This window comes from Camelimonas abortus, from assembly GCF_042432745.1.
In the GTDB taxonomy this organism is placed as follows: domain Bacteria; phylum Pseudomonadota; class Alphaproteobacteria; order Rhizobiales; family Beijerinckiaceae; genus Camelimonas; species Camelimonas abortus.
This window is the reverse complement of the sequence record NZ_JBHLWR010000006.1, coordinates 1,852,482-1,910,152: the sequence shown is the minus strand read 5'-3', so window position 1 is coordinate 1,910,152 and position 57,671 is coordinate 1,852,482. Positions and strand designations below refer to the sequence as shown.

General features: G+C 70.9%; 43 protein-coding genes (2 of these 43 cut by a window edge). 17 read left to right on the top strand and 26 right to left on the bottom strand.

Going from position 1 to position 57,671, the window contains the following annotated elements; translation table 11 throughout:
- Nucleotides 1–825, top strand: the 3' portion of a protein-coding gene (locus tag ACFFJB_RS10515; RefSeq protein WP_376831306.1) for a penicillin-binding transpeptidase domain-containing protein. It extends 54 nt beyond the left edge of the window; only the last 825 of its 879 coding nucleotides appear in the window; its start codon lies off the left edge, out of view; it ends in the stop codon at nt 823–825.
- Nucleotides 826–847: 22 nt separating this feature from the next.
- Here the strand turns inward: ACFFJB_RS10515 and ACFFJB_RS10510 are convergent, their stop codons facing one another.
- Entirely contained in the window at nt 848–1,474 is a 627-nt protein-coding gene (locus tag ACFFJB_RS10510) for a TetR/AcrR family transcriptional regulator (RefSeq protein ID WP_376831305.1), read from the bottom strand.
- 444 nt (nt 1,475–1,918) lie between these two features.
- Here ACFFJB_RS10510 and ACFFJB_RS10505 point away from each other — a divergent pair, with 444 nt between their 5' ends.
- Together ACFFJB_RS10505 and ACFFJB_RS10500 are read left to right on the top strand one after the other, a co-directional pair.
- Nucleotides 1,919–2,677, top strand: coding sequence for a 3-hydroxyacyl-CoA dehydrogenase (locus tag ACFFJB_RS10505; RefSeq protein WP_376831304.1), 759 nt, complete (start codon nt 1,919–1,921; stop codon nt 2,675–2,677).
- A 201-nt stretch (nt 2,678–2,878) separates the two neighbouring features.
- A complete protein-coding gene (locus tag ACFFJB_RS10500; protein ID WP_376831303.1) occupies nt 2,879–3,673 on the top strand; it encodes an enoyl-CoA hydratase/isomerase in 795 nt (264 codons plus the stop codon).
- A gap of 342 nt (nt 3,674–4,015) precedes the next feature.
- Here the strand turns inward: ACFFJB_RS10500 and ACFFJB_RS10495 are convergent, their stop codons facing one another.
- The 6 genes from ACFFJB_RS10495 to ACFFJB_RS10470 form a co-directional block, all read right to left on the bottom strand.
- Complete coding sequence (locus tag ACFFJB_RS10495) at nt 4,016–5,911, bottom strand: AMP-binding protein (protein WP_376831301.1); 1,896 nt, start codon at nt 5,909–5,911, stop codon at nt 4,016–4,018.
- Nucleotides 5,912–6,202: 291 nt separating this feature from the next.
- Nucleotides 6,203–7,765: an acyl-CoA synthetase gene (locus ACFFJB_RS10490; protein ID WP_376831300.1), complete on the bottom strand. Its 1,563-nt coding sequence runs from the start codon at nt 7,763–7,765 to the stop codon at nt 6,203–6,205.
- A 292-nt stretch (nt 7,766–8,057) separates the two neighbouring features.
- The gene (locus tag ACFFJB_RS10485; protein ID WP_376831299.1) at nt 8,058–9,617 is read right to left on the bottom strand and encodes an acyl-CoA synthetase; all 1,560 of its coding nucleotides are present in this window, start codon (nt 9,615–9,617) and stop codon (nt 8,058–8,060) included.
- A 163-nt stretch (nt 9,618–9,780) separates the two neighbouring features.
- Nucleotides 9,781–11,007 carry an ABC transporter substrate-binding protein gene (locus ACFFJB_RS10480; protein ID WP_376831298.1) on the bottom strand — a complete coding sequence of 409 codons (1,227 nt, stop codon included), beginning with the start codon at nt 11,005–11,007 and terminating at the stop codon, nt 9,781–9,783.
- A 505-nt stretch (nt 11,008–11,512) separates the two neighbouring features.
- The gene (locus ACFFJB_RS10475) at nt 11,513–12,619 is read right to left on the bottom strand and encodes an acyl-CoA dehydrogenase family protein (protein WP_376832646.1); all 1,107 of its coding nucleotides are present in this window, start codon (nt 12,617–12,619) and stop codon (nt 11,513–11,515) included.
- A 367-nt stretch (nt 12,620–12,986) separates the two neighbouring features.
- Complete coding sequence (locus tag ACFFJB_RS10470; protein WP_376831297.1) at nt 12,987–13,760, bottom strand: VOC family protein; 774 nt, start codon at nt 13,758–13,760, stop codon at nt 12,987–12,989.
- A 190-nt stretch (nt 13,761–13,950) separates the two neighbouring features.
- Here ACFFJB_RS10470 and ACFFJB_RS10465 point away from each other — a divergent pair, with 190 nt between their 5' ends.
- Both ACFFJB_RS10465 and ACFFJB_RS10460 read left to right on the top strand, forming a co-directional pair.
- Nucleotides 13,951–15,510, top strand: a complete 1,560-nt coding sequence (locus ACFFJB_RS10465) for an AMP-binding protein (protein WP_376831296.1) — start codon at nt 13,951–13,953, stop codon at nt 15,508–15,510.
- Between the two features lie 3 nt (nt 15,511–15,513).
- Nucleotides 15,514–16,476 carry an NAD(P)H-dependent flavin oxidoreductase gene (locus ACFFJB_RS10460; protein WP_376831295.1) on the top strand — a complete coding sequence of 321 codons (963 nt, stop codon included), beginning with the start codon at nt 15,514–15,516 and terminating at the stop codon, nt 16,474–16,476.
- A gap of 299 nt (nt 16,477–16,775) precedes the next feature.
- On the opposite strand, the gene ACFFJB_RS10455 is transcribed toward ACFFJB_RS10460, so the two are convergent.
- The 5 genes from ACFFJB_RS10455 to ACFFJB_RS10435 form a co-directional block, all read right to left on the bottom strand.
- Nucleotides 16,776–17,552 (bottom strand): ferredoxin--NADP reductase, encoded by a 777-nt coding sequence (locus ACFFJB_RS10455; RefSeq protein ID WP_376831294.1) that lies wholly within the window; start codon nt 17,550–17,552, stop codon nt 16,776–16,778.
- A gap of 224 nt (nt 17,553–17,776) precedes the next feature.
- Complete coding sequence (locus ACFFJB_RS10450; RefSeq protein ID WP_376831293.1) at nt 17,777–18,583, bottom strand: ABC transporter ATP-binding protein; 807 nt, start codon at nt 18,581–18,583, stop codon at nt 17,777–17,779.
- The gene (locus ACFFJB_RS10445) at nt 18,561–19,367 is read right to left on the bottom strand and encodes an ABC transporter ATP-binding protein (protein ID WP_376831292.1); all 807 of its coding nucleotides are present in this window, start codon (nt 19,365–19,367) and stop codon (nt 18,561–18,563) included. Before ACFFJB_RS10445 ends, ACFFJB_RS10450 begins: the two co-directional genes overlap by 23 nt.
- Nucleotides 19,364–21,238 carry an ABC transporter permease gene (locus ACFFJB_RS10440; protein WP_376831291.1) on the bottom strand — a complete coding sequence of 625 codons (1,875 nt, stop codon included), beginning with the start codon at nt 21,236–21,238 and terminating at the stop codon, nt 19,364–19,366. The genes ACFFJB_RS10445 and ACFFJB_RS10440 overlap by 4 nt, the downstream gene beginning before the upstream one ends.
- A gap of 73 nt (nt 21,239–21,311) precedes the next feature.
- Nucleotides 21,312–22,526, bottom strand: coding sequence for an ABC transporter substrate-binding protein (locus ACFFJB_RS10435; protein WP_376831290.1), 1,215 nt, complete (start codon nt 22,524–22,526; stop codon nt 21,312–21,314).
- 346 nt (nt 22,527–22,872) lie between these two features.
- Between ACFFJB_RS10435 and ACFFJB_RS10430 the strand changes: the two genes are divergently transcribed.
- The 3 genes from ACFFJB_RS10430 to ACFFJB_RS10420 all read left to right on the top strand — a co-directional run bounded on the left by ACFFJB_RS10430 (nt 22,873) and on the right by ACFFJB_RS10420 (nt 25,766).
- Nucleotides 22,873–23,082: a cold-shock protein gene (locus tag ACFFJB_RS10430; RefSeq protein ID WP_376831289.1), complete on the top strand. Its 210-nt coding sequence runs from the start codon at nt 22,873–22,875 to the stop codon at nt 23,080–23,082.
- 1,328 nt (nt 23,083–24,410) lie between these two features.
- Nucleotides 24,411–24,692 carry a translation initiation factor IF-1 gene (gene infA, locus ACFFJB_RS10425; protein WP_376831288.1) on the top strand — a complete coding sequence of 94 codons (282 nt, stop codon included), beginning with the start codon at nt 24,411–24,413 and terminating at the stop codon, nt 24,690–24,692.
- Nucleotides 24,693–25,076: 384 nt separating this feature from the next.
- A complete protein-coding gene (locus ACFFJB_RS10420; RefSeq protein WP_376831287.1) occupies nt 25,077–25,766 on the top strand; it encodes a GntR family transcriptional regulator in 690 nt (229 codons plus the stop codon).
- Between the two features lie 82 nt (nt 25,767–25,848).
- Here ACFFJB_RS10420 and bcsN read toward each other — a convergent pair whose 3' ends face one another.
- The 10 genes from bcsN to ACFFJB_RS10370 form a co-directional block, all read right to left on the bottom strand.
- Nucleotides 25,849–27,234, bottom strand: coding sequence for a cellulose biosynthesis protein BcsN (gene bcsN, locus ACFFJB_RS10415; RefSeq protein WP_376831286.1), 1,386 nt, complete (start codon nt 27,232–27,234; stop codon nt 25,849–25,851).
- A gap of 213 nt (nt 27,235–27,447) precedes the next feature.
- A complete protein-coding gene (locus tag ACFFJB_RS10410; RefSeq protein ID WP_376831285.1) occupies nt 27,448–29,610 on the bottom strand; it encodes a hypothetical protein in 2,163 nt (720 codons plus the stop codon).
- Nucleotides 29,607–30,854: a family 8 glycosyl hydrolase gene (locus ACFFJB_RS10405; RefSeq protein ID WP_376831284.1), complete on the bottom strand. Its 1,248-nt coding sequence runs from the start codon at nt 30,852–30,854 to the stop codon at nt 29,607–29,609. The genes ACFFJB_RS10410 and ACFFJB_RS10405 overlap by 4 nt, the downstream gene beginning before the upstream one ends.
- Nucleotides 30,851–33,583, bottom strand: a complete 2,733-nt coding sequence (locus ACFFJB_RS10400; protein ID WP_376831282.1) for a cellulose biosynthesis cyclic di-GMP-binding regulatory protein BcsB — start codon at nt 33,581–33,583, stop codon at nt 30,851–30,853. Before ACFFJB_RS10400 ends, ACFFJB_RS10405 begins: the two co-directional genes overlap by 4 nt.
- A gap of 8 nt (nt 33,584–33,591) precedes the next feature.
- Nucleotides 33,592–35,865: a UDP-forming cellulose synthase catalytic subunit gene (gene bcsA, locus ACFFJB_RS10395; RefSeq protein WP_376831281.1), complete on the bottom strand. Its 2,274-nt coding sequence runs from the start codon at nt 35,863–35,865 to the stop codon at nt 33,592–33,594.
- 171 nt (nt 35,866–36,036) lie between these two features.
- Nucleotides 36,037–36,870 carry a cellulose biosynthesis protein BcsS gene (gene bcsS, locus ACFFJB_RS10390; protein ID WP_376831280.1) on the bottom strand — a complete coding sequence of 278 codons (834 nt, stop codon included), beginning with the start codon at nt 36,868–36,870 and terminating at the stop codon, nt 36,037–36,039.
- Between the two features lie 355 nt (nt 36,871–37,225).
- Nucleotides 37,226–38,374 carry an acyl-CoA dehydrogenase family protein gene (locus ACFFJB_RS10385; protein ID WP_376831279.1) on the bottom strand — a complete coding sequence of 383 codons (1,149 nt, stop codon included), beginning with the start codon at nt 38,372–38,374 and terminating at the stop codon, nt 37,226–37,228.
- A 121-nt stretch (nt 38,375–38,495) separates the two neighbouring features.
- Nucleotides 38,496–39,155: a TetR/AcrR family transcriptional regulator gene (locus ACFFJB_RS10380; RefSeq protein ID WP_376831277.1), complete on the bottom strand. Its 660-nt coding sequence runs from the start codon at nt 39,153–39,155 to the stop codon at nt 38,496–38,498.
- 64 nt (nt 39,156–39,219) lie between these two features.
- A complete protein-coding gene (locus ACFFJB_RS10375; RefSeq protein ID WP_376831276.1) occupies nt 39,220–42,396 on the bottom strand; it encodes an efflux RND transporter permease subunit in 3,177 nt (1,058 codons plus the stop codon).
- Nucleotides 42,397–42,404: 8 nt separating this feature from the next.
- A complete protein-coding gene (locus tag ACFFJB_RS10370; RefSeq protein WP_376831275.1) occupies nt 42,405–43,523 on the bottom strand; it encodes an efflux RND transporter periplasmic adaptor subunit in 1,119 nt (372 codons plus the stop codon).
- A gap of 571 nt (nt 43,524–44,094) precedes the next feature.
- On the opposite strand from ACFFJB_RS10370, the gene ACFFJB_RS10365 reads away from it, so the two are divergent.
- Nucleotides 44,095–44,733 (top strand): L,D-transpeptidase, encoded by a 639-nt coding sequence (locus ACFFJB_RS10365; protein ID WP_376831273.1) that lies wholly within the window; start codon nt 44,095–44,097, stop codon nt 44,731–44,733.
- A 48-nt stretch (nt 44,734–44,781) separates the two neighbouring features.
- Complete coding sequence (locus ACFFJB_RS10360; RefSeq protein ID WP_376831271.1) at nt 44,782–45,438, top strand: OmpA family protein; 657 nt, start codon at nt 44,782–44,784, stop codon at nt 45,436–45,438.
- A gap of 24 nt (nt 45,439–45,462) precedes the next feature.
- Here the strand turns inward: ACFFJB_RS10360 and ACFFJB_RS10355 are convergent, their stop codons facing one another.
- The 3 genes from ACFFJB_RS10355 to ACFFJB_RS10345 form a co-directional block, all read right to left on the bottom strand.
- Nucleotides 45,463–45,957 (bottom strand): PaaI family thioesterase, encoded by a 495-nt coding sequence (locus tag ACFFJB_RS10355; protein ID WP_376831269.1) that lies wholly within the window; start codon nt 45,955–45,957, stop codon nt 45,463–45,465.
- A 68-nt stretch (nt 45,958–46,025) separates the two neighbouring features.
- A complete protein-coding gene (locus ACFFJB_RS10350; protein WP_376831268.1) occupies nt 46,026–46,811 on the bottom strand; it encodes a short-chain dehydrogenase/reductase in 786 nt (261 codons plus the stop codon).
- Nucleotides 46,812–46,905: 94 nt separating this feature from the next.
- On the bottom strand, nt 46,906–47,931 hold the full coding sequence (locus tag ACFFJB_RS10345; protein WP_376831267.1) for an alpha/beta fold hydrolase: 1,026 nt from the start codon (nt 47,929–47,931) through the stop codon (nt 46,906–46,908).
- 346 nt (nt 47,932–48,277) lie between these two features.
- On the opposite strand from ACFFJB_RS10345, the gene ACFFJB_RS10340 reads away from it, so the two are divergent.
- The 7 genes from ACFFJB_RS10340 (at nt 48,278) to ACFFJB_RS10310 (ending at nt 56,292) form a co-directional block, all read left to right on the top strand.
- Nucleotides 48,278–49,513, top strand: coding sequence for an acyl-CoA dehydrogenase family protein (locus tag ACFFJB_RS10340; RefSeq protein WP_376831265.1), 1,236 nt, complete (start codon nt 48,278–48,280; stop codon nt 49,511–49,513).
- Nucleotides 49,514–49,523: 10 nt separating this feature from the next.
- Complete coding sequence (locus tag ACFFJB_RS10335) at nt 49,524–50,597, top strand: phosphotransferase family protein (protein WP_376832644.1); 1,074 nt, start codon at nt 49,524–49,526, stop codon at nt 50,595–50,597.
- A gap of 153 nt (nt 50,598–50,750) precedes the next feature.
- On the top strand, nt 50,751–51,521 hold the full coding sequence (locus tag ACFFJB_RS10330; RefSeq protein ID WP_376831264.1) for an SDR family oxidoreductase: 771 nt from the start codon (nt 50,751–50,753) through the stop codon (nt 51,519–51,521).
- A 126-nt stretch (nt 51,522–51,647) separates the two neighbouring features.
- Entirely contained in the window at nt 51,648–52,646 is a 999-nt protein-coding gene (locus ACFFJB_RS10325; RefSeq protein ID WP_376831262.1) for an NADPH:quinone oxidoreductase family protein, read from the top strand.
- 169 nt (nt 52,647–52,815) lie between these two features.
- Nucleotides 52,816–53,997 carry an acyl-CoA dehydrogenase family protein gene (locus tag ACFFJB_RS10320; RefSeq protein WP_376831260.1) on the top strand — a complete coding sequence of 394 codons (1,182 nt, stop codon included), beginning with the start codon at nt 52,816–52,818 and terminating at the stop codon, nt 53,995–53,997.
- Nucleotides 53,998–54,136: 139 nt separating this feature from the next.
- Nucleotides 54,137–55,276, top strand: a complete 1,140-nt coding sequence (locus ACFFJB_RS10315) for an acyl-CoA dehydrogenase family protein (protein ID WP_376831258.1) — start codon at nt 54,137–54,139, stop codon at nt 55,274–55,276.
- 206 nt (nt 55,277–55,482) lie between these two features.
- Nucleotides 55,483–56,292: an SDR family oxidoreductase gene (locus tag ACFFJB_RS10310; protein ID WP_376831256.1), complete on the top strand. Its 810-nt coding sequence runs from the start codon at nt 55,483–55,485 to the stop codon at nt 56,290–56,292.
- 93 nt (nt 56,293–56,385) lie between these two features.
- Here ACFFJB_RS10310 and ACFFJB_RS10305 read toward each other — a convergent pair whose 3' ends face one another.
- Nucleotides 56,386–57,671: the 3' portion of a sensor histidine kinase gene (locus tag ACFFJB_RS10305; RefSeq protein ID WP_376831255.1), read on the bottom strand. It continues 820 nt past the right edge of the window; 1,286 of the gene's 2,106 nt are visible here — the last part of the coding sequence; its start codon lies beyond the right edge, outside the window — the gene reads right to left on this strand; the stop codon is at nt 56,386–56,388.

The following is a 57,671-nucleotide window of genomic DNA, read 5'->3' as shown; positions in this document are numbered from 1 at the left end:
GCCATGATCGGTCTGGGCGTGGCGGCGGCGATCACTTCATGCGTCGCCCGCGCGGCCGCTCCGGCCGCGCGTGAGGTCACGGACCGGTGCGTGGTCGTCATCGATCCTGACAGCGGCGCGACCATACGCAGCGAGGGCGCGTGCGCCGGCCGCAGCACCCCCGAATCCACCTTCAAGATCGTCCTCGCCGTCATGGGCTTCGCCACCGGCGTGCTGAAGGACGCCCATGATCCGGCCTGGGAGTACGACGGCCGTTTTCCCGCCCCGCAGCGCGACCGCAGGCGGGTCGATCCCGCCGCGTGGCAGCGCGACTCGGTGATCTGGTATTCGCGCGAGCTGACGCGGCGCATGGCGGAGCGGGAGGGGCCGGAGGTTCTGGCGCGCTGGGTGAAGCGCCTCGGCTACGGCAACCAGGACGCCAGCGGCGATCCTGGCCGCGACAACGGCCTGACGCAGGCCTGGCTCAACTCTTCGCTGGCGATCTCGCCGGAGGAGCAGGCGCGTTTTCTCGTTCGCCTGCTGCGGGACGAATTGCCGGTTCCGGCGGAGGTCCAGGCGAAGACGCGCGCCGTCATCCCCGTCCTTGACGCCCCCGGCGGCTGGCGCGTGCGCGGCAAGACCGGCTCCACCGGCCGCCTCGAAGGGCCAGACGGCGCGCAGGAGCGCGGCTGGTTCGTGGGCTGGGCGGAGAAGGACGGGCGGCGCGTGGTCTTCGCCGTGCGCCAGCGGGAGAGGCTCGCCGGCGAGGACGGCGCCTTCACCGGACCGCGCGTCCGCGCATGGACGCTCGCCAGCCTGGAGCGGCTGGCGGGGGCCGCGCGCTGAGGGAGCTGGCGCGCGGCGCGCGTCAGGGCGCCGGCGTGTTGCCCTTGTGCACGTAGCGCAAGGCGCCGACGATCTGGCGCGCCACGTCGGCCGGCGTCAGCCGCGACGAGGGCCGGTACCACGTGACCGCGCCGTTGAGCGCCCCCAGCAGGTGCAGGCGGAAGATGTTGCGGTCGATGTGATCCGGCAGGTCCAGCGGCTCGATCAGGCTGGCGAACAGCTTCTCGTGCTCGTCGCGCGGCTGGATCAGCTGCGGGCGCATCGCCTCCAGCCCCGGCGGAAACTTCACGTCCAGCACCGCGGTGCGGTCGCCGGTGAGCAGCGTCTCGCAGTGGGCGATGGCCCCTGCCTCCAGCCGCGCCCACGCGCCCTCCACCCCCTCGATGGCCGCCTGCACCGCCTCGGTCACCATGCGGATGTTGGCCTGGTACACCGCGACAAACAGCTCTTCCTTCGAGGCGAAGTGGTAGTAGAGCGAGCCTGACAGCAGCCCGGTGGCCGCCGCGATCTCGCGCATGGAGGCGCCCTCAAACCCCCGCGCCGCGAACAGCTTGCCCGCCTCGGCCAGGATCTGCTTGCGCCGCTCCGCGGCGCCGGCGTCCGATCCCCGCTCACCGTCCTTGCGCTTGCGACCTGTCGATCTGGCCATGGATCCTCCAATAAACGCGATGCGACGCCGGATGCGGCGCGCCCGGCCTCCGCAGGGCAGGGGGCGTCGCCGGCAGGACAATGCGGGACGTCATGTAGTCTAACAAACGATAGGTTGACGGGCTAGACCGTGCGCCTCTTATACTGCGCCGTATGGCGGACGCCCAGGGGAAATGACGGCGCGTCGCGCCGGCCGGCCAGCCGGCGGTTGCGGCGGGGGAGCGGCGCATTCGCCCCATGGCGCGGCGGCCGCGCCTGGGGTATGCCCCTGCCGGGAAATGCAGGAGGGCGCGGCGGAGGAAATTGCGGCGGGAGGGCCGGGGCGGGCCCCATGAACGCGACGGCCGCGCGCCGGCATGGCGTGTCCGGGGTCCGTCTGTTACAGCCTGCCCGAATTTCGGAACGCGGCCAGCCGCGCGGCTGGCGGCGCTATGGAGAGACTGTCATGGATATCAGGGGTATTTCGGCGCTCGTCACCGGCGGCGGCTCGGGCCTCGGTGAAGCGACCGCCCGTGCCTTCGCAGCCAGCGGCGCGAAGGTCACGATCGTTGACGTGCAGGAGGAGAAGGCGCGCCAGGTGGCGGCCGACATCGGCGGCGTCGCCGTGCGCGCCGACGTGACCAGCGAGGACGACATCCGCGCCGCCTTCAGGGCCGCGCAGGAGGCCCATGGCGTGGTCCGCGTGGTGGTGAACTGCGCCGGCGTGGCGCCGGCCGTGCGCGTGATGAGCAAGAAGGGCGTGCACGCCCTGGACATCTTCCAGCGCACCATCAACATCAACCTGCTCGGCACGTTCAACGTCATCCGCCTGTGCGCCGAGCAGCTGGTGGACGCAGAGCCGGTGGGCGAGGAGCGCGGCGTGATCATCAACACCGCCTCGGTCGCCGCCTTTGACGGCCAGATCGGCCAGGCCGCCTATTCGGCCTCGAAGGGCGGCGTGGTCGGAATGACCCTGCCGGTTGCCCGCGACCTGGCCCAGTGGGGCATCCGCGTGTGCTCGATCGCGCCCGGCATCTTCCTGACGCCGATGCTGATGGGTCTGCCGGAGGAGGCGCAGAAGAGCCTCGGCCAGCAGGTGCCGTTCCCGTCCCGTCTGGGCAAGCCGGCCGAATACGCCAGGCTGGCCCTGCACATCGTCGAAAATCCGATGCTCAACGGCGAAGTGATCCGCCTCGACGGCGCCATCCGCATGGCGCCGCGCTGAGCCGTGGCTGCGGGGCTCCGGAGGTCTCCGGGGCCCCTTTTGCGCATCACGCGCGGGCGACGCGACGGGCAGGGGCCCGTGACGTCGCCCGCGGGCCGGCGCCGCGGCGCCGGCGCGCGGGAGGAGAGGCCCCGCCGCATGGCGGGCGTCAACGGCTTCGCGACTGACGGCGCGACGGAACCGCGCCTGGGGAGGATCACAATGACGCTCGAACGCATGAAGCTTACCATCGATGGCCCGGTCGCCATCCTCGCCTTCAACCATCCGGAAGTGCTGAACGCGCTGTCGCCGAAGCTGCTGGAGGACTTCAACGCCGCCCTCGACCAGATCGAGGAGCCGGACACCGGCGTGCGCTGCCTGGTGCTCACCGGCGAGGGCCGCGCTTTCTGCTCCGGCGCCAACCTGCAGGGCGACATGAGCAGGAAGGCCGCCGCCAAGATCGACGCCGGCGCCGCGCTGGAGACCATGTATCACCCGATCCTGCGTCGCCTGCGCAACCTGCACTGCCCGATCGTCACCGCCGTGAACGGCCCGGCCGCCGGCGCCGGCATGAGCTTCGCCATGATGGGCGACCTCATCGTCGCCGCCCGTTCGGCCTATTTCATGCAGGCGTTCCGCCGCATCGGCCTCGTTCCGGACTGCGGCTCCACCTGGCTGCTGCCGCGTCTGGTCGGCCGCGCCCGCGCCCTGGAGCTGTCGCTGCTCGGCGAGCGCCTGCCGGCCGAGAAGGCGCTGGACTGGGGCCTGATCAACCGCGTGGTCGATGACGGCGAGGCGCTGAACGAGGCGCTGAAGATCGCGACCGAGCTCGCCAACGGCCCGACCGTGGCGCTGGGCCTGATCCGCAAGCTGTACATCGAATCGACCGACAACAGTTTCGAGGAGCAGCTCGACCTGGAGCGCCAGTTCCAGCGCACCGCCGGCCGCGCCGACGACTTCGCCGAGGGCGTGCGCGCCTTCCTCGAGAAGCGTCCGGCCCAGTTCAGGGGCAAGTAATCCGGCCGCTTGCGCCGGGGGGCGGCCCGCCGCTCCCGGCCATGGCGTCACGGGGCGATCCGCGCGGGTCGCCCCGATTTTTTTTATTGAGGGGGCAGGCAGGGGGGCGGGCGGGCTCACGCCGGTTGCTGAAGCCCGCCCCGGCCGCCGCCCCGCCCGCCGGGGCCCGGCCGCGCCTTCCGCAGGCGCTCCTGGCCCCGGACAACGACGCCCGTCCTGGGCGGGCCGCCGGCATGTCCACGATGGCGGTGGCCCTGAAACGGCTGAAGCGCAGCCGGGGGACGGGCGTCCTCCGGCCGCGCTTCAGGTTTTCCCCCCGTCGCAAGAGCCGGCGCGGCCCGCTTATGCGGCCGCCACGCCCTCCGGCCGCGTCACGGTGCGCCCGTCGAGCACGATCACCGCCGGATCGGGATTGGGCGCGTACAGCCGCTCCACCAGAGCCGCGCGGCGCTCCAGCGTGGCGCGCTGGTTGATGTAGCCCTTGTCGGTGATTTCGTTGCCGTCCACGGAGGGCGGCTCCGCCATCAGCAGGGCGCGGGCGACGCGGGTCGATGAGCCCGGATTCTCCGCATTGTAGGCCGTCAGGCCGTCGCGCACGCGCGCGATCACCGCCGGATGGGCGACCAGCTCCTCGGCGCTGGCCTCCGGCAGGCCGGTGAGCTGGCGGCAGGCAAGGATGTTGGGGAACACCAGCAGGGCGATGTAGTCGCGGTCCTGGCCGGCCACCACCGCGTCCTGCGCCACCGGCGACATGGCCGCCACCGCCGCCACGCGCAGCGAGCCCACATGCACGAAGGTGCCGGTGAGCAGCTTGAAGTCCTCCACCACGCGGCCGGCGAACACAAGCCCTTCCTCCGGCCGCTCCGGATCCACGAACACGCCGGCGTCGCCGATCTTGTAGAAGCCTTCCTCGTCGAACGCCTTCTCGGTCAGCTCCGGCTGGCGGTAGTAACCGGGCGTCACCGTGACGCCGCGCAGGCGCAGCTCATACTTGTCGCCCACCGGCACCATCTTCAGCTCGATGCCGGCGAAGGGCAGGCCGATGAGGCCGACCCGCTCGGTCTCCCAGTAGGTGTAGGTGGCGGTGGGCGCCGTCTCCGTGCAGCCCCAGCCGGTGGAGAACACGTAGCGCTTGCCGGTGTGGCGGATGGCCAGCGCCTGCATGCGCTCGTAGAGGTCGTCCGGCAGCGTGGCGCCGCCATAGCCGAGCTGGCGCAGGTTCCTGAAGAACGACTTCGCCAGCGCGTCGTCCCGCTCCATGGCGGAGATCAGCGCCGCGAAGCCCGCCGGCACGCTGCCGTAATAGGTGGGCGACACCTCGCGCAGGTTGCGGATGGTTTCGTCGAACTGGCCCGGCAGCGGGCGGCCGTCGTCAATGTAGAAGGAGCCGCCGTCGGCCAGCACCGCGTGGAAGGTGGAGTTGCCGCCCATGGTGTGGTTCCACGGCAGCCAGTCCAGCACCGTGCGCGGCGGATCGTCGGGATCGCGCGGGCAGGCCTGCTGGCCCATGGCGACATTGGCGGTCATCATCTTCTGGGTGTTGATCACCGCCTTGGGCATGCCGGTGGAGCCGGAGGTGAACAGCAGCTTGCCGATGGTCTCCGGCGTGATGGCGTCGATGGAGGCCTGCACCGCCGGGGTCACCGGGGTCTGCTCCATCTCGGCGTAGGAGACGCCGGGCACGCCCGGAACCGGCCGCTCCACATAGACCACGGTGACGCCGGTGAGGTCCAGCGCCGCCAGCGCCCGCGCGAAGGGCGGGCCGTCCTGCACCATGATGACGCCGGGGGTGAGCAGGTTGAACACGTGGCGCAGCTTGACGAAATCCTCGCTCATCAGCGAGTAGCCCGGCGACACCGGCGCCGCCGGCAGGCGCGCCTGCATCGCCGCCTGGGTCATCAGCGCGTGCTCGATGGAGTTGCCGCTGAGGATCATCACCGGCCGTTCGGAATCGAGGCCGAGATTGAGCAGCGCCTGGGTGAGCGAATCGACCCGGCGCTTCGCTTCCCCGTAAGTAACCTTCAGCCATTCGCGATTGGGGCCGCGGCGCTGGGCCAGCCACAGGGCGTCAGGGGTTTCCTGCGCCCATTTCTCCAGAAAATACGGAATGTGCTTCTCGTACGGCTTCAGCGGGATGCGCTGGCGCATCACCATGGTGCCGTCGGCCCGCCGCTCCAGCTCAATGTCGCGCGGCATGAAATTGAGTTTGTGGAAGGGCGGCAGCGCGCTCCCGGCCATGGCGTCTCTCCTCGGATGCGTGACTGTTGCTTGCGCGCGCGCTGGCGGCGGCGCGTCCAGTTCTCTGACCCGGACGATAAATGCGAACGCCCGTCATTGCCAGCGTCCGCAGGCGCCGTCCGCCCGGCGTTTTCCACCAGCGCGGGCAGGGACTTCGCTCCCGCCCGCATGCGAACGCCCGGGAGTCTCCTCCCGGGCGCGCTGGGGTGAGGCCGTCGCCGCCGGCCGGGCGCCTGTTCGCGCCCCGCCTGGCCGCGGCCTCTCGCATGGCCTGACCTTCGGACCTGGCCCTTACCGGGCGACCGCGGCCACCGGGCCCCTGGCCTCCTGCGGCCAGTAGCGGTCGCGCAGCAGGCGCTTCATCAGCTTGCCGGTGGGCGTGCGCGGCAGCTCCGGATCGAAATCGATCGACTTCGGGCACTTGATCGGCGAGAGCTTCGAGCGGCAGTAGGCCATCAGCTCGGCGGCGAGCTCGGGGCCGGGCGTGTAGCCCGGGGCCGGCTGCACCACCGCCTTCACCTCCTCGCCCATTTCCGGGTTCGGCACGCCGAACACGGCCACGTCCGTCACCGCCGGGTGGCTGATGAGCACGTCCTCGGTCTCCTGCGGATAGATGTTCACGCCGCCGGAGATGATCATGTAGGCCTTGCGGTCCGTCAGGTAGAGGTAGCCGTCCCTGTCGAGATAGCCCACGTCGCCCAGCGTCGACCAGCCCTTCTCATTGTAGGCGCTGCGGGTCTTCTCCGGGTCGTTGTGGTACTCGAACTGCGGCGCGTTGGCGAAATACACCTGGCCGATCTCGCCAGGCGGCAGCTCCTCGCCGTCCTCGCCGACGATCTTGATCTCGCCGACCAGGGCGCGGCCGACGGAGCCGGGGCGCTCCAGCGCTTCCTTCGAGGTGATGATGGTGACGCCGTTGCCTTCGGAGCCGGCGTAGTACTCGAGGATGATCGGGCCCCACCAGTCGATCATCGCCTTCTTGACGTCGGCCGGGCAGGGGGCCGCCGCGTGCACCGCCGCCTTCAGCGAGGAGATGTCGTATTTCCTGCGCGCCTCCTCCGGCAGCTTGAGCATGCGGATGAACATGGTCGGCACCAGCTGCGAGAAGGTGACCCTGTACTTCTCTACCAGGCGCAGGAATTCCTCCGCGTCGAACTTCTCCATGATGATCGAGGTGCCGCCGTAGCACATGATCATCATGTTAAAGCGCATGGGCGCGGCGTGATACAGCGGCGCCGGCGACAGGTACACCGTCTCCGAATTGGCGCCGCACATCTTGCCGACCAGCGCGTCGAGGAACGGGTTCAGCTGGGTGATCGGGGCGTTCTCGAACGCCTTCTTCACGCCCTTCGGCTTGCCGGTGGTGCCGGAGGAATAGAGCATGTCGTGGCCGGTCACCTCGTCGGCGATCGGCGTGACCGGCATGTCCTTCACCGCCTCCTCGAAGGAGCGGTAGCCCGGCGCCACGCCGCCGATCATGAAGCACACCGTGTCGGGGGCGAGCTTCTGGCGCAGTTCTTCGGCGCGGTCGGCGAACTTCACCGAGGTGATGAACACCTTCGCCCCGCAGTCGCCGACGATATAGGCGATCTCGTCCGGCTGCAGGTGGGTGGAGATGGCGGTGTGATACAGGCCGGAGCGCTGGGCGCCGAACGCCACCTCATAGAAACGGGCGCTGTTTTCCAGCATCCACGCCACATGGTCCCCGGCCTTCAGGCCGAGCGAACGGAACAGGTGGGCGATCTGGTTGGAGCGTGCCTCCAGCTGGCCGTAAGTGACGGTCTCGCCGGTGGAGGCCATGATGTAGGCTGGCTTGTCCGGGTTCGTTTTCGCGTGAATCGATGGATGCGTCATAACTCGATGTCCCCTCCCGATCGGGTCTGACCCAGCAGGCCGGATGTTCGCGAAGTCGTGACAGCACGAACGGCGCGCCGTTGCAAGTGGTTGCGGCGGAAATCAATTGAATCCGCCCCCGTCTGCGCGGCGCTGTCGCGGCGGCCCCAGTCATGGCGGGTCCGCGGCCGCCGCTTCCGCCGCCTGCGCGCCGCCGGAACAGAACAGGCCGCCAGCCGGAACAGCACAACGCCCGGGAACATGTCCCGGGCGCGCGCAATGTTCACGGTTTTACGCGCAGCGGCGCGGCGCATTACCGTGCGACGGCCGCCGGACCCTTTGCGTCTTTCGGCCAGTACCGGTCGCGGACGATGCGCTTCATCAGCTTGCCGGTGGGCGTGCGCGGCAGCTCCGGATCGAAATCGATCGACTTCGGGCACTTGATCGGCGAAAGCTTCGAGCGGCAGTAGGCGATCAGCTCCGCCGCCAGCTCCGGGCTGGCCTCGTAGCCCGGGGCCGGCTGCACCACCGCCTTCACCTCCTCGCCCATTTCCGGGTTCGGCACGCCGAACACCGCGGCGTCGAACACGGCCGGATGGCCGATGAGCACGTCCTCGGTCTCCTGCGGATAGATGTTCACGCCGCCGGAGATGATCATGTAGGACTTGCGGTCCGTCAGGTAGAGGTAGCCGTCCCTGTCGAGGTAGCCCACGTCGCCCAGCGTCGACCAGCCCTTCTCATTATAGGCGTTGCGGGTCTTCTCCGGATCGTTGTGGTACTCGAACTTCGGGCCGTTGGCGAAATACACCATGCCGATGTCGCCGTGGGCCTCCTCCTCGCCGTCCTCGCCGACGATCCTGACCTCGCCGACAATGGCGCGGCCGACGGAGCCGGGGCGCTCCAGCGCTTCCTGCGAGGTGATGAGGGTGATGCCGTTGGCCTCGGAGCCGGCGTAGTACTCGATGATGATCGGGCCCCACCAGTCGATCATCGCCTTCTTGACGTCGGCCGGGCAGGGGGCCGCCGCGTGCACCGCCGCCTTCAGCGATGAGACGTCGTATTTCCTGCGCGCCTCCTCCGGCAGCTTGAGCATGCGGATGAACATGGTCGGCACCAGCTGCGAGAAGGTGACCCTGTACTTCTCTACCAGGCGCAGGAATTCCTCCGCGTCGAACTTCTCCATGATGATCGAGGTGCCGCCGTAGCACATGATCATCATGTTAAAGCGCATGGGCGCGGCGTGATACAGCGGCGCCGGCGACAGGTAGACGGTGTTCTCGTCCGCGCCGCACATCTCGCCGATCAGCGTGTGCAGGAAGCCGACCAGCTTCGTGATCGGGGCGTTTTCGAACGGTTTCTTCACGCCCTTCGGCTTGCCGGTAGTGCCGGAGGAATAGAGCATGTCGTGGCCGGTCACCTCGTCGGCGATCGGCGTGACCGGCATGTCCTTCACCGCCTCCTCGAAGGAGCGGTAGCCCGGCGCCACGCCGCCGATCATGAAGCACACCGTGTCGGGGGCGAGCTTCTGTCGCAGTTCTTCGGCGCGGTCGGCGAACTTCACCGAGGTGATGAACACCTTCGCCCCGCAGTCGCCGACGATATAGGCGATCTCGTCCGGCTGCAGGTGGGTGGAGATGGCGGTGTGATACAGGCCGGAGCGCTGGGCGCCGAACGCCACCTCATAGAAACGGGCGCTGTTCTCCAGCATCCAGGCCACATGGTCCTGGGCCTGCAGGCCAAGGGAGCGGAACAGGTGCGCCACCTGGTTGGAGCGCGCCTCGAGCTGGGCGTAAGTGACGGTCTCGCCCGTCGAGGCCATGATGTAGGCGGGCTTGTCCGGGGTGCGCTTTGCGTGGATCGACGGATGGGTCATGACTCGACTTCCTGCCGGGCGGCGCGGGCCTTGCGGTCATGCGCTGGCGGCGGTGGCGGGCGCGGGCGGCGCGCCTGCGGCGGCCGCGCGCCCGGTATTGCGGGGGGAAGGGCCGCTCCGGCGGAGCGGCCGGCGCGGCGGAGGGCCGCCGCGCCTTGCGCCGTCACTTCTTCACGAGGTCGCAGCCGCCTTCATCCAGCGGGCGGATCATCTCGTCGCCCGGCACGGTGCGGATCACCTTCGCCAGGTCCCACTCCGACTTCACCTCGGAGGGCGCCTTCACCTCGAGCAGCAGCATGTCGCGGATCACGCGGCCGTCCTCGCGCAGGCGGCCGTTCTTCGTCATGAAGTCGTTGATCGGCAGCTCGCGCATCTTGGCCATGACGGTTTTGGCGTCGTCGGAGCCGGCGGCGTCAATGGCCTTCAGGTAGTGGGAGACGGCGCTGTACACCGCCGCCTGGGTGTGGGCCGGCGGGCGGCCCATGCGCTCGGCGTAACGTTTGGCGAAGGCGCGCGATTCATCGTCGGCGTCCCAGTAGTAGCCGGCGAGGAACACGGCGCCCTGGGCCAGCTCCGGACCGATGCCGTGGGCGTTGATGACGGTGAAGATCGGCACGGCCAGCTTCACGCCCCTGGCGGCGACGCCGAATTCGGCCGCCTGCTTGATGGAGTTGGTGGTGTCGGCGCCGGCGTTGAGCAGGGCGAGCACGTTGGCGTCCTGGCCCATGGCCTGCATCAGGTAGGAGGAGTAGTCGGTGGTGGCGATGGGGGCGCGCACCGCGCCGACGATCTTGCCGCCGTTCTCCAGCAGGGTGCGGCTCATGTCCTCCTGCATGGCGTGGCCGAAGGCGTAGTCGGCGGTGAGCAGGAACCACCTGTCATGGTCCTTGTCGAGCAGCGCCTTGGCGAGGCCCTTGGCCAGCGAATAGCTGTCGTACAGCCACAGCGCGCCGTTGGGCGAGCAGGCCTTGCCGTACAGGTCGGCGTGGGCGCTGCCGACGTGAATGGCGATCTTGTCGTTTTCGCGGGCCAGCTGCTGGATGGCAAGGGACACGCCGGAATTGGCGAGGTCCATGAACGCGTCGACCCGGTCCTGGTCGATCAGCTTGCGGGCATGGGCCAGCGCCACGTCCACCTTGAGCTGGTGGTCGACGGAGATGAGCTCCACCGGCTTGCCGGCGGCGATCTTGTTATGGTCCTCGATGGCGAGCTGCGCGGCCACCACCGAACCCTTGCCGGAGGTGTCGGAATAGGCCGACGACTGGTCGTTCATCACCACGATGCGGATGACGTCGTCGGAGACCCTGCCGGCTTCAGCCTCGGCCTGGGTCGTGAAAGCAGGCGCCGCAAGGGCGAGCGCGCACAGGGCGCCGAGGAGGCGCTGTTTCAAGGTTTTCATCGTTCCCTCTGGATCGCCGCCCGTCGCCGGACTGGCGTGTCTTGCTGCGCCGGTCCGGAGAACCCGGGCAGGAGTCATGCGGCCGCAACGCCGCGCGCAGGGCGACGGCGAAGGGGCAGGCAGCGATGCGCGGCCGGTCCTGGGGTCTCTCCCGTTCGCAGCCTGACCATGTCAGGGAGCGAAGACTTTCTTTCTTGCGCCGGCGCGAAGGGGGGGCGCGTCGGGCGTGGCGTCCGGCCGTCGCCGGGCGCGGCTGCGGCGGCGCGCGGGGCCATGGCCTCGCCGTCGCGTCGCCGCGATCGCCAGGGGGCAGGGGCGCGCGCCTCCTGCGCCGTCCTGGCCTGACCGGCCCCGCGGGCGCGGGGCCCCGGGGCCGCGCATCCGGGCCGGACGGCGCGAGGGGGCGCCGTCGCCGGATGCTCCGCGGGCGGGGGCGGGCCTCCCGTCAGGCCGGCTTTACGCTCTTCGCCTGAACCTTTCCGCCCCCGTCGCGCAGTCAGATGTTGCGGCCGATCAGCTCTTTCATGATCTCGTTGGCGCCGCCGTAGATGCGCTGGATGCGCGCGTCGGTCCACATGCGGGAGATCGGATATTCGCGCATGTAGCCGTAGCCGCCGAACAGCTGCAGGCACTCGTCGAGCACCTTGCCCTGGGTGTCGGTGGTCCACCACTTGGCCATGGCGACGGTCTCGACGTCCAGCTTCTTCTCCAGCACCAGCGCCGTGCAGTGCTCGACGAAGGCGCGGGCGACGCGGGCGTGGGTCTTCACTTCGGCCAGCTTGAAGCGGGTGTTCTGGAAGTCGGCGATGGTCTTGCCGAACGCCTTGCGCTCCTTGACGTAGGCCGAGGTCAGCTCATAGGCGCGCTCCATGGAGGCCACCGCCTGCACGGCGATGATCAGGCGCTCCTGCGGCAGCTGCTGCATGAGGTGGATGAAGCCCATGCCCTCGCGCTCGCCGAGGCGGTTGGCCACCGGCACGCGCACGTCGTCAAAGAACAGCTCAGAGGTGTCGGCGGCGTGCTGGCCGATCTTGTCGAGGTTGCGGCCGCGGCGGAAGCCCTGGACCTTGTCCGTCTCCACCATGATCAGCGAGATGCCCTTGGCGCCCTGGGTGGGGTCGGTCTTGGCGACCACGCAGATCAGGTTGGCGGTCTGGCCGTTGGTGATGAAGGTCTTCTGGCCGTTGATGACGTATTCGTCGCCCTCGCGGCGGGCGGTGGTCTTCACGCCCTGCAGGTCGGAGCCGGCGCCCGGCTCGGTCATGGCGATGGCGCCCACCAGCTCGCCGCTGGCCATCTTCGGCAGCCAGCGCTGCTTCTGCTCCTCATTGCCGTAGCCGAGGACGTAGTGCGCCAGGATGCCCGAGTGCACCGAGTTGCCCCAGCCGCCGACGCCGGCCTTCACCTGCTCCTCGACCAGAACCTTCTCGTGCAGGAAGGTGCCGCCGGCGCCGCCGTACTCTTCCGGAATCGAGGCGCAGAGCAGGCCGTACTCGCCCGCCTTGTACCAGATGTCACGGTCGACGATGCCCTGCTCCTCCCAGCGGTCGACGTGCGGCGCGCATTCACGCTCGAAGAAACGGCGCGCCGTCTCGCGGAACATCGCGACGTCTTCGGGCTCATTGGCGAGAAACTCGTTCACGGTGCATTTCCTGTCTGTGGCCGGCGAAGCGACCGTCAGGATCGCGCGCCCGGGCCGGATTGCGGGTAGCGTGAGGCGGGCAGGATCGCCCCGCCGCCGGTGGAAGTCCTATATCTATCTAACACTTGCTTGACAATAATCGTCCCGCCCCGGCGTCGCGCCGGCGCAAGTTGACGCATGCAAAGGCGGCGCATGGCGACCGCCGCGGACCGCCCCGCGCGCCGCGCCGCCGGCTGTGAAGAACGGGGAAGACCCGCCGCCATTCCGGGGGGCGCGGTCGCCGCCGCGGGGGGCGGTCGCGCCGTCGTGCCGCAGTCGGGGCTGCGGCTCAGCCGGCGGCGTCCTCGCCGGCGCCGATGGCGATGGTCGCCACCCCGTGGGTGCGGTTGCGGATGGTGAACACCTGCGTGCCCGGCTGCAGCCCGCGGCGGACTTCGGAGACGTCGAACCCCTCCTGCGCCAGGCGCGCGTTCAGCGCCGCAATGTCGCCGGCGCGCCACGAGACGCCCCAGGCTTCGTCCGGCGCCTCCGCCTTCGCCGGGTCCTCGCGCGAGGCGATCTCGATCTTCATGTCGCCGCAGCGGAACAGCGTCACCCGCGCGCCCATGCGCTCGAAATGGCGGCTGAAGCGCAGGTCGAGCCCCATCTGCGCGCCCCAGAAGGCCATGGCCCGCCGCAGGCTGGCGGAGCGGAACACCACATGGTCCACGCCCGTGACGGCGGCCGCGCCGGCGAGGGCGGGGGCGGCCTCGCGGCGGGTGTCGCGCGCCGGCTTCTCCTCCAGCAGCGCCGGCGCGCCCTGGCCATGCTCCGGGCCGATGCGGAGGGCGGGGCCGTCGGGGCCGTCGACGCGCGTGAAGGCGACGTCGCGATTGCCCAGCAGCCGCGCCGCCCGCTCCAGCGAGGCGACGCCGAAGGCGAGGCCGGCCAGGCCGGCGGCCCCCGTCGCCGGCAGCAGCAGCACGTCCACATTGGCCAGGCGGAAGCGGGCGTGGCCAGGGCCCGTCTCCATGGCCGGAAAACCGAACAGCGCGGCGTAGTCTGCGGCGGCCGCCGCCACGTCGGCGACGGCGACGTCAATGCGGTCCAGCTGGATGATCATGCCCGCTCTCCCATCCTCCCTGTCAGCTCTGTCGCGATCCATTGTGGCACGCCGGCGCGGCCGCGTCTTCGCTTCGCCGGCTTCCGCCGGACGCGCGCGCAAGGCGGTTGCCATGCCCGGCCGTCCAGGCGACAACTTTCGGAAAACGCAGGGCGGGCCGGGCGAACCGGCGTCCGCGGGGGAGGGAAACATGAGCTGTCTTCAGACGCCGCCGACTGTCGGCGCGCAGGTGCTGCGCGCGCTGACGCGCTATCCGGACCGCATCGCCTTCGTCACCGACCAGGGCGGAATCACCTTCGCCCATGTGCGCGACATGATGGGACGCATGCAGGCGGTGCTGGCCGGGCTCGGCCTGCCGCGCGGCGCCGGCGTGGCGGTGCTGACCTCCAACCGCTGGGAGACCTGGTGCCTCACCATGGCCGCCCAGGCCTCGGCGCTGTGCACCACGCCGCTGCACCCGCTGGGCTCGCTGGAGGATCATCTCGACCAGCTGGCCGACGCCGACATTCGCGTGCTGGTGGTGGACGCCGAGACCTACGCCGCGCGCGGCGCCGAGCTGGCGGCGAAGGCGGCGGGCGTGCGGCACGTGCTGACCATCGGCAACGCCGGCTATGGCGTCGACCTGATGGCCGCGGCCGCCGCCGCGGGCGCGACGACGGCGCGTGATCTCGCCCGGCCCGACGATTCCTGCGTCATCGGCTACACCGGCGGCACCACCGGCAAGTCCAAGGGCGTGTGGCGCGACCACGCCAGCGCCGCGGCGATCACCAACGGCATCCTGGCGGATTTCGAGCTGCCGCAGACGCCGCGCTATCTGGCGGTGGCGCCCATCAGCCATGTGGCCGGCACCAAGGTGATCCCCACGCTGCTGCGCGGCGGCTCGGTCACGCTGATGCGCGGCTTCGATCCCGAGCGGGTGCTGGAGACCATCGAGAAGCAGCGCGTCAATTTCACCCTGTTCGTGCCGACGATGATCTACGTGCTGCTCGACCATCCGCGGCTCGACCGGACGGACCTGTCGTCGCTGGAATATGTGCTTTACGGCGCGTCGCCCATGTCGCCGACGCGGCTGGAGGAGGCGCTGGAGCGCGTCGGCCCCGTGTTCGCGCAGCTCTACGGCCAGTCGGAATGCTATCCCATATCGGTGCTGTCGAAGGCCGACCACGACCGCAGGCGTCCGGAGCTGTTCGCCTCCTGCGGCTTCCCGCTGTCCAGCTGCCAGGTGACGCTGCTCGACGGCGACGGCGAGCCCGTGCCCGTGGGCGAGCCCGGCGAGATCTGCGTGCGCGCCCCGCAGGTGATGGGCCATTACTGGAAACGGCCGGAGCAGACGGAGGAAGCCTTCCGCCACGGCTGGCTGCACACCGGCGACGTGGCCCGCGCCGATGAGCGCGGCTACCTCTACATTGTCGACCGCGCCAAGGACATGATCGTCACCGGCGGCTTCAACGTCTATCCGCGCGAGGTGGAGGACGTGCTCACCAGCCATCCGGCGGTGGCCATGGCGGCGGTGATCGGCGTGCCCGACAGCAAGTGGGGCGAGGCGGTGAAGGCGCTGGTCGTGCTCAGGCCCGGCGCCGACGTCGCGGAACAGGAGCTGGTCGCGCTGGTGAAGGAGAAGAAGGGCGGCCCTCACGCCCCCAAGAGCGTGGAGTTCGTCGACCAGCTGCCGGTGACCGCCGTGGGCAAGGTGGACAAGAAGGTGCTGCGCGCCCGCTACTGGGCCGGCCAGCAGCGCATGGTGGGCTGACCGATGCTGGATCCCGCGATTCGCGGCCGGCTGGCCGTTCCGGTCATCGCCGCGCCGATGCTGCGCGTCTCCGGGCCGGATCTGGTGGTCGCCGCCTGCCGCGCCGGGGTGGTGGGGTCGTTTCCCACCGCCAACGCCCGTTCCGCGGAGCAGCTCGACGCCTGGCTGAAGGAGATCGCCGCCCGCGTGCGCGAAGGCGACGGCCCGTACGCGCCCTGGTGCCCCAACCTCATCATCCGCCAGCCGCGGCTGCAGGAGGATCTCGCCTGCCTGACGCGCAACCGGGTGGAGATGGTCATCACCTCGGTGGGCTCGCCGGCGGCGGTGGTGAAGCCGCTGCACGACGTGGGCGCGCTGGTGCTGGCGGACGTGGCCACGCTGAAGCACGCGGAGAAGGCGCTGGAGGCCGGCGCCGACGGCCTGGTGCTGCTCACCGCCGGGGCCGGCGGCCAGACCGGATGGATGAACGGCTTCGCCTTCGTGCGGGCGGTGCGGGCGATGTTCGACGGGCCGCTGGTGCTGGCCGGCGGCGTCACCGACGGCGCCGCGCTGCTCGCCGCCGAGACGCTGGGCTGCGATCTCGCCTATATGGGCACGCGCTTCATCGGCACGCGCGAGAGCATGGCCGACGACGCCTACCGCCAGATGCTGGTTGATTCGGACATGGACGACGTCGTGTTGACGAAGGCGTTCACCGGCCTGCCCACCAGCATGCTGCGCCCGTCGATCATCGCCGCCGGACTTGATCCGGACCGGCTCGACGAGCAGGTGACGCCGCAGACGGCGCGCGAGATGTTCGGCGGCGGCGCGCCGGCGCCCGGCCCCAGACGCTGGGTGGACATCCGCAGCGCCGGCCATTCGGTGTCCGGCGTGACGAAAGTGCAGTCCGTGGCGGAGCTGGTCGCGGAACTGGCCGGACAATATGAGGAGGCGAAGGGGCGGATGCGCGCCGCGCTCCGGGCGTGACGCCGGGCGGCCGGCCGGCGGCTGCGCCGCGCAGGGCGGACGCGGTTCGCGCGGCCTTTCGCGTGGGGGGCGCCTTGCGGCGCCGGCGGCTGCGCCGTCCGGGCGCTTCGCGCGCGGGGCGTCGCCCGGTTTGCGGGAGCGTTTCCGGCGGTCGCCGCCATGGGCGGCGATGCGCCCCGGAACAGGAAAGGCGAAGGAACATCCCTTCGCCCGTCGCCGTCGTGACGCCCGTGGGGGGCCGCCGGGGCGCGCGGCTCCCGCCGTTCGCCGGGGAAGGGGCTCCGGCCGCCCGGTTCAGGTCACTTCTCCACGAAGGCCTTCTCCACCACGAACTGTCCGGCCTCGGCGTTGTTGCCCTCGGTGAAGCCGGCGGCCAGCAGCAGGGCCTTCAGGTCGGCCAGCATGTGCTCGCTGCCGCAGATCATCGCCCGGTCTTCCTCCGCCGACAGCGGATCGAGGCCAAGGTCGGCGTAGAGCTTGCCGCTCTCCATCAGATGGGTGAGGCGGCCGGTGTTGCGGAACGGCTCGCGGGTGACCGTGGGGTAGTACAGCAGCTTGGCGCGCGCATCCTCGCCGAGAAACTCGTCCTCCAGCACCGACTGCACCAGCTGCTCGCCATAGGCCAGTTCGGAGACGAAACGGCAGCCATGGGTCAGCACCACCCGGTCATAGCGGCCGTAAATCTCCGGGTCGCGGATCAGGCTGGCGAAGGGCGCGATGCCGGTGCCGGTGGAGAGCAGGTACAGGTTCCGGCCGTTCTCCAGATTGTCCAGCACCAGCGTGCCGGTGGGCTTGCGGCCGACGACGATCTCGTCCCCCGGCTGCAGGTGCTGCAGGCGCGAGGTGAGCGGCCCGTCCGGCACCTTGATCGAATAAAACTCCAGCTCAGGGTCGTAATTGGGGCTGGCGATGGAATAGGCGCGCAGCAGCGGACGGCCGTTGTCCTGCATCAGGCCGATCATCACGAACTCGCCGCTGCGGAACCGCAGGCCGGGATTGCGGGTGGTGCGGAAACTGAACAGCGTGTCGTTCCAGTGGCGAACGGCAAGGACGTTTTCCGTATAGAAATTGCTCATCTCTCATCCACGTACAGAATGACACGCCGGCGTCTCGCGCGCGCCGGCCTCCGCGCCGCGGGCGGCGCCCTTCGCCGGGTGGGGTAGCACAGGCGAAGGGCCGGACTCAATAATTTCCCGCCATCACCCGTGCAAATAAATGAAAGTTTCATTTGGGATGTAAAATAGAGACGTTCCAGCCAGCGGCCGTCCGCATGGCGAAAATTTCCCCCCAGGCGCTTCGCTCACACGGCCAGCAGCGCGTCGCGCCGCGCCGGATCGGCGTCCAGCCCGGCCATGGTTCCGGAAAAGCGGGTTTCGCCGCTGGCCAGCACATGCACCCGATCGGCGAGGAAGCGGGCGAAGGCCAGGTTCTGTTCGGCCACCAGCAGGCCAAGCCCTTCGCGCTTCAGCTGCAGCAGGGCCATGGCCATCTCCTCCACCAGCCGCGGGGCGAGTCCTTCGCCGGGCTCGTCGAGCAGCACCATGTAAGGGTTGCCCATCAGCGTGCGGGCGATGGCCAGCATCTGCTGCTCGCCGCCGCTCATCGCCCCGCCCGGCCGGTCGCGCATGCGCCCGAGGTTGGGAAACAGCGCGAACAGCCGCTCCGGCGTCCACTGCGGCGCGCCGGGGCGCGGCGGCTGGCGGCCGGCCTCCAGATTTTCGTCCAGGGTGAGGTCGGTGAAAATGCGCCGGTCCTCGGGCACGTAGCCGAGGCCGCGGCGGGCGATGGCGAAGGCGGGCAGCGGCGCGATGTCCGCGCCGCGGAAACTGAGCCGCACGGCGCTGCGCCGGGTGAGGCCCATGATGGCGCGCAGCGTCGTGGTCTTGCCGGCGCCGTTGCGTCCGAGCAGCACGACGGCCTCGCCCGGTCCCACCGTGAGGCTGACGTCGCGCAGGGCGTGCGCCTGGCCGTACCAGGCGTTGAGCCGCTCCACCACCAGGCCCTGCCGCTCCGCGGCGGGGTCGGGACTGGCGTCGTCGCGGGCGGCGGCTGCGGGCGCGGCCGGCGTCGCGGCGGGGGCGCCGTCATCCTGCGTCAGGTCGGACATGCGCGTCTCCTTGGGTTCCGCCGGGGGCGAACAGCGCGCCGTCGCCCAGATAGGCGGCGCGGACGGCGGGACTGGCGCGCACCGCGTCCGGCGCGCCGCTGGCGATCAGCCGGCCGCGGTCCAGCACCAGGATGCGGTCGGCGTGGGCGAACACCGCCTCCATGTCATGTTCGGTGAACAGGACGCCAATTCCCTGTTCGCGGACGAGGCGGCTCACCGTCTGCATCAGCGCCGCCCGGTCGGCCAGCGACATGCCGGCGGCGGGCTCGTCCATCAGCAGCAGCCGCGGCGTCCCGGCGAGGGCGATGGCCAGCTCCAGGCGCTTCACGTCGCCATAGGCCAGCTCCGCCGCCGGGCGGTCCGCGTGGCCGGCCATGCCGGCGAGGGCCAGCAGCCGCTCCGCTCCGGCGCGGGCGAAGTCGCGGCCGGCGCCCCAGGGAAGCAGGCTCCGCCGGCGCGCCGAGGCCAGCGCCGTCTGCACGTTCTCCCGCACCGTCATGGAGCGGAACACGGCCGCCACCTGGAAGGTGCGGCCGACGCCGGCGCGGAACATGTCCGCCGGGCTGGCGCCGGTCATGTCGCGCCCGGCCAGCAGCACGCGGCCGGAGTCAGGCTTCAGCTGGCCGTTGATGAGGTTGAAACAGGTGCTCTTGCCGGCGCCGTTGGGGCCGATCAGCGCCACGATCTCGCCCGCGCGCACCGTAAAGCTGACGTCGTCCACGGCGCGCACGCCGCCCCAGCCCTTGCACAGGCCCTGCGCCTGCAGCAGCGCCGCGCCGGTCATGCAGTCTCTCCCCTGTCCGCGGGAGCCGCGCCCCGCGCGCGCCGCCGGTCGCGCCACTGGCCCGCCACGCCCGCCAGCCCGCCCGGAAAGACCAGAACCACGCACAGGATAATGATTCCCAGGGCGAGTTTCGACCACTGCGTCTGGCTGAGCAGCCAGATGGAGAGCGCCTTCCAGGCGACGGCGCCGACCAGCGGTCCCAGCGTGGTCTGCACGCCGCCCAGCAGCGCCATCACCAGCGCGTCGACCGACACCGGAATGCCGAGCACGTCCGGAAACACCGAGCCCTTGAGGAAGGCGAACAGCGCCCCGGCCAGCCCGGCCCCCGCGCCGGCCACCACGAAGGCGAGCCAGCGCATGAGGCCGGGGCGCAGGCCGATGGTGGCGGCGCGCGCGTCGGAATCGCGCGTCGCGCGCAGCGCGTAGCCGAAGGGCGCGAAAATGAGCGCGCGCGTCACGCCGGTCACCGCCGTGGCGATGGCGAGGGTGAGCCAGTAAAACCCGGCCGGCTCGCTGGCGAAGCCTTCCGGCCACAGGCCCAGAACGCCGTTGTCGCCGCCGGTGACCTCCACCCACTGGAAGGCGATGGACCACAGGATCTGGGCGAAGGCCAGGGTCAGCATGGCGAGGTAGACGCCGGACAGGCGGATGGCGGCGAGGGCGAACACGGCCGCCCCGGCGAGGCCCGCCAGCAGCCCCAGCGCCAGCGCCGCCGGCATGCCGGAACCCAGCGCCTTCACCGCCAGCGCCACCGCATAGGCGCCGAGGCCGAAGAAGGCGGCGTGGCCAAAGGACGCCACCCCCGCCACCGACAGCAGGAAGTGCAGGCTGACCGCGAGAATGGCGAACGCCAGCGTCTCCGTGGCGGCGACCAGCAGATAGTCGCCGGCCACGAAGGGCAGGGCGGCGGCGAGGGCGAGCGCCGCCGCCATGGCCAGCCGCCCGGGCGCGCCCAGCGGCCGCCACGGCCGCGCCGGCGCCTCGCCGGCTCCGCGCTGCGCCGCCTGCGGCCGGCCCAGCAGCCCCCACGGCCGCGCCGCCAGCGTCGCCGCCATCACCAGGAAGATGATCACCAGGGAGATTTTCGGAAACAGCAGGATGCCGAAGGCGTTGAGCAGCGCCACCAGCACCGCCGCGACGAAGGCGCCGGGAATGCTGCCGAGCCCGCCGATCACCACCACCACGAAGGCGTCGACAATGATGCGCATGTCCATGTGGTGGTTGACCGATTCGCGCGGCAGCTGCAGCGCGCCGGCCAGGGCGGCGAGAAAGGCTCCCAGCGTGAACACGCCGGTGAACAGCCATTTTTCATTGACGCCGAGCGCGGCGGCCATCTCCCGGTCCTGGGTGGCGGCGCGCACCAGCACGCCCCAGCGCGTGCGGTTGAACAGCAGCCACAGGCCGGCCAGGGTCGCCGGCCCCAGCACGATCAGGAACAGGTCCCAGGCGGGGATCATCTGGCCGGCGATCTCCACCGAGCCGGTGAGGCCCGGCGCGCGCCTGCCCACCAGCTCGTCCGGCCCCCACAGCATCACGACCAGGTCGGCGGCGATCAGGGTGACGCCGAAGGTGGCCAGCAGCTGGAACAGCTCCGGCGCGTGATAGATGCGGCGCAGCGCCAGCACCTCCACCATCGCCCCGGCCAGCGCCACCAGCGCCGCCGCCAGCAGCACGCCGGCCCACCAGCCTGCGGCGCCCTCCAGCCGCTCGGTGAGCGACCAGGCCACATAGGCGCCAAGCATGTAGAAGGCGCCGTGGGCGAAGTTCACCACCCGCGTGACGCCAAAAATGATCGACAGGCCCGACGCCACCAGAAACAGCGAGGCGGCGCTTGCCAGTCCTGTCAGAAACTGGGCGAGCCAGAAGCTCATGATCGCCGGTCCCCGCTTCAGTACAGGCGTTGTCGTGGCGTTGTCGTGGCCGCCGGGCGCCGCGGCGCGAGGCTCAGTCGGCCGGGCGCAGCTTCGCCGCCTCGGCTTCGGACGGCAGGTAGTCCTCGCCCTTGCGGTACTGCGGGTTGAGCATCACGCCGCGGCCGTCGCGCACGCCGGTGACGCCGACATAGGCGCCGAGCGTCGACTGGTGGTCCGCCGGCCGGAAGACGATGGGGCCGAACGGCGTGACGACCTGCAGGCCGCGGCCGGCCTCGATCAGCTTCCCGGTCTCGGTGGAGCCGGCCTTGCGCAGCATGGCGGCCGCCGCGTGCATGGCGCTGTAGCCGATGACCGAGCCGAGGCGCGGATAGTCGTTGAAGCGGGCCTGGTAGGCCTTGAGGAAGGCGTCGTGTTCGGGCGTGCGGATGTCGTACCAGGGATAGCCGGTGACGATCCAGCCCTGGGGGGCCTCGTCCTTCAGGGGATCGAGATATTCCGGCTCGCCGGTGAGGAAGCTGACGACGGCCCTGTCGCGGAACAGGCCGCGGGCGTTGCCCTCGCGCACCAGCTTCACCAGGTCCGGACCGAAGGTGACGTTGAGAATCGCGTCAGGCTTCGCGGCGAGGATGGCCTGGACCACCGGACCTGCGTCGATCTTGCCCTGGGGGGGCCACTGCTCGGCCACCCATTCGATGTCCGGGCGCTTTTCCGACAGCAGCTTCCTGAACACGGCGACGGCCGACTGGCCGTACTCATAGTTGGGGGCGATCACCGCCCAGCGTTTCGCCGGCAGTTTCGCGGCCTCCTCGGCCAGCATGCTGGCCTGCATGTAGTTGGAGGCGCGCAGGCGGAACGTGTGCCTGTCGCCGCGCTCCCAGACCATGGCGTCGGTGAGCGGCTCGGCGGCCATGTAGACGATCTTCTTCTGCTTCGCGAAGTCGCTGAGGGCGAGGCCGACGTTGGAGAAGAAGCCGCCCACCAGCATCACCGCCTTTTCGCGGGAGACCAGCTCGTTGGCCACGGTGAGCGCCTCGGCCGGCTTGCCGCCGTCGTCGCGGGAGATCACCACCAGCTTCTGGCCGTTAATCCCGCCGGAAGCGTTGATCTCCTCCACCGCCAGCTGCCAGCCCTTGCGATAGGGCTCCGTGAAGGAGGGCAGGGTTGAATAGGAGTTCAGCTCGCCGACGCGCACCTCCCCGGAGAGCTCCGGCTGCTGCGCGTAAGCTTTCCCGGCCAGCAGCGCCAGGGCGGCGAAAGTAACTGCGAGCGTCTTTCGGAACGTCATGCCATCCCTCCTGCCGGACGCGGCGCCGCCCGCACGGGCTTCCGCCGGCCATTTCCCAGGGTGGCTCTAGCAAGCGTTTGGCCAGGGGGCAAGAAACGCCGGCGCATGGCCCGGCGCCGGCGCCGCCGCGCCCCGCTCTGGCTGGCAAAGTATTGCGCGTCGTTATACAAAATATTGCTTGAATTGTGGCGGATATGATTCTAAAAAATACATGCTGATCGTGACGGTCAGTTTTGGTTGTCGCAGTATTGTCTACGTCGTGCGGCCGCCTGTTTGTTGGGCTGTTAATGGTCATGTTCGCCCGCCGACGGTGGTTTTTGCCGCAGATGGATCGAAAGGACCACGAATGCAGACTGGCACCGTCAAATGGTACAATGAACAGAAAGGATATGGCTTCATCCAGCCGGACTCTGGCGGCAAGGACGTGTTCGTCCACGCCACCGCTCTTGAGCGGGCGGGCATGAGAGGTCTGGTTGAGGGGCAGAAGGTGGCGTTCGAGGTCGAGATTGACCGGCGCACCGGCAAGCCGGCGGCGGGAAGTCTGCAGTCAGCCTGACTTCACGCCCGCTTGCGCGGGCAGGCGCTCTCGCCTGGCGGACAGGACCGGCGCGCCATGTCGCCGGTCCTGTCGTTCTGGCGCGGCCGGAGCTGGCGCCGCGACCGGACGCAGCTGATCCGCTCATGGCCGCCGCGGGGCCGGCGCAGGGTCTGGGCGGGGACGCGCGGAGCGGGCGGGGCCGTATGTCCGGGACGCAACGGGCCTGGCGCCCGGTCTGATGTGGCCGGGCGGCCCGGGGTCGCGCATGAGGCGGGCGTCGCGTGCGGCCGGCGCCATCACCCGGCGCCGTTCCGGAGGGCATGGACGCCCGGGTCAGTCCCGGGGCGTGACGGCCTGGGGCGTGGCCCTCGCCCGCATGTTTCCTGGCCGCGCGCCAGGATCCGGCCGCGCGCCAGGATCCGGCTGCGCGCCAGGGCTGACGGGACCAGGGCGCGCATTCCTGGCCGGAGGAGCGCGCCGGGCGAACGGCCGGGGGAGACGGGACGCCGGCGCAGGAAAAGCTGGACCATTAACGCCAGGGCGTCGCGGTCCTGGCGACGGGTCTCCCGCCGTCAGCGCTCCCCGCTGCACGGGCCGCGCGAATGGTGGACCTCGCCGTCCGGCGCCGCCGTCCTGGGCCGCCCCTCGCATGTCGGTCCCCACACCGGCTGGCGGGTTACAGGGCGGGGAGGGCGCCCGGCGCTGGCGCCCGGACCGGCGGGAGCCGGCGGCGTTGGTTCCGGCTGTGTCGCGCGGCTCCCGCCTGCGCGGAAATGGTCCGGGCCGCGCCATGGCCGCTGCTCCTGCGCCTCGAGCGCTGCGCCGCGGCTCCGCAGCGCGGCGCCGGTCTCCGCCTCCGGCAGGCGCGTCCGCATGCCGGCGCCCGCTTCCGCTCCAGCACCACGCCGTCATGCCCGGGTGGCATTGGGACTCCAGGTCCCGCGGGCAGGGCGCGAAGGCGCTGCGGGGCGCGAAGGGGCGCGCGCCGGCGCCCGCGCTTGCGCGTCCGGCGTCCCCCTACAGGCGCATTCGCCAAATTTCCAGGGAGCCCGGCCCGCCACAGGCCGGATATTTTATCCGCACGCCTCTTGCAGGCCCTTTATATCGCGCGCGATCTGCGCCATATAAGCGGCGAGCACGAGGGCGTCGCCATCTGTCGCGCATGCTGCAGGCGCAGGCACGCTCCGATGGCGCGGAACCGCCCGCCGCCGCCCCGCAGCCCTGTCATGGCGCGCCGCGACGGCTCCGCCGCCCGTCAGATCGTCAATGTCGTTTGCATGCGCCGTCAGGCCGGTTCCGGGCGGATGCGAGGGGCGGAGCGCCGCCCAGATGATGCGAGAACCTGTATGGCCAAGGAAGAACTGATCGAATTTGAAGGTCTCGTGACCGAGATCCTGCCGGACGCCCGCTTCCGCGTCCAGCTGGACGGCGGCCATGAAGTCATCGCCTACACCGCCGGGCGGATGAAGCGTAACCGCATCAAGACGCTCGCCGGCGACCGGGTGACCGTCGAAATGTCGCCCTACGATCTCGAAAAGGCGCGCCTCGTCTACCGCCACAAGGATGAGCGTCCCGGCGGTCCCGGCGGCCGTCCGCCGCAGCGCGGCGGCAACTTCCGCCGTCGCTGATCCGTCCGGTTGCGCACGCCGCCTGCGGCCGGAGCGCTCCGCCCGGTCGCGCGCCAGTCGCCGTGATGCGAATCGCCGCCCGGTCTGCCCCGCAGGCCGGGTGTTTTTCTGTCGTCCTTTCGTCGCCGTCACGGCGTCAGCGCCAGTCCTGGCCCGGGATGTTCCGGCCGGCCGCCGGGGGCCGCGCGTATTGCGGCGCCGCCTGATGAAACGCCCTTCCCTGGCCGGCGGCCTCGCCGGTGAAATGACCGCGTCTGCGCCTGTCTGCGCAGGCGCAGGGGCGCGCGCGGACCGCTGTTAAACCTGTCCTGCGTTCTTTTTGCTTGAACCTGGCGAGAGAATTTGCATCTTCTATAAAATATATAAAAGCCAGCAAGCGTCGCCATGGATATGGAAACGGCCCGCCAGGGAGGAGTCCGCACCGAAAGCCTCGCCATGCAGGCCTACAGGCACTTTCGCAGGCAGCTGATGGCCGGTCGGTACAAGCCAGGGCAGAAAATAAAGCTGAAAGAAGTGAGCGCCGAGCTCGGGATCAGCGCCACGCCGATCCGTGAGGCGCTCGGCCGGCTCGTGTCCGAGCAGGCGCTGTTCCAGATCGACCGCCGCTCGGTGCGCGTGCCGGTGATGGACGCCGCCCGCTACCGCGACATCTCCGAAGTGCGCATCCTGCTGGAAGGGGAGGTCGCCGCCCGCGCGGCTCTCACCGCCACCCCCGAGGAAGTGGCGCGCCTGCAGGCCATTCATGACGCCCTGTGCGACGCCACCGAGCGCGGCGACGCCGCTGGCATGTTGGCGGTGAACGGGCGCTTTCATCACGCCCTGTGCGGCATGGCCCGCATGCCGGTGCTGCTGCATCTGGTTGAGAACCTGTGGCTGCAGTGCGGGCCGACCATGAACGCCTTCCGGGACTATCCGCCCCGCGCCCCGCGCCAGCGCCACGCCCATCTCCTGATCATCGACGCCCTGGGGCGCCGCGACCCGGAGGCTGCCCGGGACGCGCTGGCGATGGACATCCGCGCCAGCGTCGATCGGATCGTCACCTATCTGGACGGGAAGGGCGCGCGGCCGGACTGATCCGCCCCTGCGCCGCAACCGGGCCGCCCGGGGCGCGGCCGGAGCCGCGCGCGTACGGGGCTCATGCGCGCCGCCGGCGCGCCTAGCCGCCGGGGCCGCGCAGCGCCCGGGCGGGCAGCGACGGATCAAGGCCATGGATTGAGGGCTGCGGCGCGGCGGGCGCCGGCGTTGGCGTCGGCGCGACCATCGTTCCGGGCTGGGGCGGGCGCGGCACCGGCGGGGTGTTGACCAGCGGCGAAGCGGGGACCGCTCCGGCCTTTGGCCCCTCCGGCGCCACGGGAGTCGCGCCGGGCGTGGGTCCGAGATAACGGGCGCCGCCAGGGGCCTGATAGCCGGGCGGAGGCGCCGGCGGCTGCGCCGTCGCGGGGCGCCTTTCCATGGCGTCGCGCGGCGTGTCGTCCTGCCGGACGGGCCTGCTGGCGCGCGCGGCCGGCTTGCTGGCGCGGCGCGTCTGGGCGGCGGCGGCGGGCCGGCGCGTCCGCGCCGGCGCCGCGCGCTTGCGCACGTTGGGGCCGGTGGTGATGGGATCGGTGCGGCGGTAGCCGCGCAGCAGGCCGATGATGCCGCCCGGATTGCCGCCCCGCCGGTCAAGCAGCGGCCCGCGGCCCAGCAGCGGTCCGCGGCCGAGCAGCGGACCGCCGCGCCCGCCGGACCACTGCGCCACCTGGGTCGCCGTCGCCGGGATGAACGCCTCCTCCGCGATCGCCCGCTCCGGGATGAAGGGCGGCGCCTGGCGGACTGGCGGCAGGCCGCTCACGCCGCTGTCGCCGTCGCCGTCGCCGGGCGCCAGCTGTCGCGCGATGTCGGCCAGCTGGTCCAGCGAGGCGGCGCGGCTGCACAGGCGCAGGCGCACCGTGACGGGCGCGCGCCCCCCGGCGAGGCCGGCCAGGGCGCTGGCCTGGCCCCAGGCGTAAAGGCAGCGTCCGCCGTCAGAGGGCGCGCCGATCGCCAGTTTCAGCGGGCCCAGCGCGCTGCGCACGGTGCGCCCCGGAACCACCGCCATGCCGATCCCCGGAAACATGTCCCGCAGCTCCGCGGCCGTCTGTTTCGGCGATGGCGCAGGGCCGGCGGTGACCAGCAGCTGGTTGCGGAACGGCTCGCCGGCCGAGAAGGTGATGCGCTGGCCGGCATGCGGGCCCTCGCCCCATTCCTGCACGGAGAGCACCTGCCCTGCCGAAGGCGGCAGCGACGCCAGCGCGGCGCTGGCCGGCGCCGTGCGCGCCCGGGCGTCCGTAAATGCGGCGAAAGCCGGCGCCACGGCCGCGGCCAGCGTCAGCGCGGCCAGCGCCAGCGGTCCCGGGCGCATGGCCCGCGCGGCGGCAGCCAGGCGCTCCAGGGCGCGCGCCATGAGGCGCAGGATGAGGCGCACGATGAGGCGTTCGGTGAGGCGCTCGCGGCTCCCGCCCGGGCGCGCGGCGATGGCGCCCGCGGTGGCCGGCATGGTCTGCGCTTGGGTAACGCGAGTCATTCAGCATCCGTCCGGAAATCGCGAAGGAGCCGCCCGGGGCGCGGGATCCCCGCCGTCACTTGCGAAAACATGGCGCCGCCTGCGGAAAAAGCGGGTGTCTGGACGCTTTCCGGGCAGCATGCGCCCTGGCCGCGCTCCTGCCCCTGGCGGACGCGCGAAACGCGGAGGCATTGTCGCCGGACAGCCTTAACACGCCGTTTCCTGCATGCGCGCTCAGCGCCCGCCGATGTACTGGTCGGCGTGGCGCTGGTCGGCCCACAGCGTGCCCGACGGCGCCGGCTGGGTGGCGTAGTTCGGCGTGGTCGGCGCGGTGACGCCGTTCCAGCCCGGCAGCAGCGAGAAGCCATGGCGCTCGTACGGCATGGGGCCGACGCCCGGCACCCGCCGCGCCACCAGCGGCCACGGGCCCCGCACCGGCTCCACCAGATAGCCCGGCGCCGGAACGCGATATGGCGCGCCCACCACCGCGCCCGGGCCGACGCCCGGGAAGCGCAACGGATTGGCCGGGTTGACGCTGATGGGGAACTCCTTCGCCGTCAGCTTCGGCTGGGCCGGATAGGCCTGCTGCGGCTGCTGCTGGAGCGCCGGATTGAGGGTGACGCCGGCGGGCAGGCTGGCGTCCGGCGTCGGCACGCGCGGCAGCGAGCCGCGCAGCCCGGCGCCGGCCAGGACCTGCTGGCGCGGATCCTGGATCTGCCCCTGGATCTGCCCCTGGACCGGCCATGCGGCGTTGTCGCCCGGGCGGGCGGCGGCGGTTTCGGCCGTCTGGCGGTTGCGCCTGCGCGAGCGCTGCTCCGCCTGCTGGCGCTCCGCCAGGTCGCAGGGCGTCGGCGGCTTGAGCGTTCCGTCCGGGAACACCAGCTCCACCACCTTGTAGAACAGGCCGTCGTAGCGGTTGATGACGTCGGCGAGGGTCTTGCGATCCTTCATCCTGTCGAGCGCCAGGGCGTAGCCATAGGCCGTGGCTTCTTTCGGGAACCACGCCATCGCCCGCTCGAACCACTGCAGCGCCACGTCATACTGGCACGAGTTGTAGGCGTACCAGGCCAGCGCCTGGGCGCCCTCGCCGGAGGTGAGCTCCATCGTCACCTGGCCGTAGCGCGCCAGCCGCTCCGGCTCGATATAGGGCGGGATCGCCTTGGTCAGGTCGCGCTCGAGAATGTCGATGTAAAGGATCATGTTGTTGATGAGCGCGTTGCGCCAGGCGTAGGCGACCTCTTCCGCCTCCCGGTACATGGTCAGGTTGACGAGGGTGAGGGCGAGGCCGTGGGCGACCATGGCGTCGCCGCCTTTGGCCATGCTCTGCTTGAACCACTCATAGGCGGTCCGGTAGTCCTTCTGGTTGTAGTAGTACCAGGCGACGAGAGCGGACTGCTCCGGGTCCTCGCTGGCGCGGGCGTATTCCTCGAAGCGCTGCATTTCCTCCGCCGGCAGCGGCGTCTTGCGCTCCTCCTTGAGGAAGGCGCTGATGCGCGCGCGGATCAGGTCGATGGCGATGGGCTCCAGTTCGCTGACGCCGTTCACCGTCCGCGCCATGGCCGCCAGCTCGTCCACCTGCTCCATGGGCAGCACGGTCATGGCTTTCTGGATGGTGGCGATGCGCTCCTGCGTGCTGTAGTCGCCGGACATGATCAGGCGGTAGGTCTCCATCGCCTTCTCCGGCTGGCCGGAGCGGGCCTGGGCGGCGGCCACCAGCCACAGCAGGTCCAGCTCGAGATCGCGCACGTCGAGGCCGGAGTCCTGCAGGGCGGCCAGCACCAGCTTCTCCTTGCCCTCGCTGGAGGCCTTCTCAATGTCGCGGCGCAGCACCTTGCGCGCCACCTTGGCGGCCAGGTCCCGCGACGGCCGCCAGCCGGGCTCGGCCTTGCGGCGCGCCTCGATGGCCGCCAGCAGCTCGTCCAGCCGGTCCGCGGCGAACAGCGCCCAGAACGGCTCCTCGTCGCCGGCCGCCGGTTCGGCTGCGTCAAAAATCTCCTTTGGCGGCGTCCAGCCCGGATAAAGGCGCTGCAGGCGGCGCAGCTCTGCGTCGGCGCGTTCTTTCTGGCGGCTGAGCACGTAATAGCGCAGGGCGGAGGTGTCCGGCTCCGCGCCCTGACGGGTGACCACGCGCCCGTCGGCCGCGTCGGCGGCGCGCGCGTCCGGGGCGCCCTGGCCGGCCTTGACCGTCGGTGCGTCGGGGGCGGCGCCCGCGCCGGCCGCTCCCGCCTGGGAGGCCGGAGCCTGGCGCAGCAGCGTCGCCGGCGGGGTTTGCGCCGCCGCCGGTTCGCAGAAGCCGCCGAGCGTGAGGCAGGCGAGGGCCAGCGGCCGGGCGAGCCGCCGCGCCGCGCGGGCGCGACGGGGGCTGGTCCGCGAGGAGGCGACGGCCAGCGCGCTCATCGTCTGTTCTCCCCAAGACATTGCGGATAGCGCATCTGCACCGCGACCACCGAGAGCAGGTGCAGGATCGCCGGATAGTAGTTCTCGTGGGCGCGGGGCTGCAGGAAGTCGGCGGGCACGCGCTCGCCGTTGACCGCGCACAGCGTCAGCGCCGCGATGGCGTCGTAGCCGCTTTCGCCCATCGCCTGGGTGACGCCGGTGCGCGTGTCCACCACGCCGGCGGCGCGCCTGCCGGACCACATCCGCACATAGGGCTCATAGTCGCTGCGGCCGCCAAGGCCGGCCCAGGCCATGTACAGCGGGATGCGGATGGCGTTGTAGCCGAAGTTCTGGGGAAAGCCCTCGGCCGGTTTCAGCGTCGACGACCTGGCCGAGATCCACTCGGTGGGCAGCTGCGCCGCGCCGAAGCGGCTCTTGGCCAGCAGCTCCATGCCGGTGCGGCTCACGCCCTTCCAGTCGATCTCCGGGGCCACGAGATACAGCCGCGGAAAGGCAGGGAACACCCAGTAAGAGACGTTGACCACCGGGCCGTCCGGCCGCTGCTCGGCGCCGAAGCCGTATACGGACGGCAGCAGCAGCGCGCCCCAGCGGGTCTTGAACAGGACGGTCTTGCGGCCGACCTCGACGGCGATGCGCCGCGCCTCCACCTTGTAGGCCTCGTTGTTCCAGTATTCGCCGGCCTCCGCCAGCGCCCAGGCGGTGAGGATGTCGCCGTCGGTGGCGTTGTTCATGTCGCCGACGCCGGGACGCTTGTCCGGATCCCAGCGCCAGGCCTGCAGCTTGTCGTCCCGCACCATCAGGTTGGCGCGCGACCAGCCCCAGATGCGCTCGAACGCCTCGCGGTCGTTGGCGGCCACCGCCAGCAGCATGCCGTATCCCTGACCTTCGCTGTGGCTGATCATGCCGTTGGCGGTGTCGACGACGCGGCCCTGGTCCGTGACGAAGCGGGCCTTGAACGCCGCCCACAGCTCGGGATTTTTCAGTGCGCCGCCGAGCGGGATCACCCGGTCGTCAAGCTCCAGTTCCGGCAGCGCCGCGGCCGCGGGCGCGGCCGTTTCGCCGCCCTGGGCGGGGGCCGGCCGGTCCTGGGCCATGGTCATCTCCGCGCCGGCGAAAGCGGCGAGCGCCAGCGCCGCGGCGAGACCGGCGGCGAGGCCGGCGCGCGCCAGCGCGCCTGGTCGCGGGCGCCGCCGCAGGCGCGCTCCCGGAAACAGGCGATGCCACTGGAAGCCCTTGTCGATCATTGCTTTCGTCCGACGTTGCGCAGCAGCCATGCGGTCGCGCCGCCAAGGAAGGCGGCGACCAGCACGGAAGCCGTCACATAGATGGCGGGATTGTGCGACAGCCAGCTGGCCGCCACCAGCCTGGCGTTGACCAGTGAAAAAACTGTCGTTGGCATAAATGTGATCTGGGTCGGCTCCACCGTGGTCACGTCGCCGTTGGCGGCGTCGAGGAAGGTCTGCTGGCCTTGCGCCTGGGCCCACACCTGGGGCGAGACCAGGCAGTGGACCGCGCTGGCCAGGTCCTCGCCGTTGGGGCCGGTGACCACCACCAGCGCCGAGCCCGGGCGCGCCGACAGCACCCGCTGCGCCATCACCAGCGAGGTGGCGGCCGGCGCCGCGTGCGGCGCGTGGCGGTCCCCCAAGCCCGCCAGCGACACGGCTTCGCTGGCCATGCGCGCGCCCACCGCGGCGATCGCCTCCACCAGGTCGCGCACCTGGGCGAACAGGCTGGTGCGCCCGTAGATGTTCTCGTTCCACTGGGCCAGCAGGTCGCGCTCCGGCAGCTGGGTGGCGTCCACGGAGACGCCGGCGCGCGCCGCATGGTCCGCGGTCTGGGCGTCAGCCGTCGCCGGCTCCTGCGGCCGCGCCGACAGCGGCGTCATGGTGCAGTAGCCGGGCAGGTTGCGGGTGAGCGCGGCGCGCTGGCGGGCCAGCTGGCTGTAGGCCGCCGGCGCCGCAGGGGGCGGGGCTGGCGTCTTGCGCGACTCCCACGCGCCTTTCAGCGCGGCGGGGGAGAGGTTCACCGCCTGCAGCGTCTGGTCGGAAAGCGCGCCGACAGGCGCCACCACCACGGCCGAGAGGTCGTTGTCCGCCGGCGGCGACACCATCACCTCCAGCTTCAGCTGCCGGTCGGCGGCCAGCGCCATCTGCGCGGCGATGGTGGCCGCGGCGCCCACCGAATGCCGGTCCGGCGACGGCAGGAACAGCCGGCCGCCGTCGGTGAGCGTCAGCGGGAAGGCCGAGGAGGTGGTGACGGCGAGATTGGGCATCTCCGCCATGCGGGCGAGGGTGGGGATGACGATCTCGCTGGTGTCCAGCAACAGGAAGCGCTTGGGCGCGCCGATCATCGCCACCGGGTCGCAGGCGCGGTCGGCCGGGGAGGGCACGCGCGCCAGGATCTCCACCCGGTTGAAGCCGGGCTGCAGCCGGCCGAGCGGGAAGGGGATCTCGTTGCGGCGGAACACCTCGCCGTCGCGCCGCGACAGCACGGTGGTGGCCGCGTCCTGGCCGTTGACGCTGATGGAGATCTGCGGCTCCGGGCCAAGACCGGCGACATAGCCGCCGTCAAGCCGCAGCAGCACCTTGGCGTAATCGGAGGTGTAGAAATCCGGCGGCAGCACCAGGTCGAACGACACCCGGAACAGGCGGCCGTTGAATTCGATGCTGGGAATGTTGAGGCGGCTCAGGGGAATGCGCTCGGAGCCCTCAACCCTCAGGCCGCGGTAGTTCGCCAGCGCCGCCAGGCCCGGCGGCGCGCCGCGCGGCGGATCATTGCGGCCGGCGAGCTCGAGCGCCTCGCGCAGGTCGTCGGCGGTCTGGCCGGTGATCACCAGCGTCGGCCGCCGGCCGTTGGCGCCCGGCAGCAGCACGACCCGCGGTCCGTTCACCGCGCCCAGCATCTCCAGCCCCGGCTGCGCGGCGATGTCGCGGTAGACGCCCACCAGCAGGTTCATGCCGGCGTCGCCGTCGGCGGCTGGCCCCACGTCCACCACCGGCTGCAGGTAGCGCGCGCGCAGCGCCACCGCCTGCACCGCCGCCATCACCCGGTTCATGCCCTCCAGGGTGGTGCGGCCGGGCAGGATCACCCGCACCGGAAAGGCGCCGAAACTGTCCGGCGACAGCGACGCCACGTCGGCCACGTCCATCGCCCGCGGCGGCGTTCCGTAAACCAGCAGGCCGGTGTTGGCCGGATCAAGCTGCGTCCACAGCTCGTAGGTGGCGCCGAGCGAGCAGTCCACGCGGTGGCGCATGTCCGCGGTGATGCGGACCGAATTCCAGCCCGGACGCACCAGATCGGCCGGAATGTCGAACACCGCCTGGCGGGCGCCGCTCGGCGCCTGCAGGATGGTCTGGCCCACCGCCACGTCGTTGACGATCAGCGTCAGCGCCGAGGCCTCGGGCATCACCGAGATGGCGGTGAGGTAGCTGACGCGGAACTGCAGGCGCGAGCGCGCCTCGGCGTCGGTCAGGTAGACCGGCCATTCGGTGGCGTCGATCTCGCCGCGCAGGCGGTAGCCGTGCAGGTTCACCGGCATGCGCCGCAGATAGGCGCCGGCGGGAACGCCGGGGCCGCCGGGAGCCGCGTCCGTGGTGGGCACGCGCGGCGCGCGCTCCGGGCTCTCCTGCGCTTCGCCGCGCGGCAGGAAGGAGCGGATGCGCTGGCCGGGAACGCCGCTCGGCGGCACGCCGAACACCGGCCGGCTGCCCTGCAGCAGCGGCGGCGGCGCGGCCGGGCGGCCGCTGTCCTGGGCGGCGGGCGCGGCGGGTGCCGGCGGCCGCGTCTCCAGCAGGGCGTCGCTGGCGGAAGGGCGGGCCTGCTCCGTGGCGGGCGGCGCGCCGAGCAGCCCCTGGGCGGAGGCGGCGGACGCCAGCGCAAGCGCCGCGAGCGCCACGCCGGCCGCCGTCGCGCCGGCTGCGGCGGCGAGCCGGCCGGGCAGCGCGGTCAGGCGGCGCAGGGCGTTCTTGCTCATCTTTTCCCTCACCTGGCCGAGAGGACGGAGGCGGGGTCCGTCGCAATGTCGCGCAGCCGTTCCGGCGGACTGGCCAGCTCGCGCGGCGCGCCGGACGGCGCGGGAGCGTCCGCCGTTTCCGGCGCCGGCTTCGTCCGCCCTTTCAGCGCATAGCTGATCGCGCGCCACGGGCCCACCACGCCCCACTTCATCATCAGCGCGGTGCCGCGGAACAGGTCCATGTGCATGTGCCGGCTGTCGAGCCATTTCGCCAGCGCCGTGCGGTCGCCGTACATCAGGTCTGCGAGCACGGCGTAATGGCGCGGCTCCAGCGCCGCGAAGCGCACCAGATAGGCGCCCTGGTCGCCGTGGCGCTCCTGGGCCGAGAATACCACCGGCAGGCTGTCGCGCGCCGGCAGCGCGCCGACAGGCTGGATCAGCAGCCGGCCGGGGATATCGCCCGGCGGCAGGTCCACCGGCTTCTCGCCCATGAGGCGGATGACGCAGTCGCCGCTGGAGACGTTGTCGATCATCACCGGGATCTTCTCGCCGCCCAGCACCAGCACGCCGCGCCGCTCAATGTCCAGCGAGGGCGGGCGCTCCGGCGTGCGCCGCTCGGCCACGGCGCCGAGGCAGGCGCCGGCGATCATCAGGTTGAGCGCGTTCCACAGGCCGACGATGATCATCGCCGCCGACACGCCCGGCTCGGTGAAGAAGCGGTAGATCACCACCACCATCGCCAGCGCCAGCAGGCCGAACAGGAAGAAGAACGGCCAGGCCAGCTCCGACAGGTGGTCCTCCTCCATCACGTCGTTCTTGGAGGTGACGTTGAAGCTCGGCTTGCGCGGGTTGACCGCCACCGCGCCGATGGCGCGCACGAGGAACATGCCCTGCAGCGTCTCGTACATCTCCGACACCCACGGCCAGCGCACCCGGCCGTAGAGGTAATTCTGCAGCATCAGCGAGGCGATCATGTAGGTGAAGGTGAAGGCGATCGACTCGTCCACCGTGGCCACGAAAATGCGCAGGTCGAAGAAGATGTAGACCAGCGGCACGAAGATGAAGATGAGCCGCGGCACCGGGAAGAACCAGAAGCTCATGCTGGACAGGTAGGAGATCCGCTGCATGAAGGAGAGCCCGCGCTTGAAGGCGGGATTCTTCAGGATCAGGATCTGGAACATGCCCTGGCACCAGCGGGTGCGCTGGCCGATGAAGGAGGAGAAGGTCTCCGGCTGCAGGCCGGCGACCATGGGCTTGTCCACATAGATGCTGTGCCAGCCGCGCGAGTGCAGCTCGAAGGCGGTCTCGCAGTCCTCGGTGATGGTCACGCCGTGGAAGCCGCCGGCGGTCTCCAGCGCCGCGCGGCGCAGCACCGCCGCCGAGCCGCAGAAAAAGGCCGCGTTCCACTTGTCGAGGCCCCGCTGCGTCACCGAGTAGAACATCTCGTTCTCGCTCGGCATGAAGCGGAAGGTGTCGAGGTTCTTCTCGACCGGATCCGGGTTGAGGAACACGTGCGGCGTCTGCACGAGGAACAGCTTCGGATCGTCGACGAAATAGCCGACCGTCTCGCGCAGGAACTCGCGGAACGGCACGTGGTCGGCGTCCAGCACCAGCACCAGCTCGCCGCTGGAGTGCTGCAGGCCGTTGTTCATGTTGCCGGCCTTGGCGCGTTCGTTGCGGGCGCGGGTCAGGTAGCGCGCGCCGATTTCGGCGCACAGCGCCTGCAGCGTGGCGCGGCGCTGGCGCGCCTGGGCGGCCTTCTCCGGGTCACGGTCGGAGCACTTCTGGTCGGTGCCGCCGTCGTCCAGCAGCCACACGGTCAGCTTGTCGCGCGGGTAGTCCATGGCGCGCGCCGCCGAGAGCGTCAGCGCCAGCATGGACGGGTCCTCATTGTAGGAGGGGACGAACACGTCCACCGTCGGCAGCTCTTCGTCGGGCACGCGCCGCGGCCGCGGCCGCTTCAGCGGGTCTGCGTTGATCAGCAGCGTCATCGCCAGGAAGAACACGCAGTAGAGCTCGCCCAGCAACAGCGTCACGCCGGCGATGAAGCCGGGCAGGTCGGCGGGCGGCGGCAGCGTGTTGGTGATGCGCCAGAACGCGTAGCGGATCACCAGCAGCGTGCCCAGCGCCAGGAAGATCTGGCGCGACAGGAAGCCCTTCGTGAACAGCCAGACGGCGATCATGGTCACGATCACCGCAAGGCCGAGGACAAGCTGGATCGGCACCCCGACAGGAAGCGTCAGGAAAACAAACGTGAGCCCGCCCAGAACCATCCAGGCGAGCCAGCGAAGCGCTGCGACCATCGTCCCGTCCCTCCGGCGTGTGTCCGTGATGGCTTGCCGTTGGTTACAGAAATGTGAAGTGAAGCAAAATTATTGTTTTTGCAACATGCGATAGCGACGCGTCAGCGTCGCGCCGGCGGTCTTTCGCCGGCTGTCTGGCGGGATCAGGCCTGATTTGGCGCCGGCCGCGCGTCAGAAGGTCACGCGGGAATCCACAAGCACATAGCCGCCAGGCCCCGAGCGGCTGTCGCGCAGATAGCCGCCGGACAGGCCGAACTGGAAGCGCCCGAAGGTGAGGCCGGTGATGTGCGCGCCAAGGCGCCACTGCCGGTAGGAGTTGTCGCCCAGCAACTGGAACTCGGGGCCGATGAAGGTGCGGTCCCACAGCGCGTAGCCGAGCTTGAACCGGGTGTAGAAGGCGTTGGCGTGGGTGGAGTAGGTGCCGTAGGCCGACGTCATGGTGTACTCGGTGGGGTTGGCGTAGAGCTCGCCCACCACGCGCAGGCCGTAGCCGTGGCCGCGGGTGCTGTTGCCGGGATCGACCGGGTCCAGCTTGATGTTCTGCCAGTTGAAGCCGATGTAGGCGGCGACGTGGACGTCCGGCTCGATCCATTCATAGCCGACCAGCGCCGAGGCGCCCTGCTGCGAGCCGATGATGCGTCCCTGGTCGGTGGTGTTGTACTCAAACCCGCCGATGATGCCCTCGACGCGGGCGCGCCAGCCCGAGTTCTGGTCGAGGTCGCCGGTCAGCGCGCCGGTGATCGAGGTGTTGGCGAACAGCGAATTGGTCGTCGTCGCCGTGACCGAGGTGTCGATGGCGATGATCGCGTTGGGCGCGCCGCCGTAGCCCTGGCCGGCTGACGGCGTGTCGTAGCCGGCTGTCCAGTCCGCGGCGGCGGCGAGACCCGGCGTGAGGGCGAGGCAGGCGCCGGCGCAGACGCCGCGCGCCCGGCCTCGCCAGCCGGCGTCCCTCCGGCGGTCTGCTCGCGATTGACGGCGTCTGAAAGCGATGCTGCCGGGATGCATCGGAACTCCACTCCACCAGCGACTCAGGCCGCAGCCTGTTCCGTTCACGACGCCGTTATTGGTGAAGGGGATTGGTTAATTCGCCGTTAAGGTTAGCGAAATCAGACCGGAAAACGGGAAACGCGCATGGAAAGCGGGGGACGCGCATGCAGATGCGCGCAGGGCCCTCCAGCCGCGACGGGGCGCGACCTGCGCGGCCCCGCCGCCGGATGGCGGCGACAGGGCGGACGGGCGGCGGGGCGGGCGCCGCCGCGCCGCTAGGAGAGCCGCCCAGAAAGGGAAAAGCGGCGGCAGAAAGGAAAAAGGCGCCGGGAAAGCCCGGCGCCCCGCCTGCGGGCCGCCGCCCCGGGAGGCCTCAGAGCGAACGGGAGACAAGCAGCTTCATGATCTCGTTCGTGCCGCCATAGATGCGCTGGATGCGCGCGTCGATGTAACGGCGGCTGATCTCGTACTCCTGCATGTAGCCGTAGCCGCCGTGCAGCTGCAGGCATTCGTCCACGGTCTGGCCCTGCCTGTCGGTGAGCCACTGCTTGGCCATGGAGGCGGTGACGGTGTCGAGGTCGCCGGCGATCAGCCGCTCGATGCAGTAGTCGATGAACACGCGGCCGATCATCGCCTCGGTCTTGCGCTCGGCCAGCCTGAAGGCGGTGTTCTGGAACTCGATCAGCGACTTGCCGAACGCCTTGCGCTCCTTGACGTAGTCAGTGGTGATGGCGATCGCGCGCTCGATGGCGGCGATGGCCTGGATGGACAGGCCGAGGCGCTCCTGCGGCAGCTGCTGCATCAGCTGCACGAAGCCCTGGCCTTCCTCCGGCCCCAGCAGGTTTTCCGCCGGCACGCGCAGGTCGTCGAAGAACAGCTCGGAGGTGTCGGAGGCCTGCAGGCCGATCTTGTCGAGGTTGCGGCCGCGGCGGAAGCCCTGGGCGCCTTCGGTCTCGATGACGATCAGCGAGATGCCTTTCGCCCCCTTGGTCGGATCGGTCTTGGTGACGCAGACGATGATGTCCGCCAGCTGGCCGTTGGTGATGAAGGTCTTGGCGCCGTTGATGACGTAGTGGTCGCCCTCGCGCCGGGCGGTGGTGCGCACGCCCTGCAGGTCGGAGCCGGCGCCCGGCTCGGTCATGGCGATGGCGCCAACCCATTCGCCCTTCGCCATTTTCGGCAGCCATTTCAGCTTCTGCTCATGGGTGCCGTAGGCGTTGATGTAGTGGGCGGTGATGATGGAGTGGACGCTGACGCCGGTGGCCATTTCCGGCAGCCAGGTCTCCAGCTCCTGCATGACGGCGGCGTCCCAGGCGAAGGTGAGGCCCATGCCGCCGTACTCCTCCGGAATGGAGCAGAGCAGGGCGCCCATTTCGCCAAGGCCGCGCCAGGCGGAGCGGTCGACCATCTTCTGCTCGCGCCAGCGCATGGCGTGGGGGGCGAGCTCGGTCTGGAGATACCTGCGCAGCTGCTCGCAGAACGCGGCGATGTCGTCGGTCATCCACGGAGAACGGTATGCCATGAGGGCCTCCAGTCAATCGTTCGCGCCGTCAATGCGTTATCCGCATCGCGGGCGCAAGGCCGCGGGGCTGGCGCAAATGCGCGCGCTGCGACGAAAGACCAGGACGGGTGGGGATGACCGCTCAGCCGCCGCCCGCGGCGGCCGGGCGCAGGGCGGCCATCAGGAAGGCCGCCATGTCCTCCGGCGTCGGACCCTGGTCGCCTTCGGCCACGTTCATGATCACCGGATGGCAGAACCGCACCCAGCCGGTCATCACGCAGGCGGCGGCCATGTCCGGGTCGGCGCAGGCGAAGGCGCCCTCGGCCACGCCGTCGCGGATGATGCGCGCCAGCATGCGCCGCACGGTTTCGGCATGGCCGGCGATGGCGTCCCAGCGCTCGTTCACCGCCACCTCCACCATGTCGCGGATGCGCGAGTCGCCGACGAAATACTGCGTGGAGAGCTCGTTCTGCCGCAGCAGGAAGCGGCGCAGGCGGTCGGCGGCCGGAGCCGCCTCCTCCGCCACCGCGGCGAGGGCCGTCTCCACCACCTGCAGCAGTTTGAAGGCCACCGCCTCGAAGATGGCGCGCTTCGATTCATAGAAGCGGTAGACGTTCGCCGGGCTCATGCCGAGGGCGCGGGCGATGTCGGCCACGGTGGTCTTCTGGTAGCCGTATTCGCGGAACAGGCGCTCGGCCGTCTCCAGCACGCGGGCGCGGGCGGCGGCGTGGGCGTCGCTGGCGCGCTCCGGCTCCGTCTCCCTGTCGCGGGCGGGCTGGACGCGTCCTGAAATGCTGGTCATCTGCATGCGCTCCGGCGCTGGCGCGGCGGCCGGGCCCCGACGGACCCGGCCGCCGCGCGGCGTTTCATCCCCCGGCCGGCCCCTGCGGGCGTCGCCCCGGCCAGGCTTGCGGCCCGGCCGGGACGGCGGCCGCAGGGCGGGCGGCGACGGTCGCCGTCGCCCCGTCCCCGGCCGCGGCCTGCGGTGCCCGGCTGTCCAGCGTCCTGCGGAAGGCGAGCGCATAGGCGGCCGGCAGGAACAGCAGGGTGAGGAAGGTGGCGACGAACAGCCCGCCCATGATCGTTGTCGCCATGGGACCCCAGAACGCCGAGCGTGACAACGGGATCATCGCCAGAATGGCGGCGAGCGCCGTCAGCACCACCGGGCGGGAGCGGCGCACCGTGGCCTCGATGATGCCCTGGCGGCGCGTGGCGCCGGCGGCCACGTCCTTCTCGATCTGGTCCACTAGGATCACCGTGTTGCGCATGATCATGCCGGCGAGGGCGATCAGGCCCAGCAGCGCCACGAAGCCGAACGGCTGGCGGAAGACCAGCAGGCCGAGCGTGGCGCCGATGATTCCGAGCGGCGCCGTGATGAAGGTGAGGGCGAGGCGCGAGAAGCTCTGCAGCTGGATCATCAGCAGCGTCAGCATGATGATGACCATCAGCGGCACGAGGCGCATGAGGGAGGCGTTGCCCTTCTGCGATTCCTCGATGGCGCCGCCCAGCTCCAGCCGGTAGCCCGGCGGCAGGTCCTTCGCCCAGGCCTGCAGCTGCGGCCAGATCCGCCGGCTCACGTCGGGCGCCTGCACGCCGTCGACGATGTCGGCGCGCACGGTCATCACCATGTCGCGGTTGCGCCGCCACATGATCGGCTCCTCATGGCCGTATTCGAGGCGCGCCACCTGGGAGAGCGGCACCGCCGCGCCGCTGCGCGTCATCACCGAGAGGTCGCTGACGCCGCCGAGGTCGAGGCGTTCGCCCGGGGCGGCGCGGGCCACCACGTCCACCTTCTCCACCCCGTCGCGCACCGTGGTGACGGTGACGCCGGAGAGCAGCGTCTGCAGCGACTGCGCCACGTCCTGCGGCGTCAGGCCGAGGGCGCGGGCGCGCTCCTGGTCCACCACCAGCCGCACTGACGGGCTCTGCTCGTTCCAGTCCATGTGCGGATCGATGATGTCGGGGCTGGCGCGCATCACGTCGCGCACGTGGCGGGCGTATTCGCGCACCTTGCCCGGATCGGGACCGATGACGCGGAACTGCACCGGGAAGCCCACCGGCGGACCGAAGTTGAAGCGGTCGACGCGGGCGCGCGCCTCGGCGAGGGCGCCGCCGGCGATGGCCCTGTCGAGCTTCGCCTTCACCCGTTCGCGCCCGGCGACGTCCCTCGTCAGGATGACGGTCTCGGCGAAGGCCTCGTTGGGCAGCTGCGGGTTGAGGCCCAGCCAGAAGCGCGGGCTGCCCTGGCCGATGTAGGTGGTGTAGGTCCTGATGTCGTCGTCGTCTTTCAGCAGCGCCTCGGCCTTCTGCGCCACGCGCGTGGTGGCGCCGATGCCCGTGCCCTCCGGCATGCGCAGCTGCAGGAACAGCTCCGGGCGCTCCGACATCGGGAAGAACTGCTGCTCCACACGGGTGAAGCCGAACAGCGACAGCAGGAACGCCGCCACCGTCGCCGCCACCACCACCAGGCGGTGGTCGACGCACCAGGCCACCACCCGGCGCAGCCCCTGGTAGATGCGCGTCTGGTAGATGGCGTCCGGGTCATGATGGCCCCGGCTCATGTCCGGCAGCAGCTTCACGCCGAGATAGGGCGTGAAGATCACCGCCACGAACCAGGAGGCGACCAGCGAGATCGCCACCACCCAGAAAATGCCGCCGGCGTACTCGCCCGTGGCCGAATTGTTGAAGCCGATGGGCAGGAAGCCCGCCGCCGTCACCAGCGTGCCGGTGAGCATCGGAAAGGCGGTTGAGGTCCAGGCGAAGGAGGCGGCCTCCAGCCGGTTCACGCCCTGCTCCATTTTCACCACCATCATCTCGATGGCGATGATGGCGTCGTCCACCAGCAGGCCGAGGGCGATGATCAGCGCGCCGAGGGTGATGCGGTGCAGGTCCATGCCCATCGCCGCCATGACGATGAACGTCAGCGCCAGCACCAGCGGCACCGACAGCGCCACCACGATGCCCGTGCGCCAGCCCAGCGAGATGAAGCTGACCAGCAGCACGATGGCCAGCGCCTCGATGAAGGCGCGCACGAATTCGCCGATGGCGTGCTCCACCACCACCGGCTGGTCGGCGATCTGGGTGAGGTGGATGCCCTGGGGCGCCGCCGCCATGAAGTCGCGGGCGACCTTCTGCACATCGCGGCCGAAATCGAGAATGTTGGCGCCCTTCGCCATCACCACGCCGACGCCGATGGCGGGGCTGCCTTGCTGGCGGATCAGGTAGTCCGGCGGGTCCTTGAAGCCGCGGGTGACGGTGGCGATGTCGCCGAGGCGGAACACGCGGCCGTTGGCTTCAACCGGCGTCTCCTCCACGGCGCGGGCGCCGTCCAGCGCCCCGGTGACGCGCAGCGGCACGCGCTGGGCGTCGGTCTCCACCACGCCGGCCGGGGTCACGGCGTTCTGCCGCTGCAGCGAGTCGAACAGCGCCTGGGCGGGCACGCCGAGGGCGGCGAGGCGGGCGTGCGAGAACTCGACGAAGATCTTCTCGTCCTGCGCGCCGTACAGGTTGACCTTGGTGACGTCCTTCAGCCGCAGCAGCGCCTGGCGCAGGCCCTCCGCCACCTTCTTCATCTGGGCGTAGTCGGCGCCGTCGCCGGTGATCATGTAGAGCACCGAGTCCACGTCGCCGTATTCGTCGTTGAAGCTGGGGCCGATGAGCCCGGCCGGGAGCGACGGCTTCAGGTCGCCCATCTTCTTGCGCAGCTGGTAGAACAGCTCCGGCGTCTCCTTCGGCGGGGTGGTGTCGGCGAAGGCTACCTGCATGGCGACGAAGGAGGGCTTCACATAGGTGATGACCTTGTCGAAATAGGGCAGCTCCTGGAGCTTCTTTTCGATGGGATCGGCCACCTGGTCCTGCATCTCCTGGGCGGTGGCGCCGGGCCAGATGGCCGTGAGCACCACCACCTTGATGGTGAAGGACGGGTCTTCGGCGCGGCCGAGACGCAGGTAGGAGATCAGCCCGCCGACGCCGACGGCGATGATCAGGAACAGCACCAGCGCCTGGTGGCGCACCGCCCATGCGGAAAGGTTGAACGCCTTCATGGCCGGCCTCAGAAGGTCAGGCTGTCGGTGACGCGGACCCTGCGGGCCGGGTCAATGGCGTGGACGCCGACCGCCACCACCTTCTCTCCGGCGGCGGGACCGTCGGAAATGATGACGTGGCGGCTGTCGTAGCCCTTCACCGTCACCGGCTTCAGCTCCACCTGGCCGTCGGGCCTGACCACCCACACGCCCGGCCCCCGGTTCTCGTTGAACAGGGCCGAGAGCGGCAGGCGCGCCACCTTGCCGGAGGAGGGCGACTTCAGCGTCAGCGTGCCGGTCATGCCGATCTGCACGGACTCATCGGCGTCCGGCAGGGAGAAACGGGCCTCATAGGTGCGGGTGACCGGGTCGGCCGCCGGCGACAGCTCGCGCAGCCTGGCGTGGAAGGCGCGGTCCGGCCGCGACCACAGCGCCAGCGTGGCGGCGCCGTTGCGCGCGCGCTCCAGCATCACCTCCGGCACGGCCACCACCGCCTCCTTCTCGCCGTCGCGGGCGATGCGGATGGCGGGCTGGCCGGCGCTCACCACCTGGCCGGGCTCCACCAGCACGGCGGTGACCACGCCGTCGGCGTCCGCCTTCAGGCGGGCGTAGGAGATGCTGTTGCGGGTGAGCTCCACGGCGCGCTCGGCGCGGGCGAGGCGGCTGCGCGCCTCCTCGGCGCTGGCGCGGGCGCTGTCCAGCGTCGCCTGGGTGGACCAGCCCTGGCGGTGCAGCTCGATGACGCGCTTCTCGGCCGCCTGGGCCTGGGCCAGCGCGCCCCGGGCCGCGCGCAGCTCGGCCTCGGCCTGTTCGGCCTGCAGCTTCAGGTCAGCGTCGTCCAGCTCGGCCAGCACGTCGCCGGCCTTCACCTGCTGGCCCACCTCCACGAGGCGGCGCGCCACCTTGCCGCCGACGCGGAAGCCGTGGGCGCTCTCGATGCGCGGGCGGATGGCCGCCACCAGCGTGCGGGCGGCCTGCTCGTCCTCCCACGTCACGGTGGTGACCAGCACCGGGCGGGATTCTTCGGCGCGTTTTTCCGCCTTGCCGTCACAGCCGCCGAGCAGGAGGGCGCCGGCGAGGGCGGCCAGCAGGGCGCTGCGGGCGCGGGCGGAACGGGGAAAAGCGCGGGACAGTTCGGAAACAGTCATGCCGGTCTCACGGAGTGGCCAGAACGTGGGGGCGCCGGCGGGCGCGGTCCGGAGCCCCTGATGTAAATAATTATGACTGACGATTGTCAACGATCGTCAGTCAATATTGATCCGTGGCCCCTGGCGACAATCCGCGCCTCCCGCCGGCGCCGTCTGGCGGCGCATGCCGGCCGCGCCCGGCGTCCGGCCCGCCCTGGCCGGGGCCGGCTCCGGCCAGGCGGTGAGACGCCGGCGGCGAAGCGCTGACATCGGGACAGCTGTGGGGACAGCCGTGGGGACAGCCATGAGGACAGCGGCCGGGCATGGCGCGGCGGCAATCGGTCGCGGCGGCGCCGGACGCCTTGCGGCGCGGGCCCTGCGGCCGCGCCTTAGCGAAAAATTCACCCTTCCCGGAGGATATGCCCTGCAGACGCGCGCCGGCGCGCGGGCGGCGGCCCGCCCGGCGCGGCGTCCGGTCACAATGGGGGTGAGGGACGGGCGGGCCGCCGGCGGCGCGCCCGGCCGGGAAACGTCGGGGAGAGGCGGCGCGGCGGCGCGGACGTCGCGACGGCGGGCGCGGGGGGCGCAGGGCATGGAGACGACGCGACGGGACATTCTGCTGGGCGGTCTGGCGGCGGCCGCCGCATGCGCCGCGCCGGCGGCGGCGCGGGCGGCGAAGCCGTCCTGGTTTGACGGCGTCGCCACCGACCATGGCGTGACCTACCGGCGCACCAATTTCGCCGTGGTCGATCCGCGCTGGCGCCGCCAGCTGGTGCGCTACCGCTCGGCCGAGCCGCCGGGCGTGGTGGTGGTCGACACCCGCAACCACTTCCTCTACCTGGTGTTTGAAAACCAGACGGCGCTGCGCTACGGCGTGGGCGTGGGCAAGGAGGGCTTCCAGTGGTTCGGCCGCGCCCGCATCGACCGCAAGGCGGTGTGGCCGGCCTGGACGCCGCCGGCCGAAATGCGCCGCCGCAACCCGAAGCTGCCGGAGCACATGCCGGGCGGCCCCGACAATCCGCTCGGCCCGCGGGCGCTCTATCTCGCCGCCAACGGCCGCGACACCGGCTACCGCCTGCACGGCACGACCGACCCGTCCTCCATCGGGCGCGACGCCTCCAGCGGCTGCATCCGCCTGTTCCCCGAGGACATCATCGATCTCTACCAGCGCTGCCCGGTCGGCGCCGAAGTGCTGGTGCTGCCGCACATCGCCGCCCGCGCCGCCGGCTGAGGCCGTGCCCGCCCGCCGCTATAGCCCGTCATCCGGAGTCCTCCGCCCATGATCCACGCCGCCGCCGGCCGCCGTCTCCCCGCCCTGGCCGCCGCCGCCCTGGCCGCGACGCTCGGCGCCTGCGCGGGCGAACGCTTCAGCTTCCTGAGCGAGGGCTTCGCTTCGCGCGGCGGCGCGACGGCCGGGGCGCCCGCGCCGGCAGAGCCGCCCGCGCCGCCGCAGCAGCCGCCGGTCGCGGCGGCCGCTCCCGCAGCGCCGCCGCCGCGCGCCGTCCTGCCGGCGCGGCCGCCGGCGGGCGCCGACGTCACCGACGCGCCGGTCGGCGACGGCGTCAACGTCCGCCCCGGCGGCCGCGAGGACTTCATCGTCAATGTCGGCCGGCGGGTGTTCTTTACGGAAGGCTCGGCGACGCTGACCGCCATCGCCCGCGAGACCCTGGACAGCCAGGCCGCCTGGCTGAAGCGCTATCCGCACTGGCGCGCCAAGATCCAGGGCTTCGCCGACGATCCCGGCTCCGACCGGGACAATCTGGAGCTGGGCATGCGCCGCGCCCGGGCGGTGATGGACTATCTGGTCGCGCGCGGCGTCGCCGCCGGGCGGCTGCGCGTCAAGAGCTACGGCCGCGAGGCGGACCGCCTCGTCCGCGCCTGCGCCGACGAGGCCTGCAAGGCCCAGAACCGGCGCGTCATCACCAATCTGGAGTGAGGCGGCCGGGCTGGCCGGTGGAGCTCAGTCCACGCCCTGGCCGGGATCGCGCGGGGCGGGAATGGCCGCCTGCGGCTTCAGTTTCTTGATGACGCCGGAGAAATTCAGCACCGGCCGCTCGCCCACCTTCAGCACGCCGCGCACGAACAGGATGGAGCCGCCGGCCTTGAGCACCTCGCCGGTGGCCTCCACCAGGTCGCCCTCATAGGCGGCGCCGATGAACTCGCTGTTGAGCGACACCGTGACCGAGGGCCCCTCGCGCAGGTGGTCGAGGGCGAACATGAAGATGGCGTGGTCGGCGAAGGTGATCAGGCAGCCGCCGTGGGCCACGTCGATGCCGTTGAGGTGGCGCCTCTCCACCCGGAAGGCGCAGCGGATGGAGCCGTCCGGCTCGCGCCGGTGATAGAAGGGGCCCGAGCGGGTGTCGAAGGTGTCGCGGTCGGGGCGGCGCCAGCCGGCCCATTCGCCGCTTTCGATGAGCACGGAGCGGCTGTTGCGTCGCGGTTCGTCTGTGGTCACGGGGATCTGTCTCCGGAAGCGTCGGGCGTCGCCGCCGCGCCGGGGCGCGGGACGAGGCGGGAAAAAGGCTAGCGTTCTGGCGGCGCGTTGGCGAGGCCGCCGTCGATGGTGAGAATGGTCCCGCTGGTCCAGGCGGAGAGATCGCTGGCGAGGAAGGCCGCCGCCGCGGCGATCTCCTCCGGCCGGCCGGGGCGGCCGAACGGCATCTCCGCCGTCAGCTCGCGCCAGCGCTCCGCGTCGCCGAAGCGCCGCGCGGCGATGGCGCGCAGGCGCGTCTCCATGCGGCCGGTGGCGATGGGGCCGGGATTGATCCCCACCACGCGCACCCCGTCCCGGTGGCTGGCGCCGCCCAGGGCGCGGGTGAAGGCCATCAGCGAGGCGTTGCCGGCGGCGCCGGCCAGGTAGTTCACGTCCAGCCGCTCGCCGCCCATGCCGATGATGTTGACGATCACGCCGGCGCGCCGCGCCGCCATGCGGGCGTAAAAGGCGCGGGTGACGCCGATGAAGCCGAACACCTTCAGGTCCCACGCCTCCCGCCAGCGCGCCTGGTCCACCGCCAGCAGGTCGCCCTGGGGGATGGCTCCGGCGTTGTTGACGAGGATGTCGGCGTCGCCATGGGCTTCAGCCAGCGGCGCGTGGGTTTCGTCCCGGGCGAGGTCAGCGGCCATGACCGCGACCTCCGCTTCAGGAACCGCCGCGCGGATGGCGGCGCGGGCCGCCCCCAGCCGTCCGGGGTCGCGCGACACCAGCACGACCCGGCAGCCCTCCTCCGCCAGCTGGCGGGCGACGGCGAAGCCGATGCCTTTCGAGGCGCCGGTGATCACGGCCTTGCGGCCGGCGAGCTTCAGGTCCATGGCGGCGGCTCCATGTTGCGGCGGGCGGAGCCGGCCGGGGCGCAGATGCGACAGGCGCATGGGCGCGCCCGCGCCGGCCGGCGCGCGAAGGGCCTCAGCGTGCTTCCGGCCAGCCGGCGAGCAGGCCGCGCAGGGCGCTGACGAAGGCCAGCGGCTGGTCCACCATGATGTGGTGCCAGGCCTCGGGGATCATGACCAGCGGCGATCCGGGCGGCGCGGTCTCGCGGGCGAAATTCACCACGTCCTCCTCCAGGAACACCGAGCGCTCGGCGAACACCAGCGCCAGCGGGCAGCGCGCCCCGGCGAGGTCGATGTGCGGCTTGCCGCCGTGGTAGTCCTTCCACAGGAACGGGTCGAACTTCCAGGTGAAGCCGCCGGGAACCTCCTTCAGCGAGCCGCGGGCGATGAAGTCGGCGATGTAGAGGTTCTCGCACGGCTGCGGCGGCTGGAAGCGGAAGCGGCCCAGCGCCTCCTGCAGCGTGGGATAGACGCGGTGGGGCTTCGGCTCCTTCGGCGGGCCGCGGCGGGCGCGGCGGGCGCGGCGCCGCTCCGGCGACATCAGCGGCGAATCCACCGCCACCGCCGCCTTCAGCCGCTCGCCGTGGCGGGCGGCGCAGGCCACCAGCGGCATGCCGCCGAAGGAATGGCCAACCACCACCGGCAGGCCGTTGTCGAACAGGCCGGCCGCCTCCGCCCCCGCCAGGATCTCCTCCACGAAGATGTCGAGGCTGTAATGGGGCCGGTGGCCGGAATTGCCCATGCCGGACCAGGAAATGGCGGCGACGCGGTGGTCGCGGGCGAAGAAGGGGGCGATGAAGCTCCACCAGTCGGCGTGGGCGCCGTTGCCGTGCAGGAACATCAGCCCCGGCCGGCCGCGCTCGCCCCAGACGAGCAGCTCGATGGCCGCGCCGCGCACGTCGATGAAGCCGCGCTGCGGCGCCGCGGCGATCGCCGCCTCGAACCATGCGGGCGCGGGCGGCCGCGCGCCGGCGAAGGGCGCGAGGGGCGAATTCCATTCCGGCGGGTGGGCGGGCGTCTGCCGGGCGCCGTCCTGCGGCGCGGCGGAGCCTGGGCGGGCGGATGGGGACTCCAGGGTCGTTCTCCCGAAATTTCTGATCAAAAATATTTCGCCCGGGATTTTCAGAGCCGCGCGCCGGTGTCAAGGCCCGTGCATGGCTGCGGCGGCGGTCACGCTTTTGTGGATACTGCCATGCGCGCTGCGCATGGCATGGTGCGGCCACGAAATATCTGCCTCAGCCGGCTTGCGGTTTCGCCTTGCGGCCAGGCTGCGGCTTTCCGGACGCGGGGCGCTGCGGACGCTGGCCTTGCCGGCTGAATCCGTGCAACCTGCATCCTGCATAAAAAATATCTGTTCTCAGGCCCGGCGCCTGCTGGTACTTGCCGCCGGAAAAGACGCAGGTCCGGGCGGATGACAATCGCGACCGCGAAACAGGAGAGGAAACGAGATGGACTTCACCATCACCGAGCGCGAGGCCTACTGGCGCGACCGTGTCCGCAAGTTCATGCAGGAGCACGTCTATCCGGCCGAGGAAGCCTACCACAAGGAAATGGACGTGGTCGGCAAGGAGCGCTGGAAGGTCTCCCAGGTGCTCGAGGATCTCAAGGCCAGGGCGAAGGCCGAGGGGCTGTGGAACCTGTTCCTGCCGCCGAGCGAGCATGACGAGGACGAGTATCGCGGCGCCGGCCTGACCAACCTGCAGTACGCGCTGTGCGCCGAGGAGATGGGCCGCGTGTCCTTCGCCTCCGAGGTGTTCAACTGCTCGGCGCCGGACACCGGCAACATGGAGGTGCTGCACCGCTACGGCACCCGCGCCCAGAAGGACAGGTGGCTGAAGCCGCTGATGAACGGCGAGATCCGCTCGGTGTTCCTGATGACCGAGCCGGGCGTGGCCTCCTCGGACGCCACCAACATCGAGACCTCCATCGTCCGCGACGGCGACCATTACGTCATTAACGGCCGCAAGTGGTGGTCCTCCGGTCTTGGCGACCCGCGCTGCAAGATCGGCATCCTGATGGGCAAGACCGATCCGAACGCCCCGCGCCACAAGCAGCAGTCGCAGATCCTCGTGCCCATGGACACTCCCGGCATCGAGATCGTGCGCATGCTGCCGGTGTTCGGCTATGACGACGCCCCGCACGGCCACGCCGAGGTGATCTTCAACAACGTGCGCGTGCCGGCCGAGAACCTGATCCTTGGCGAGGGCCGCGGCTTCGAGATCGCCCAGGGCCGCCTTGGTCCGGGCCGCATCCACCACTGCATGCGCACCATCGGCGTGGCCGAGGTGGCGCTGGAGAAAATGGTGAAGCGGCTGAAGTCGCGCGTGGCCTTCGGCAAGACCGTGGCCGAGCATTCGGTGTGGGAGCAGCGCGTGGCCGAGGCCCGCATCGACATTGAAATGGCCCGCCTGCTGTGCCTGAAGGCGGCGGACATGATGGACAAGGTGGGCAACAAGGCCGCCGCGCTCGAGATCGCCATGATCAAGGTCGCCGCGCCGCGCGTCGCCCTCAAGGTGATCGACGACGCCATCCAGGCCCATGGCGGCGGCGGCGTCACCACCGATTTCGGCCTTGCTTTCCGTTGGGCGCACATCCGCACGCTGCGTCTGGCCGACGGCCCGGACGAGGTCCACAACCGGACCATCGCGCGCATGGAGTTCGCCCGTCATTCCAACGCAGGATAATAACGACGTGCTGCAACAGAACGAAGTCGCGGAGGAGGTATTCTCCGGCACCAAGCCGGTGGAGGAGCGTCACCGTTTCGACGAGGCGGCGCTCCACGCCTGGCTTGTCGACAACGTGGAGGGCTATGAAGGCCCTCTCACGGTCGAGCAGTTCAGGGGCGGGCAGTCCAACCCGACCTATTGTCTGGTGACGCCCTCCCGCAAATACGTTCTGCGTCGCAAGCCGCCGGGCAAGCTGCTGCCCTCCGCGCACGCGGTGGACCGCGAGTTCCGCGTCATCTCGGCGCTGAACACCGTGAACTTCCCGGTGGCGAAGGCCTACGCGCTGTGCACGGACGACAGCGTCATCGGCACCATGTTCTACGTGATGTCGATGGAGGAGGGGCGCGTGTTCTGGAACGGCCGGCTGCCGTCCGTTCCGAAGGAGCAGCGCGCCCTGATCTACCGTGACGAGATCGGGACGCTGGCGAAGCTGCACAACCTTGATCCGCAGGCGATCGGGCTCGCGGACTTCGGCCGTCCGGGCAACTACTTCGCCCGGCAGATCGACCGCTGGACGAAGCAGTACCGCGCCTCCGAGACCCGGCGCATCGGGTCGATGGAGAAGCTGATCGCGTGGCTGCCCGGCTCCGTGCCCGAGCAGACCCGCGTGTCGGTGGTCCACGGCGACTACCGGCTCGACAACATGATCTTCCACTCTGGCGAACCGCGCGTGCGCGCGGTGCTGGACTGGGAGCTGTCGACGCTGGGCGATCCGCTGGCGGACTTCACCTATCTCGCCATGAACTGGGTGATGCCGCACGACGGCCGCGCCTCGCTCGGCGGGCTCGACCTGCGGGCGGAGGGCATCCCGGACCTGGACGAGGCCATCGACATCTACTGCAAGGCCACCGGCCGCTCCGGCATTCCCGATCTCAACTGGTATTTCGCCTACAACCTGTTCCGGCTGTCGGCGATCTCCCAGGGCATCGCCGGGCGGGTGCGCGACGGCACGGCCAACAATCCCCGCGCGGCGGAGGCCGGCGCCCGCGCCGAGCCGCTGGCCGACATGGCGTGGGAATACGCGAAAAAGGCCGGGGCCTGACCCCGGCTTCGCAGGGAGCGGCGGCCCATGGCCGCCGCTCCCTGACGCGTTGAAAGGGACAGGGCGGACAGCGCCGCCAGGGGCGCGCCCCGGGGGGCGGACGGCGCGCCGCGACGACGCAAAAAAAAACAGATCCCAAGGCGAGGAGCGCTCATGAGCACATTGTTTGATCTCACCGGCAAGGTCGCGGTGATCACCGGTTCCTCGCGCGGCATTGGCCGCGCCATCGCCGAGCGCATGGCCGAACATGGCGCGAAGGTGGTGATCTCCTCCCGCAAGGCCGGCCCCTGCGAGGAAGTCGCGAAGCTCATCAACGGGCGCCATGGCGAGGAGCGCGCCATCTCCGTGCCGGCCAACATATCCGAGAAGGCGGACCTGCAGCGCCTCGTCGACGCCACCAACGCGAAGTGGGGCAGGATCGACATCGTGGTGTGCAACGCCGCCTCCAACCCGTTCTACGGGCCGATGGAGCAGCTGCCCGACGAGGCGTTCCAGAAGATCCTCCACAACAACATCGTCTCGAACCACTGGCTCATCCAGATGACGGCGCCGCAGATGCGGGCGCGCAAGGACGGCAGCATCATCATCGTCTCCTCCATCGGCGGGCTGCGCGCCTCCACGGTGATCGGCGCCTACTGCATCTCCAAGGCGGCGGACATGCAGCTTGCGCGCAACCTCGCCGCCGAGTACGGCCCGGACAACGTGCGCGTGAACTGCATCGCCCCCGGTCTCATCAAGACCGACTTCGCCCGGGCGCTGTGGGAGGATCCGGAGAACCTGGCGCGCACCACCTCCACGGCGCCGCTGCGGCGCATCGGCGTGCCGGACGAGATCGCCGGCGCGGCCGTGTTCCTCGCCGCGCCGGCCGGCAGCTTCATGACCGGCCAGTCGCTGGTGATCGACGGCGGCGTGACCATCGTCTGAGCCGGCGGGCGCGTCCGGGTCAGGTCAGGATTAACCCCAGGGAGGCGGCGCGGCCCCGAGACGGCGCCCCTCCCGCCCGCGGCGGTCCCCCGGGCCGCGCGTGAACAAAGGACGGAGCGACAGAGAATGAAGGCGATCCTCTCCAAGGTCGTTGGCGGGCCCGAGACCCTGGTGCTCGAGGAGGTTCCGGATCCGGTTCCCGGGCCGAAGCAGGTGCTGCTCGCCGTCAAGGCCTGCGGCGTCAACTTCCCGGACACGCTGATCATCGAGGACCGCTACCAGTTCAGGCCGCCGCGCCCCTTCTCCCCTGGCGGCGAGGTGGCGGGCGTCGTCGAGGCGGTCGGCCCCGAGGTGAAAAGCGTGAAGGTGGGCGACCGGGTGATCGGCTCCACCGGTCACGGCGGCATGGCCGAAAAGGTGGTGGTGGATGAGTTCCGCTGCATCCCCATGGCCGAAAACATGCCCTTCGACGAGGCGTCGGCCTTCATCCTCACCTACGGCACCTCGCATCACGCCCTGAAGGACCGCGGCCAGCTGAAGCCGGGCGAGACCCTGCTGGTGCTGGGCGCCGCCGGCGGCGTGGGCCTGGCGGCGGTGGAGCTGGGCAAGGCCATGGGCGCGCGCGTCATCGGCGCCGTCTCCAGCCAGGAGAAGGCCGACCTCGTGAAGGCGCGCGGCGCCGACGACGTGGTGATCTATCCCCAGGGGCCGTTCGACAGGGACGGTCGCAGGCAGCTGGCCGAGCTGTTCAAGAAGGCCTGCGGCGAGAAGGGCGCGGACGTGATCTATGACGCCGTGGGCGGCGACTACGCCGAGGCCGCGCTGCGCGCCATCGCCTGGGAAGGGCGCTTCCTGGTGGTGGGCTTCCCGGCCGGCATTCCGTCGCTGCCGCTCAACCTCACCCTGCTCAAGGGCTGCCAGGTGGTGGGCGTGTTCTGGGGCGCCTGGGTGGCGCGCAATCCCCAGGGCTTCGCCGCCAGCGTGGCCGAGCTGATGGACTTCTACCGCCGCGGTCTGGTGAAACCGTACGTCTCCGCGCGATTCCCGCTGGAGCGGGCGGGCGAGGCCATCGCGCATCTTGCGGCGCGCAAGGCGCTGGGCAAGGTCGTGGTGGTCATGGAATGACGCGCCGGGCGCCGCCGCGGCGCCGTGATCATGCCGGCCGGCGGTCCTGCGCCGCCGGCGGGCCAACAGCAAGGGCCGGGGCCGCGCGCAGCGCCGCCGGCGACAGAGAGGGAGCGACGCGGTCCGCCGGGGCGGGGCGCGCGCTCGACCCGATCGGGACGAGGGCTAAATGGCTGACCTTGAGAAATTCCGCGCAGAAACCCGCGCCTGGCTGGAGGCGAACTGCCCCGCCGAAATGCGCGCCCCCATGGAGGATGAGGAGGACACCGTCTGGGGCGGGCGCAATCCGGTGTTCCGCAACGAGGCCCAGCGCATCTGGCTGGAGCGCATGGCGGAGAAGGGCTGGACCGCGCCGGAATGGCCGAAGGAATACGGCGGCGGCGGCCTCTCCCGCGAGGAGGCCAAGATTCTCGCCGAGGAGATGCGCCGGCTGAACTGCCGTTCGCCGCTTTCCTCCTTCGGCATCTGGATGCTGGGCCCGGCCCTGCTCAAATACGGCACCGAAGAGCAGAAGAAGAAGTACCTGCCGCCGATCGTGCGCGGCGAGATCCGCTGGTGCCAGGGCTATTCCGAGCCGGGCGCCGGCTCGGACCTCGCCTCGCTGCAGACCCGCGCCGAGGACAGGGGCGACCATTTCCTCGTCAACGGCTCCAAGATCTGGACCAGCTACGCCGACAAGGCGGACTGGATCTTCTGCCTCGTGCGCACCAATCCGAACGCGCCGAAGCATGAAGGCATCTCCTTCCTGCTGTTCGACATGGCCTCCCCGGGCGTCAGCACCCAGCCGATCATGCTGATCTCCGGCAAGTCGCCGTTCTGCCAGACCTTCTTTGACAATGTGAAGGTGCCGAAGGACCAGCTGGTGGGCGAGCTCAACAAGGGCTGGGAGATCGCCAAATACCTGCTGACCCACGAGCGCAACTCCATCAGCTCCATGGGCGGGCGCGCCCACCGGCCGGTGCATGAGGTGGCGGCCCAGCACATTGGCCTCAACGGGCGCGGCGAGCTCGACGACAGCCTGCTGCGCGGCCAGATCGCCCGCCTCGAGGTGGACGAGATCGCCTTCGAGCTCGCCATGGAGCGGGCCGGCGACATGGCCAAGCGCGGCGAGATCCACGGCGCCTACTCCTCGCTGCTCAAATATTACGGCTCGGAGCTGAACAAGCGCCGCCACGAGATCCTGATGTCCTCCGGCGGTTCGGACGCGCTGGAGTGGGAGAGCGAGCGCTCCGACCACGGCGCCGCCGCCCGCGCCTGGCTGCGCACCAAGGCCAATTCGATCGAGGGCGGCACCTCCGAAGTGCAGCTCAACATCCTGGCCAAGCGCATCCTGCAGCTGCCGGGCGCGTGAGCGCCGCCGGCCGCGTGGCCCCAACCGGCCGGCGCGCCGTCGCCGGCCAGCAACAAGAGATCGCAAGGGCGTCCGCCATGCGGCGCAGGGCAAGGCCCGCGCCCGGCCGGGCGTCCCCCCGGAACAGGAATGACCAGTCATGGCGCTTGTGCTGAATGACGAACAGATCATGCTGCGGGACACCGCCCGCAGCTTCATCGCCGGAGAGGGGTCGGTGGCGACGCTGCGCCGGCTCCGCGACAGCAACGATCCTGTAGGCTTCTCGCTCGACCTGTGGAAGAAGTTCGGCGAAATGGGCTTCGCCGGCGTGCTGGTCCCGGAGGCTTACGGCGGCGTGGGGCTCGGCCATGTGGAGGCCGGCGTGGTGGCCGAGGAGATCGGCCGCAACCTCACCGCCAGCCCGTTCTTCTCCACCTCGGTGCTGGCCGCCACGGCGCTGCTGCACGGCGGCTCGGAGGCGCAGAAGGCGGACTGGCTGCCGAAGATCGCCGCCGGCGCCGCCGTGGCCGCGCTCGCCATTGACGAGGGCCCCAAGCACCGTCCGGAGAAGACCGCGCTGCAGGCCGTCCGCGACGGCGACGGTTTCGTGCTCAGCGGCGAGAAGGTGTTCGTGGTGGACGGCCATGTCGCCGACCTGCTGGTGGTGGTGGCCCGCACCTCGGGCCGTCCGGGCGAGATGAAGGGCCTGACGCTGTTCCTGGTGAGCGGCGCGGCCGAGGGCGTCGCCCGCGAGCGCACCATCATGGTGGACGCGCACAACGCCGCCCGCATCCGCTTCGACAATGTGAAGGTGGGCGCGGACGCCGTGCTCGGCGCCGTGGACGGCGGCGAGCAGGTGCTCGAGAGGGTGCTCAACGCCGGCCGCGCGGTGCTGGCGGCGGAGATGACCGGCGTCGCCGGTGCCGCCTTCGACATCACCCAGGCCTACATCAAGGAGCGCGTGCAGTTCGGCCGCATCATCGGCGAGTTCCAGGTGCTGCAGCACCGCTCGGCCCATCTCTACTGCGAGCTGGAGGTCACCCGCGCGGCCGTGCTGAAGGCGCTGCAGGTGCTGGACGAGAAGCCGGAGGAAGCCGGCGTCATCGCCAGCGTCGCCAAGGCCCGCGCCGGCGTCAGCACCGAGCTGGCGGTGCAGGAGGGCGTGCAGATGCACGGCGGCAACGGCATGACCGACGCCTTCGACATCGGCCTCTACATGAAGCGCGCCCGCGTCGCCCAGGAGCTGCTCGGCGACGCCAACTATCACGCCGACCGTCTGGCGCGCGTCAACGGCTACTGAGCCGGCGCGTCATGCCTGCGCCCGCGTCCGCCGCGCCGGCGGACGCGGGATCCGGCGGCGTGGCGGGCGCCTCGCTGCAGGCGCCGGCGGCCGCGCCGCCGTCATATGGTCGCGGCGCCGCCATGCAGGGAGCCCTGCGGCGCCGGACCCTGCGGGCGCGCGTCGCCCGCGATCCTGGCGAAGTCCCCCCGGCAAGGAGGCGTTCCATGAAACTTGCGGACAAGGTTATCGTGATCACCGGCGGCGCCGACGGCATCGGCCGGGGACTGGCCGAGCGTTTCCTGAAGGAAAGGCCGAAGGCCGTCGTCATCTGCGACATCAACGAGCCGAAGGTGAAGGCGGTGGCGGCGGAGATCGGCGCCGCGGCGGCTTGCGGCTGCGACGTCTCGAGCGAGGCGCAGATGGTGGCGATGATCGACGACGTCGAGAAGCGTTTCGGTCCCATCGACCTGTTCTGTTCCAACGCCGGCATCGGCGATTTCACCGGCTCGGACCCGAATTTCGTCGGCGCCGCCTCCAATGAGGTCTGGCAGCGCAGCTGGGAGGTGAACGTGATGCAGCACGTTTACGCCGCCCGGGCGCTGGTGCCGCGCATGAAGCAGCGCGGCGGCGGCTATTTCCTCATCACCGCTTCGGCCGCCGGCCTGCTCTCGCAGATCGGCAGCGCCGTTTACGCCACCACCAAGCACGCCGCCGTGGGCTTCGGCGAGATCCTCGCCATCACCCACCGCGACGACGGCGTTCGCGTCTCCCTGCTGTGCCCGCAGGCGGTCGACACGCCGCTGCTGCGCGCCGGCGGCGAGGGGCCGCAGCACATTGACGGCGTGCTCACCCCGGCCGAGCTGGCCGAGACGGTGGTGCAGGGCCTCGACGAGGAGCGCTTCCTCATCCTGCCCCACCCGCAGGTGCTGGGCTACATGCAGAACAAGGCCGGCAATTATGACCGCTGGATCGGCGGCATGGCCAAGCTGCGCCGCAGCTTCGGCGGCAATTTCGGCCCCGCCGGCAGGAACTGAGCCACAAACCGGGCGGGGCGCGGGGCCGGCCGCGTCACGCCCCGGCGGCGACGCCGGGCCTTTTTTCCGTCTCCGGCGCGGGCGGGGCCGGCCTTACGCCGCCTCGCCCGCGTCGTCCGCGACGATGGCCTTCAGAGGCAGCTCCATGCGGCAGCGCAGGCCGTCCGGTGCCCAGTCCATGGTCACCACGCCGCCCAGCTCCCGCTGCAGGCTGCGGTCGAGCAGGCGTGAGCCCAGGCCCTTGCGCTGCGGCGCCTTCACCGGCGGGCCGCCGCTCTCCCGCCATTCCAGCGCCAGCACGCCGCCCGGCGGGCGCTCCTCAATGCGCCAGGTGACGCTGACGCGGCCGCTGTCGCGCGAGAGCGCGCCATATTTGGCGGCGTTGGTGGCCAGCTCGTGGAAGCACATGCACAGCGTCAGCGTGGCGCGCGGATGCAGCCGCAGCCGCGGGCCGAAGGCGCTGATGCGGGCGTGATCCGGGCTCTGGTAGGGCTGCAGCTCGGCGTTGATGGCGTCGTCCAGCCACGCGCCGCGCCAGTCGCTGGCGGTGAGCAGGTCGTGGGTCTTGGCGAGGCCGATGAGCCGCTTCTCGAACGCCTCCCACGCCTCCTCCGGGCTGGTGGAGCGGCGGGTGAGCAGGGCGATGGACTGCACCGTGGCCAGCGAGTTTTTCACCCGGTGGTTGAGCTCGCGCATCAGCAGCCGCTGGCGGTCGGCGGCGGTGCGCCGCTCGGTGACCTCATGCACGACGCCGACCACGGTGGGCGGGCCGTTGGCGCGCATCACCGGCCGGCCGCGCACCTCGATCCAGCGGCGGCTGCCGTCCGGCCACTGCACGCAGATCTCCATGATGAACGGTTCGCGGCCGCGCACGGCGGCGACGAGGGCGGCGCGCTGCTCCTCGCGCCGTTCCGGGGCGAGGGCGCAGGTGAGCGTCTCAAGATCGATGCGGCCGGGCGGCAGGCCGAGCAGGGCGCGGCTGCGCTCGGAGCCCACCAGCTCGTTCTTGGCCGGGTCATAGCTCCAGGCGCCGAGTTCGCTGGCCTCCATGGCGAGGCGCAGGCGCTGCTCGCTGGCGCGCAGCATGGCCTCCACCTGGTCGCGCTCGGCGTTGCGCGCGGCCACCTGCTGGCCCGCGTCGCGCAGCGCCGCCTGGATGTCGTCGAATTCGGTCACGCCGGTGGGCGACATCGGAATGGTCTCGCCGCGGGCGAGGCACCGGGCGGCGGCGGTGAGCCGGCTCACCGGCCGCACCAGCTGGCGGGAGAGGTAATAGATGTGGGCGAGGCCGAGGATGGCCACCACGCCCAGCGCCGCCAGCGCCGCCAGCGAGCGGTTGTACGCCGCCCGCAGCCGGTGCTGCGGATAGGTGACCACAT

Bases quoted from the DNA above. Each gene is read 5' to 3' on its own strand.
- ACFFJB_RS10510 (WP_376831305.1), bottom strand. From the start codon at position 1,474: ATGGCCAGATCGACAGGTCGCAAGCGCAAGGACGGTGAGCGGGGATCG.
- ACFFJB_RS10505 (WP_376831304.1), top strand. From the start codon at position 1,919: ATGGATATCAGGGGTATTTCGGCGCTCGTCACCGGCGGCGGCTCGGGC.
- ACFFJB_RS10500 (WP_376831303.1), top strand. From the start codon at position 2,879: ATGACGCTCGAACGCATGAAGCTTACCATCGATGGCCCGGTCGCCATC.
- ACFFJB_RS10495 (WP_376831301.1), bottom strand. From the start codon at position 5,911: ATGGCCGGGAGCGCGCTGCCGCCCTTCCACAAACTCAATTTCATGCCG.
- ACFFJB_RS10490 (WP_376831300.1), bottom strand. From the start codon at position 7,765: ATGACGCATCCATCGATTCACGCGAAAACGAACCCGGACAAGCCAGCC.
- ACFFJB_RS10485 (WP_376831299.1), bottom strand. From the start codon at position 9,617: ATGACCCATCCGTCGATCCACGCAAAGCGCACCCCGGACAAGCCCGCC.
- ACFFJB_RS10475 (WP_376832646.1), bottom strand. From the start codon at position 12,619: ATGTTCCGCGAGACGGCGCGCCGTTTCTTCGAGCGTGAATGCGCGCCG.
- ACFFJB_RS10470 (WP_376831297.1), bottom strand. From the start codon at position 13,760: ATGATCATCCAGCTGGACCGCATTGACGTCGCCGTCGCCGACGTGGCG.
- ACFFJB_RS10465 (WP_376831296.1), top strand. From the start codon at position 13,951: ATGAGCTGTCTTCAGACGCCGCCGACTGTCGGCGCGCAGGTGCTGCGC.
- ACFFJB_RS10460 (WP_376831295.1), top strand. From the start codon at position 15,514: ATGCTGGATCCCGCGATTCGCGGCCGGCTGGCCGTTCCGGTCATCGCC.
- ACFFJB_RS10455 (WP_376831294.1), bottom strand. From the start codon at position 17,552: ATGAGCAATTTCTATACGGAAAACGTCCTTGCCGTTCGCCACTGGAAC.
- ACFFJB_RS10450 (WP_376831293.1), bottom strand. From the start codon at position 18,583: ATGTCCGACCTGACGCAGGATGACGGCGCCCCCGCCGCGACGCCGGCC.
- ACFFJB_RS10445 (WP_376831292.1), bottom strand. From the start codon at position 19,367: ATGACCGGCGCGGCGCTGCTGCAGGCGCAGGGCCTGTGCAAGGGCTGG.
- ACFFJB_RS10440 (WP_376831291.1), bottom strand. From the start codon at position 21,238: ATGAGCTTCTGGCTCGCCCAGTTTCTGACAGGACTGGCAAGCGCCGCC.
- ACFFJB_RS10435 (WP_376831290.1), bottom strand. From the start codon at position 22,526: ATGACGTTCCGAAAGACGCTCGCAGTTACTTTCGCCGCCCTGGCGCTG.
- ACFFJB_RS10430 (WP_376831289.1), top strand. From the start codon at position 22,873: ATGCAGACTGGCACCGTCAAATGGTACAATGAACAGAAAGGATATGGC.
- infA (WP_376831288.1), top strand. From the start codon at position 24,411: ATGGCCAAGGAAGAACTGATCGAATTTGAAGGTCTCGTGACCGAGATC.
- ACFFJB_RS10420 (WP_376831287.1), top strand. From the start codon at position 25,077: ATGGATATGGAAACGGCCCGCCAGGGAGGAGTCCGCACCGAAAGCCTC.
- bcsN (WP_376831286.1), bottom strand. From the start codon at position 27,234: ATGACTCGCGTTACCCAAGCGCAGACCATGCCGGCCACCGCGGGCGCC.
- ACFFJB_RS10410 (WP_376831285.1), bottom strand. From the start codon at position 29,610: ATGAGCGCGCTGGCCGTCGCCTCCTCGCGGACCAGCCCCCGTCGCGCC.
- ACFFJB_RS10405 (WP_376831284.1), bottom strand. From the start codon at position 30,854: ATGATCGACAAGGGCTTCCAGTGGCATCGCCTGTTTCCGGGAGCGCGC.
- ACFFJB_RS10400 (WP_376831282.1), bottom strand. From the start codon at position 33,583: ATGAGCAAGAACGCCCTGCGCCGCCTGACCGCGCTGCCCGGCCGGCTC.
- bcsA (WP_376831281.1), bottom strand. From the start codon at position 35,865: ATGGTCGCAGCGCTTCGCTGGCTCGCCTGGATGGTTCTGGGCGGGCTC.
- bcsS (WP_376831280.1), bottom strand. From the start codon at position 36,870: ATGCATCCCGGCAGCATCGCTTTCAGACGCCGTCAATCGCGAGCAGAC.
- ACFFJB_RS10385 (WP_376831279.1), bottom strand. From the start codon at position 38,374: ATGGCATACCGTTCTCCGTGGATGACCGACGACATCGCCGCGTTCTGC.
- ACFFJB_RS10380 (WP_376831277.1), bottom strand. From the start codon at position 39,155: ATGACCAGCATTTCAGGACGCGTCCAGCCCGCCCGCGACAGGGAGACG.
- ACFFJB_RS10375 (WP_376831276.1), bottom strand. From the start codon at position 42,396: ATGAAGGCGTTCAACCTTTCCGCATGGGCGGTGCGCCACCAGGCGCTG.
- ACFFJB_RS10370 (WP_376831275.1), bottom strand. From the start codon at position 43,523: ATGACTGTTTCCGAACTGTCCCGCGCTTTTCCCCGTTCCGCCCGCGCC.
- ACFFJB_RS10365 (WP_376831273.1), top strand. From the start codon at position 44,095: ATGGAGACGACGCGACGGGACATTCTGCTGGGCGGTCTGGCGGCGGCC.
- ACFFJB_RS10360 (WP_376831271.1), top strand. From the start codon at position 44,782: ATGATCCACGCCGCCGCCGGCCGCCGTCTCCCCGCCCTGGCCGCCGCC.
- ACFFJB_RS10350 (WP_376831268.1), bottom strand. From the start codon at position 46,811: ATGGACCTGAAGCTCGCCGGCCGCAAGGCCGTGATCACCGGCGCCTCG.
- ACFFJB_RS10340 (WP_376831265.1), top strand. From the start codon at position 48,278: ATGGACTTCACCATCACCGAGCGCGAGGCCTACTGGCGCGACCGTGTC.
- ACFFJB_RS10330 (WP_376831264.1), top strand. From the start codon at position 50,751: ATGAGCACATTGTTTGATCTCACCGGCAAGGTCGCGGTGATCACCGGT.
- ACFFJB_RS10325 (WP_376831262.1), top strand. From the start codon at position 51,648: ATGAAGGCGATCCTCTCCAAGGTCGTTGGCGGGCCCGAGACCCTGGTG.
- ACFFJB_RS10320 (WP_376831260.1), top strand. From the start codon at position 52,816: ATGGCTGACCTTGAGAAATTCCGCGCAGAAACCCGCGCCTGGCTGGAG.
- ACFFJB_RS10315 (WP_376831258.1), top strand. From the start codon at position 54,137: ATGGCGCTTGTGCTGAATGACGAACAGATCATGCTGCGGGACACCGCC.
- ACFFJB_RS10310 (WP_376831256.1), top strand. From the start codon at position 55,483: ATGAAACTTGCGGACAAGGTTATCGTGATCACCGGCGGCGCCGACGGC.